This window comes from Crocinitomix algicola (assembly GCF_001661595.2).
Taxonomy (GTDB): domain Bacteria; phylum Bacteroidota; class Bacteroidia; order Flavobacteriales_D; family Crocinitomicaceae; genus Crocinitomix; species Crocinitomix algicola.
In genome coordinates this window covers 1-57,671 of the sequence record NZ_LYPF02000020.1, presented here as the reverse complement: position 1 = coordinate 57,671, position 57,671 = coordinate 1, and the positions used below count along the sequence as shown (strand labels likewise).

Annotated in this window: 44 protein-coding genes, 1 tRNA gene and 2 pseudogenes (1 of these 47 running past the window's edge); 26 read left to right on the top strand and 21 right to left on the bottom strand. The window is 35.0% G+C overall.

The features are described from left to right. On the bottom strand, positions 1–1,993 hold the 5' portion of the coding sequence (locus A8143_RS13180) for a S8 family peptidase (protein WP_066759282.1). It extends 566 nt beyond the left edge of the window; only the first 1,993 of its 2,559 coding nucleotides appear in the window; the start codon lies at positions 1,991–1,993; its stop codon lies off the left edge, out of view. 162 nt (positions 1,994–2,155) lie between these two features. On the opposite strand from A8143_RS13180, the gene A8143_RS13175 reads away from it, so the two are divergent. From A8143_RS13175 to A8143_RS13155, 5 genes are all read left to right on the top strand, one after another. Beyond that, positions 2,156–3,769, top strand: coding sequence for a S8 family peptidase (locus A8143_RS13175; protein WP_066759378.1), 1,614 nt, complete (start codon positions 2,156–2,158; stop codon positions 3,767–3,769). 82 nt (positions 3,770–3,851) lie between these two features. Further along, the gene (locus A8143_RS13170; RefSeq protein ID WP_066759271.1) at positions 3,852–4,931 is read left to right on the top strand and encodes a hypothetical protein; all 1,080 of its coding nucleotides are present in this window, start codon (positions 3,852–3,854) and stop codon (positions 4,929–4,931) included. 155 nt (positions 4,932–5,086) lie between these two features. Next, positions 5,087–5,629 (top strand): DUF4494 domain-containing protein, encoded by a 543-nt coding sequence (locus tag A8143_RS13165; protein ID WP_066759270.1) that lies wholly within the window; start codon positions 5,087–5,089, stop codon positions 5,627–5,629. 10 nt (positions 5,630–5,639) lie between these two features. Then, positions 5,640–6,278, top strand: a complete 639-nt coding sequence (gene pdxH, locus A8143_RS13160; protein WP_066759269.1) for a pyridoxamine 5'-phosphate oxidase — start codon at positions 5,640–5,642, stop codon at positions 6,276–6,278. After that, the gene (locus tag A8143_RS13155) at positions 6,278–7,528 is read left to right on the top strand and encodes a glycosyltransferase (RefSeq protein WP_066759268.1); all 1,251 of its coding nucleotides are present in this window, start codon (positions 6,278–6,280) and stop codon (positions 7,526–7,528) included. Before pdxH ends, A8143_RS13155 begins: the two co-directional genes overlap by 1 nt. A gap of 50 nt (positions 7,529–7,578) precedes the next feature. On the opposite strand, the gene A8143_RS13150 is transcribed toward A8143_RS13155, so the two are convergent. Beyond that, entirely contained in the window at positions 7,579–8,451 is an 873-nt protein-coding gene (locus A8143_RS13150; protein WP_066759267.1) for a mechanosensitive ion channel family protein, read from the bottom strand. Positions 8,452–8,528: 77 nt separating this feature from the next. Between A8143_RS13150 and A8143_RS13145 the strand changes: the two genes are divergently transcribed. Next, on the top strand, positions 8,529–9,296 hold the full coding sequence (locus tag A8143_RS13145; protein WP_066759265.1) for a YdcF family protein: 768 nt from the start codon (positions 8,529–8,531) through the stop codon (positions 9,294–9,296). Between the two features lie 52 nt (positions 9,297–9,348). On the opposite strand, the gene A8143_RS13140 is transcribed toward A8143_RS13145, so the two are convergent. Then, entirely contained in the window at positions 9,349–9,609 is a 261-nt protein-coding gene (locus A8143_RS13140; protein ID WP_066759263.1) for a hypothetical protein, read from the bottom strand. Between the two features lie 220 nt (positions 9,610–9,829). On the opposite strand from A8143_RS13140, the gene sucC reads away from it, so the two are divergent. The 5 genes from sucC to A8143_RS13115 all read left to right on the top strand — a co-directional run bounded on the left by sucC (position 9,830) and on the right by A8143_RS13115 (position 13,792). Further along, positions 9,830–11,041: an ADP-forming succinate--CoA ligase subunit beta gene (gene sucC, locus A8143_RS13135; RefSeq protein ID WP_066759261.1), complete on the top strand. Its 1,212-nt coding sequence runs from the start codon at positions 9,830–9,832 to the stop codon at positions 11,039–11,041. Positions 11,042–11,143: 102 nt separating this feature from the next. Then, positions 11,144–11,920: a type I methionyl aminopeptidase gene (gene map / locus A8143_RS13130; protein ID WP_066759260.1), complete on the top strand. Its 777-nt coding sequence runs from the start codon at positions 11,144–11,146 to the stop codon at positions 11,918–11,920. A 1-nt stretch (position 11,921) separates the two neighbouring features. Continuing rightward, the gene (locus tag A8143_RS13125) at positions 11,922–12,515 is read left to right on the top strand and encodes a hypothetical protein (RefSeq protein ID WP_066759259.1); all 594 of its coding nucleotides are present in this window, start codon (positions 11,922–11,924) and stop codon (positions 12,513–12,515) included. 113 nt (positions 12,516–12,628) lie between these two features. Beyond that, a complete protein-coding gene (locus A8143_RS13120; RefSeq protein WP_066759255.1) occupies positions 12,629–13,615 on the top strand; it encodes a LacI family DNA-binding transcriptional regulator in 987 nt (328 codons plus the stop codon). A gap of 89 nt (positions 13,616–13,704) precedes the next feature. Further along, positions 13,705–13,792 (top strand) — tRNA-Ser (locus A8143_RS13115). Between the two features lie 331 nt (positions 13,793–14,123). Here A8143_RS13115 and A8143_RS13110 read toward each other — a convergent pair. After that, a pseudogene (locus tag A8143_RS13110) lies at positions 14,124–14,744 on the bottom strand (ribonuclease H1 domain-containing protein); the annotation flags it as partial. Positions 14,745–14,810: 66 nt separating this feature from the next. After that, positions 14,811–14,942, bottom strand: a pseudogene (locus tag A8143_RS17330) (ribonuclease H1 domain-containing protein); the annotation flags it as partial. A 152-nt stretch (positions 14,943–15,094) separates the two neighbouring features. On the opposite strand from A8143_RS17330, the gene A8143_RS13105 reads away from it, so the two are divergent. From A8143_RS13105 to A8143_RS13080, 6 genes are all read left to right on the top strand, one after another. Beyond that, entirely contained in the window at positions 15,095–15,712 is a 618-nt protein-coding gene (locus A8143_RS13105) for a TetR/AcrR family transcriptional regulator (protein ID WP_066759253.1), read from the top strand. Then, positions 15,699–17,042 (top strand): TolC family protein, encoded by a 1,344-nt coding sequence (locus A8143_RS13100; protein WP_066759251.1) that lies wholly within the window; start codon positions 15,699–15,701, stop codon positions 17,040–17,042. Before A8143_RS13105 ends, A8143_RS13100 begins: the two co-directional genes overlap by 14 nt. Before the next feature lie 45 nt (positions 17,043–17,087). Next, positions 17,088–18,212 (top strand): efflux RND transporter periplasmic adaptor subunit, encoded by a 1,125-nt coding sequence (locus A8143_RS13095; RefSeq protein WP_083261382.1) that lies wholly within the window; start codon positions 17,088–17,090, stop codon positions 18,210–18,212. Positions 18,213–18,220: 8 nt separating this feature from the next. After that, a complete protein-coding gene (locus A8143_RS13090) occupies positions 18,221–21,700 on the top strand; it encodes an efflux RND transporter permease subunit (RefSeq protein ID WP_066759247.1) in 3,480 nt (1,159 codons plus the stop codon). Positions 21,701–21,788: 88 nt separating this feature from the next. After that, a complete protein-coding gene (locus A8143_RS13085) occupies positions 21,789–22,250 on the top strand; it encodes a hypothetical protein (RefSeq protein ID WP_066759245.1) in 462 nt (153 codons plus the stop codon). Between the two features lie 90 nt (positions 22,251–22,340). Continuing rightward, positions 22,341–23,729, top strand: a complete 1,389-nt coding sequence (locus A8143_RS13080; RefSeq protein WP_066759371.1) for an aminotransferase class V-fold PLP-dependent enzyme — start codon at positions 22,341–22,343, stop codon at positions 23,727–23,729. Between the two features lie 5 nt (positions 23,730–23,734). On the opposite strand, the gene A8143_RS13075 is transcribed toward A8143_RS13080, so the two are convergent. The 5 genes from A8143_RS13075 to A8143_RS13055 form a co-directional block, all read right to left on the bottom strand. Beyond that, complete coding sequence (locus A8143_RS13075; protein WP_066759243.1) at positions 23,735–24,130, bottom strand: response regulator; 396 nt, start codon at positions 24,128–24,130, stop codon at positions 23,735–23,737. Further along, entirely contained in the window at positions 24,117–26,873 is a 2,757-nt protein-coding gene (locus A8143_RS13070) for a PAS domain S-box protein (RefSeq protein WP_066759242.1), read from the bottom strand. Before A8143_RS13070 ends, A8143_RS13075 begins: the two co-directional genes overlap by 14 nt. 89 nt (positions 26,874–26,962) lie before the next feature. After that, positions 26,963–28,363 carry a sugar transferase gene (locus tag A8143_RS13065; RefSeq protein WP_066759240.1) on the bottom strand — a complete coding sequence of 467 codons (1,401 nt, stop codon included), beginning with the start codon at positions 28,361–28,363 and terminating at the stop codon, positions 26,963–26,965. After that, positions 28,360–29,235: a hypothetical protein gene (locus A8143_RS13060; RefSeq protein WP_066759238.1), complete on the bottom strand. Its 876-nt coding sequence runs from the start codon at positions 29,233–29,235 to the stop codon at positions 28,360–28,362. The genes A8143_RS13065 and A8143_RS13060 overlap by 4 nt, the downstream gene beginning before the upstream one ends. A gap of 41 nt (positions 29,236–29,276) precedes the next feature. After that, positions 29,277–30,275, bottom strand: a complete 999-nt coding sequence (locus A8143_RS13055; protein ID WP_066759236.1) for a Gfo/Idh/MocA family protein — start codon at positions 30,273–30,275, stop codon at positions 29,277–29,279. Positions 30,276–30,466: 191 nt separating this feature from the next. Between A8143_RS13055 and A8143_RS13050 the strand changes: the two genes are divergently transcribed. After that, positions 30,467–32,155, top strand: coding sequence for a PhoX family protein (locus A8143_RS13050; RefSeq protein WP_066759235.1), 1,689 nt, complete (start codon positions 30,467–30,469; stop codon positions 32,153–32,155). A 21-nt stretch (positions 32,156–32,176) separates the two neighbouring features. Next, positions 32,177–33,403, top strand: a complete 1,227-nt coding sequence (locus A8143_RS13045; protein WP_139134355.1) for an exonuclease/endonuclease/phosphatase family protein — start codon at positions 32,177–32,179, stop codon at positions 33,401–33,403. Here A8143_RS13045 and A8143_RS13040 read toward each other — a convergent pair whose 3' ends face one another. The 4 genes from A8143_RS13040 to A8143_RS13025 all read right to left on the bottom strand — a co-directional run bounded on the left by A8143_RS13040 (position 33,404) and on the right by A8143_RS13025 (position 39,548). Beyond that, on the bottom strand, positions 33,404–34,213 hold the full coding sequence (locus tag A8143_RS13040) for an alpha/beta hydrolase (RefSeq protein WP_066759233.1): 810 nt from the start codon (positions 34,211–34,213) through the stop codon (positions 33,404–33,406). It lies immediately after the preceding gene. A gap of 66 nt (positions 34,214–34,279) precedes the next feature. Further along, on the bottom strand, positions 34,280–37,177 hold the full coding sequence (locus tag A8143_RS13035) for a GH92 family glycosyl hydrolase (protein WP_066759232.1): 2,898 nt from the start codon (positions 37,175–37,177) through the stop codon (positions 34,280–34,282). A 2-nt stretch (positions 37,178–37,179) separates the two neighbouring features. Beyond that, positions 37,180–38,124 (bottom strand): ROK family protein, encoded by a 945-nt coding sequence (locus A8143_RS13030; protein WP_066759229.1) that lies wholly within the window; start codon positions 38,122–38,124, stop codon positions 37,180–37,182. After that, a complete protein-coding gene (locus tag A8143_RS13025; protein ID WP_066759227.1) occupies positions 38,121–39,548 on the bottom strand; it encodes an MFS transporter in 1,428 nt (475 codons plus the stop codon). The genes A8143_RS13030 and A8143_RS13025 overlap by 4 nt, the downstream gene beginning before the upstream one ends. A 137-nt stretch (positions 39,549–39,685) precedes the next feature. On the opposite strand from A8143_RS13025, the gene asnB reads away from it, so the two are divergent. The 5 genes from asnB (at position 39,686) to A8143_RS13000 (ending at position 45,065) form a co-directional block, all read left to right on the top strand. Beyond that, on the top strand, positions 39,686–41,563 hold the full coding sequence (gene asnB / locus A8143_RS13020) for an asparagine synthase (glutamine-hydrolyzing) (RefSeq protein WP_066759225.1): 1,878 nt from the start codon (positions 39,686–39,688) through the stop codon (positions 41,561–41,563). Between the two features lie 3 nt (positions 41,564–41,566). After that, a complete protein-coding gene (locus A8143_RS13015) occupies positions 41,567–42,718 on the top strand; it encodes a glycosyltransferase (protein ID WP_083261380.1) in 1,152 nt (383 codons plus the stop codon). Then, positions 42,708–43,256, top strand: coding sequence for a WcaF family extracellular polysaccharide biosynthesis acetyltransferase (locus A8143_RS13010; RefSeq protein WP_066759369.1), 549 nt, complete (start codon positions 42,708–42,710; stop codon positions 43,254–43,256). The genes A8143_RS13015 and A8143_RS13010 overlap by 11 nt, the downstream gene beginning before the upstream one ends. Positions 43,257–43,260: 4 nt before the next feature. Continuing rightward, positions 43,261–44,010: a glycosyltransferase family 2 protein gene (locus A8143_RS13005; RefSeq protein WP_066759221.1), complete on the top strand. Its 750-nt coding sequence runs from the start codon at positions 43,261–43,263 to the stop codon at positions 44,008–44,010. 101 nt (positions 44,011–44,111) lie between these two features. Continuing rightward, the gene (locus A8143_RS13000; RefSeq protein WP_066759219.1) at positions 44,112–45,065 is read left to right on the top strand and encodes a transglycosylase SLT domain-containing protein; all 954 of its coding nucleotides are present in this window, start codon (positions 44,112–44,114) and stop codon (positions 45,063–45,065) included. Positions 45,066–45,330: 265 nt separating this feature from the next. Here the strand turns inward: A8143_RS13000 and A8143_RS12995 are convergent, their stop codons facing one another. The 3 genes from A8143_RS12995 to A8143_RS12985 all read right to left on the bottom strand — a co-directional run bounded on the left by A8143_RS12995 (position 45,331) and on the right by A8143_RS12985 (position 49,192). Continuing rightward, positions 45,331–45,900, bottom strand: coding sequence for an anthranilate synthase component II (locus tag A8143_RS12995; protein ID WP_066759217.1), 570 nt, complete (start codon positions 45,898–45,900; stop codon positions 45,331–45,333). Positions 45,901–45,972: 72 nt separating this feature from the next. After that, complete coding sequence (locus tag A8143_RS12990) at positions 45,973–47,025, bottom strand: PorP/SprF family type IX secretion system membrane protein (RefSeq protein WP_066759215.1); 1,053 nt, start codon at positions 47,023–47,025, stop codon at positions 45,973–45,975. 10 nt (positions 47,026–47,035) lie between these two features. Beyond that, entirely contained in the window at positions 47,036–49,192 is a 2,157-nt protein-coding gene (locus tag A8143_RS12985; protein WP_066759213.1) for a gliding motility-associated C-terminal domain-containing protein, read from the bottom strand. A gap of 333 nt (positions 49,193–49,525) precedes the next feature. On the opposite strand from A8143_RS12985, the gene A8143_RS12980 reads away from it, so the two are divergent. Beyond that, positions 49,526–49,903 (top strand): RidA family protein, encoded by a 378-nt coding sequence (locus A8143_RS12980; RefSeq protein ID WP_066759367.1) that lies wholly within the window; start codon positions 49,526–49,528, stop codon positions 49,901–49,903. Here the strand turns inward: A8143_RS12980 and A8143_RS12975 are convergent. The 3 genes from A8143_RS12975 to A8143_RS17325 are packed head-to-tail and all read right to left on the bottom strand — an operon-like array spanning position 49,896 to position 53,198. Next, a complete protein-coding gene (locus A8143_RS12975) occupies positions 49,896–50,420 on the bottom strand; it encodes a hypothetical protein (protein ID WP_139134354.1) in 525 nt (174 codons plus the stop codon). The two genes, A8143_RS12980 and A8143_RS12975, sit on opposite strands and share 8 nt — an antisense overlap. A gap of 10 nt (positions 50,421–50,430) precedes the next feature. Then, the gene (locus A8143_RS12970; protein ID WP_066759211.1) at positions 50,431–52,182 is read right to left on the bottom strand and encodes a M61 family metallopeptidase; all 1,752 of its coding nucleotides are present in this window, start codon (positions 52,180–52,182) and stop codon (positions 50,431–50,433) included. A 2-nt stretch (positions 52,183–52,184) separates the two neighbouring features. After that, entirely contained in the window at positions 52,185–53,198 is a 1,014-nt protein-coding gene (locus tag A8143_RS17325) for a collagen-like triple helix repeat-containing protein (RefSeq protein ID WP_139134353.1), read from the bottom strand. Between the two features lie 155 nt (positions 53,199–53,353). On the opposite strand from A8143_RS17325, the gene lpdA reads away from it, so the two are divergent. After that, positions 53,354–54,748: a dihydrolipoyl dehydrogenase gene (gene lpdA / locus A8143_RS12960; RefSeq protein WP_217494811.1), complete on the top strand. Its 1,395-nt coding sequence runs from the start codon at positions 53,354–53,356 to the stop codon at positions 54,746–54,748. Between the two features lie 334 nt (positions 54,749–55,082). Here lpdA and A8143_RS12955 read toward each other — a convergent pair whose 3' ends face one another. Next, positions 55,083–57,113, bottom strand: coding sequence for a M3 family metallopeptidase (locus A8143_RS12955; protein ID WP_066759199.1), 2,031 nt, complete (start codon positions 57,111–57,113; stop codon positions 55,083–55,085). Positions 57,114–57,671: the final 558 nt, after the last annotated feature.

Below are 57,671 nucleotides of genomic sequence, written 5' to 3'. Positions count from 1 at the left end.
AAGAACCCGTTTCATCATTAAACCATTCGTACGAAGTAAATGGGCCTTCTTCGAGCTCATATACCTCTGGCGTTGCACAAATTAATGTGTCACCTAATAAAGTGGTAGAGTAGTTAGAATGATTAAGAAGTTCGAATGCATCAACTTTGCCATATCCATATCCTGTGTTTGGTGTGATGCCCGTGAAAGCATCTGAATAGGCTAATTCATGAAGATCATTTAAAAAATCTTGATAAGTCGCTTCGGAACATTTTTCTAAATAAAGTGCGGCAATTCCAGCAATTACAGGTGATGCCATTGAGGTTCCACCATTTCGAACATGTTCTCCACCTTCAGCTAACATGCTTGGATTGGAAATTTTTAGTGAGGCTGACAACCACAATGGACAAGCGCTCATAATTCCATCACCTGTTGCAGAGACATCAGGCTTAACAACTCCACGTCTGTTCGGACCTTTACTCGAGTTGGGACTTAATTCACCAGGGGGACCACCACCCAATACATAAGGTTCACCCAAATAATCGATATAATCATATTGATTTTTGAAATTGCCAACGGTCACAACTTTAGGAGAGCAAGTCCATGAACTCACAATGGTAGATAGGGAGTCAGGAATATGATAATTGACAATGGGAGGGAAATCGATTGGACTTGGTAATCCTAAATGAACGATATTAGAAGCTCCTGCCCAGGCCCCAGACCATAAATCATACACTCCATCACCAGTTGTCTCAAAACGGTAATAAAAATCAAGTGAATCAGGATTCAGCATGACCATTTCCAGGTGGTAAACTCCATTGATTTCTTCCGCATAGAATTCTACGGGCGTTACACGGTTACCTTCCCAAAATATCGTGTCGTAGGTTGTTGTGCCTAAAAGTGGTTCAATGGTATAGAAGTTAGTTCTACCACGGAATTCAAAACTCGGGGAGACTTGATCAGCTCCAAAAGCAAAATGCACGTTTTTAAAATCAGCCGTATCCGACCACAAGTCAAAATAGGTTGCTGCACCTCCAAAAGCAGAAGCTGGATTTACATCAAACCAAGTAAAAGAAGTGTCAGCATCAACATAACCTTTTACATGATATTTTCCTTGTGCCCCAGAATTTCCAGCCGCTCCGACTACAATTCTCCCCGGCTTGTCCATCAACAAGCTATCAATAATTTGCGAAGCTGGATCTGTACCATCATGGCTACCAAAATAAGATCCAACAGAAGTGTTAACGACAGCTGGCTTACCTAAAGTGTCTGCCATGGAAAATATGAAGTCAATACCATCAGCAACCGTAAGGGTCCAATTTGGTAAACTAAAATTTGTTTCAACGATGATGATATCCGATTCTGGAGCAACACCTTGGTTTGTTCCTGTAGCTCGTCCGTTCCCAGAACCAGCTCCGGTCACAGTCGTACCGTGCGCATTCTCGTCTGTAGAAGTACAAGAACCGTCATTTATCTCTTCTGAAGTCCATACCTGACCGTAGCCATATTTACCCGGAGTTCTATCTGGATGAATACCTAAACTGTGATCCCAATAATAAAGAACTCGTGTTGTTCCATCTTCATTTTTAAAATCTTCATGGTTATGATCAAGTCCAGAATCAATGTACCCCAGTACAACGTCTTTTCCTGTAAATGATCGCTGCAACGGCGAATGACCAGCATGAACACTATCAACATTTTGAACAATACGCATCGTATCGTTTAATAAATGCCCCACCGAAGGATCAAAATACAATTGCTCGATTATCCCTTCTTTCATTAATTCTGCCACACGATGTGATGAACAATAAATAAAATGCCAATTGCCATTTTTGTACTTATAATGAATGTCTTCTGATTGTCTTAAAACTGATTCATTTCCTTTCACTGCAAAATTAATCCTAGTATTGCCTTTATTGCTTCGGTAATGATTAAAAGAAATAGATGCATTTTGAATTTGCCCATTTATAAGAAAAGATGAACCTATAAGAAGTGTGAGTAGCAAGTATTTCATATGAAGATTTTTACAATTGACGTAATTAATATAGTGAAGGTTTAACGAATTTAACATTATTTTTTTGCGATTATTGAGCAATTCAACCTTTTGTGTAGTTCATGGTGACTTTTTGAAAGAATTCTTGTAATTTTAGCGGACTAAATATATAATATGAACAACATGAATAAAATACTTGTCGCTTCAGCCTTGTTATTTGCTTATAACGCAGGGGCTCAAGATGTGGATAAGAAAATCTTGAATTGGTATAATGGTGCAAAATACGGTATGAGCACTGATAAAGCTTATGCTAAACTACTAGCAGATAAAAAACCTGCTGAAAAAGTTGTTGTAGCCGTTATTGATTCAGGTGTGGATATTGAGCACGAAGATCTTCAAGGTTCTATTTGGGTAAACAAGGATGAAATTCCAGGGAATGGAATAGATGACGATAACAATGGTTATATTGATGATGTAAACGGATGGAGTTTTTTAGGGAATCCTGACGGCGAAAATATAAACCATGAGCAGTTAGAGGTAACTCGTTTATATAAAAAATATCATGAAAAGTACGCGGGTAAAAGTGATTCTGACATACCTGCTTCTGATAAAGCCGAGTTTGAAAAATATAAGGTTTATCGTGATGAAGTAGAAGGTACAGTAAAACAACGTACTGCACAAATCAAACAGTACGAAGGAATTTTGGAAAAGTACCAATCAGCTGATGCAGAGTTAGTAAAGCATTTTGGTGGAGCTTATTCTAAAAAAGACCTTAAAAAGGCATTAAAGGATCCTAAAGTTGGCGAGTCTGCAAACTTAATTTATCCTTTAGCAAAAAGCGGTGCCTCTGTCGAAGATGTTAAGGAGCAATTACAAGGTGCTTTCGATTATTTTAACGGTCAATTGAACTATCACTACAATGTGGATTTGGATGCACGTTCAGTAGTGGGAGATGATCCATCAGATTTTAGTGATGTAAATTATGGAAATAATATCGTAGAAGGTCCTGACGCGTTTCACGGAACGCATGTAGCGGGAATTATTGCTGCTACACGAAATAACGGGATAGGTAACGATGGTGTTGCTGATAATGTACTTATTATGTCGGTACGTGCTATTCCTGATGGTGATGAGCGTGATAAAGATGTTGCTTTAGCAATTCGTTATGCGGTTGATAATGGAGCACAAATTATTAACGGAAGTTTCGGTAAAGCATTTTCACCTTATCAAGAAGAGGTTATAAAGGCAATTCGTTACGCAGAAGAAAAAGGTGTTTTGATTTGTCATGCTGCTGGAAATTCTTCTAAGGACATTGGAAAGGAATCTAATTTCCCTTCTCCTAAATACCCTTCAATGAATGAGGAGTTTAAGAACTGGATTGAAGTAGGTGCTTCAACACGTTATAAAAAAGCAAAATTAAGTAAAGAAGGTGGATTAAAACAACAAGGTCTTGCAGCTACTTTTTCAAATTATGATGAAGAAATGGTGGATGTATTTGCTCCTGGATTAGAGATTTATGCTACAACTCCGAACAATGAGTATGCTGCAATTCAAGGAACATCAATGGCATCTCCAATGGTTGCTGGATTAGCGGCATTGTTAAAATCTTATTTTCCGGAATTGACAATGTTTGAGATTAGAGATATCATTTTTGAATCTGTGCAAAAAATTGATTTAACTACTCCGCTGCCAGGAACATCAGATAATGAAGTTCCGTTTAAAACACTAAGTTCAACTGGAGGAATTGTGAATACATACAATGCTGTTGAATTAGCAATTGAAAAAACGGCAAAATAATTTATTATAGAATTCGTTTAAATGCCAACATCAACACGATGTTGGCATTTTTTTTGTTAAAATTATTCCCATATTCGTACTTATGAAATATATAATTATTCTATTCTTTACTTTAATTACAAGTTCGCTGTTTGGTCAAAACATGAATGTTTTCACGGATGCAAACTTTAGACTTTTTCAGTTCAATTCTGGAATTTTTGAGAAAATTTATTATCAGCAGGCAGCAGAGGTTTTTGTAGGAAACGAATATGTTTGTTTTGTCGATTCGAAAGGAGATGTATTTGTTATTTATGAAGGAGAACAAACCTTAATGGGGCAAACCTACAACGACATTCACGTAACTGACAATCTATTAGTTATGCGGACAGCAAATGTGATTCGAGTTTTTGACAGAGGGATTCGTCACATACTAACTTCTAATGCTTTAGGCTATGGTTATGGTGACAGCCTTGTTGTATTTCAAGATGCTATAGGTGGCTATGTAAAATATTATTATCAAGATGAAGTAAGAGATGTCGCTATGGTAGTTGGGGATTATCCCTTCTCGGCTTCTAACGTTGGTTCTAATGTATTTGTTTATCGGGATAATACAGGTAGCGCTCAGTTATTTTGGCGTGGAAAATTCTTTAACCTTTTAAGTACGAATCAACATTTAGATTTTTCTTGTGGACAGGATGTAGCAGCTTTTAATGATCCAATAAATGGTACGTTTACAGTGTTCGATAATGGTTATGTTATAGATGCAGAACAACAGCATGCTCAGCGCTATCAGTGTGGAGATAATTTTATTTATTATCAAGATGCCGGTGGGGTTCATCGGGTGTATCGGGAAGAACGAATTTCCGAACTTGGTTATGATCTTCAGAATATTATTGTTCGTGACAGTTTAGTAGTTTTCAATGATATTGGAGCCACAAAAGTTTGGTATAATGAGAATATTTATCGAATCTATAATAGCACTGTAGTTGAACCTCAAATTGATGGGGGGATTATGGCGTTTACTAATCAATGGGGAGGTGTAAATGCTTTTGTAAGAGGGAAAGAAATTGAAATTACGCGTCAACGGGTTGAAAGTTTTAGATTACAAGGGAATACAATCTTGTTAAAGTTCAGCAGAACCGCATTTGCAGTATGGTGGAACGGTAAAATATATGAGTTTTAAGTCAGGCTTGTGTAAATCAATTCCAACTGTTTTCATTTTATAAGTGGGAGTCTGTATGGTTGATTAAAACTATTGTTTATTCAAGTTAAATTCCAAGCAACTTTTTCTTATTCCTAGTTGAATATCCTTATTTTTGTGCAAATTAATTTTAGCACATGAATAGTTGGTATACCGTAAAAGTAAAGTTTACAAAAGAATTTCAAGATGGAACGCTAAAACGGGTGACTGAACCATATTTGGTGAGTTCATTGTCATTTACAGAGGCAGAAGCAAGAATTTATCAAGAAGTTGGTGAATTTGTGAGAGGTGAATTTTTAGTGACATCAATAGCGAAAACAGATTACGCTGATATTTTTCATTATGACGATGCAGAGGATTGGTACAAATGTAAAGTGTCATATATTACTGAAGATGCAGATTCTGGAAAAGAAAAAAAGGTCAATAATAATTTTTTAGTTTCAGCTCATTCAGTAAAATCAGCCTACGAAAGAATTGAAGAAAGTTTAAAAGGTTTGATGGTTACCTTTGAAATACCAATGATTTCTGTGACTCCAATTGTTGAAATATTCCCATTTGAACCAGGAGAAGTTGAAGGAGATGAATACAATGGAGGAGGTTCAATTGCTCCGCAAGAAGAGGAAGAAGAAATAATTTCACCGAATGTCAATGTAGCCTTCAACGCAAGCGAAGAAGAATAAATTGTTAACTATGTCAACTGGAAAAAAGTATGAGTTAAGAGAGGATTTCTTAAAAGGGAAACTAGAGGGCTTAACAACTCAAAATCCAATGAAAATGTTTGCTGATTGGATGCAGGATGCGATTGAAAATGATTGTTTTGAACCGCACACAGTTACTTTTTCCACAGTTGCTAAAAACGGTGGGGCAGCATCCCGAATATTGTACATGCGCGAGATGGATGATGAGGGTTTTATTATGTATACCAATTATACGAGTAGGAAAGGAGAGGAAATTATCGCTAACCCTAATGTAGCACTTCTTTTTCATTGGCCTTGTTCTCAACGTCAAGTGCGAATTGAAGGTAATGTAGAAAAGGTGAGTAGCGAAAAATCGGATGAATATTTTAACAGTCGTCCTAGAAAGTCAAAAATAGGAGCCTGGGCTTCAAATCAAAGCACGTCTATTGAAAGTAGAGCGGTATTAAATACGCGGTTTTCTGAATTTGAAGAAAAATTTCCAAATGAAGTTCCACGTCCTCCTCATTGGGGAGGTTTGAAAGTTATTCCTACTTATTTTGAATTCTGGCAAGGTCGTGAAGGAAGACTTCATGACCGTTACGCTTTTGATAAAATTAATGACGCTTGGAAAATTGATCGATTAGCGCCTTGATGAATTTTTATCTTGATAAATACGGTTTTCAACCGCCTTCGATCAATACCCCTCCAAGGACGGATCTAGGTCTAATTGTGGTCATTCCATGTTTTAATGAAAAAAATGTTCTCAAAACACTAGAATCGTTGTTTGCTGCCGATCGTCCAAAAGAAGCTGTCGAAATAATTTTGGTCGTCAATTCTGGTGTTCATCATGATGAAGGCATTAAGACTAATAATCAGAGTACCGTTAAACTGGCAAATACTTTTTTTAAAAAGGTTAATGAAGATTCGATTAAAGGTTTTACGATTCATGAAGAAAATTTACCAAAGAAACATGCTGGAGTTGGTTTAGCAAGAAAGATAGGTATGGATGAGGCTGTTGCTCGGTTTGATCAAATAAACAAAGATGGAATTATAGCCTGTTTTGATGCGGATGCAATCTGCGAAAAAAATTATCTTACTGAACTAATTGAGCATTTTAAAATTCATCCAAAATCTCCTGGTTGTGCCATTCATTTTGAACATCCTCTGAGTGGGCAAGAATTTTCAGCAGGAATTTATTCGGGCATTACAAATTATGAACTACACTTGAGGTATTATAAGCTCGCCTTGGAATTCGCAAATTTACCTTATGCATTCCATACCGTTGGTTCAAGTATGGCCGTTCGATCACTTGCTTATCAAAAACAAGGAGGTATGAATAAAAGAAAAGCCGGAGAGGATTTTTATTTTATTCATAAAATTATTGCCTTAGGTGGATTTACTGAATTAAAAACAACTAAAATAATTCCATCACCAAGGGTTTCTGACCGTGTGCCTTTCGGAACAGGTAGAGCGGTAGGAGAATGGATAAGTGGAGAACAAGATTTGTTTTTAACTTATAATTTCGATACTTTTTCTATACTAAAATTTTTTATAGAACAAGTTCCACGATTATACTCAGAAGATTTTGATCAAATTAAATGGAAAATGGATCCATTTGATTTAACAATTTTAAGCAAGTTTTTGGAAGAACAGAATTTTCAAAATTCACTATCTGAAATAAGAAAGAATTCAAGTTCCGAATTGGCTTTTGTAAAGCGTTTCTTCACATGGATGGATGCTTTTAAAGTTCTTAAAATGGTTCATTTCTTTAGAGATAATGGCAAACCAGACAAAGGACTATATTCGCAAGTTAATGAATTATTAAAGGCGAATGGTGATCAAAGTGACTTAAAAAAGGTGGAGGATCAACTTCATCACTTGCGCCAATTGGAGCTAAAATAAAAAAGGCCTTCATTTTTGTAGTGAAGACCTTTTTTGACTTGTAAAAAATTTTATTGCACGTTATGTACGTGTAAATCCATTTGAGGGAACGGAATATTTAAGCCTTCTTTACCGAATTCTTTGTAAATACGTTCATTCATTCTAAAATATACATCCCAATAATCTTCGGTTTTACTCCAAACTCGAAGAGTGATGTTAACACTGCTATCCGCAAGGGTCACTAAACCAATAAAATTAGGTTCATCTTTTAAAATCTTATCATCTTCAGCAATAAATCGTTCTAAGACGCTCTTTGCTTTTTCATAATCATCTCCGTATGCAATCCCAACTGTGAAATCTACTCTTCGCTTCTTTTGCTCTGTGTAGTTGGTGATGTTACCATTTGCCATTGTTCCGTTTGGAACAATTACCGTTTTATTATCGACGGTAAGTAAAATAGTATTGAAAATTTGTATTTGTTGTACGACACCGGTTTCACCTTGAGCCTCGATATAATCTCCAATTTTATATGGTCTGAATATGAGGAGCATAACGCCACCTGCAAAATTCCCAAGAGTTCCTGAGAATGCCATACCAATTGCTAAACCAGCGGCACCTAACAAGGCTATAAAACTTGTCATTTCAACACCTAATTGACTGAGTGCCGTTAGTACAACCAATACCTTCAGTGATACTGATACCAAACTAACCAAAAAACCTTGAAGAGCTTTGTCAAAATCTCTCTTATAAAGCACTTTGGATACTGTTTTGGTAATTCGCTTAACGATAATCATTCCAATCACCAAAACAGCAATTGCAATGACTAGGTTTGTTCCATATTCAATCCCTTTATCCAGTAATTCTGACCAATTAAAAGACCAATTTTCTGCCGATTGTGCGGCCTCAGCGGCTACTTCATTTGTAGCGATTGTTTCTTCTTGCATGTTAATTATTTTTAGTTTGAAACAAAGATAATATATTATATTTGGGCGTCTAAATCAACTGTTGTTAATCATCGATTATGTTCTTTATTCTGTCGAAAGTTTTCGCATTTTTAGTGCATCCATTCTCCTGGATACTCATTTTTGTTTTTTTAGGTTGGATAATTAAGCGGGAAAAGCTAAAAAAATGGTCTTATCGTTTGGCTATTATTTTCACCTTATTTTTTACAAATACTGTAGTTTTTTCTGAATTTGCAAGATTATGGGAGGAAGATGGGGTGCAGATAAAAGATGTAAAGCATTATGATGTGGCTATTGTTCTGACCGGAATGGCAGAATATGATAATAACCATAAAAGATTGAGCATAAGAAGAGGTGCTGATCGGTTATGGCAGGCAATGCATTTGTATCATTTGAAGAAAGTAGATAAAATTCTAATCTCTGGTTCAAATGGTTACTTGATAGAGGATGAGTTGAATGAAGCCGAGCAATTCAAGCAAAATTTAATTGATTTCGGAATTCCAGCTGCTGATATATTGGTTGAAGACGAATCAAAAAATACGCATCAAAATGCTACTGCTTCAAAGAAATTATTAGAAAAATATCCCGAATTAAATTCTGTTTTATTGGTGACAAGTGCAATGCATATGAAAAGAGCAAAAGCTTGTTTTGAAAAAGCAGGTTTTAAGAATTTTGATACTTTCACTACTGATCATTATACAGGAGAAATAAGAGGTTATTCTTTTGATCAGTATCTAATTCCAAATGCAAGTAACTTTATTGATTGGTACCGCTTAATTCACGAATGGATAGGTTATATTTCTTATCGTATTTCTGGATACATATAAAAATCCCCCGTTTATATCAAACGAGGGACTCTTCAAGATGTTTAGTGTGTTTTTATTTAGTTGCAGCCCATTTTCTGATCTCAGTTCTGAACCACTCGTCAGCAGCATCCGTCCATTTATAATTCTCACGGATATATTTAACAGTTGCTTTTTCGATATCTGTATAGCTATTCCCGTCCATAACAGCTTCTAAAATTTGTGAAGCATCGTCCTTTGATAATCTACCATCTCCAGCTCCAGATGTTAATTTTTCTGCTAATTCTAATAATTCCCCATCATATTTTTCGCCATCAATAGTTTTATAATAACTCATCGTTTCTTTTTTTTATTAATTAATGCTTCTAATATAGAAATATCTCTTTAGACTTGTTTTATGCAAATGTGTTTTTCTGTGAAATGATAAAAATTTTAGACTAATGGCAAGTTGTTGTTAAAAGTTTCGCCAATTCATTTTGTTTTACCCAAAAAAAACTTCATTTGATTGGTATTTAAAAAGATTAAAATTACTTTTACAATCCATAAAATAACAGCAAATGAATTTACACGAATATCAAGGAAAATCAATATTAGAAAGCTTCGGCGTAGCAATTCAGCGAGGAGTAGTAGTGGATAATGCAGAGGAAGCTGTCGCAAAAGCAAAAGAATTATCAGCAAACACTGGAACAGAGTGGTTTGTGGTAAAAGCCCAAATTCACGCAGGTGGAAGAGGAAAAGGAATTGTTACTGAAACACAGTCTAACGGAGTTGTATTAGCAAAAGGAATTGATCACGTTGAGGAAAAAGTAAAAGGAATTCTAGGAGGACACCTTGTTACTGCTCAAACCAATGAGCAAGGAAAAAAGGTGAATAAAGTTCTTATTGCTGAGGATGTTTACTATCCAGGAGAATCAGAGCCATCTGAATTTTACATGTCTGTGCTTTTAGATCGTGAAAGTGAGCAGAATATAATTATGTATTCTACAGAAGGAGGAATGGATATAGAAACAGTTGCTGAAGAAACCCCACATTTAATTTTCAAAGAAGCAGTTGACCCAAGAGTTGGGCTTCAAGGTTTTCAAGCAAGAAGAATTGCATTTAACTTAGGGTTAAGCGGACAAGCTTTTAAACAAATGACAAAATTTGTATACGCATTGTATTCCGCTTATGAAGGTTGTGATGCTTCAATGTTTGAAATTAATCCAGTATTAAAAACTTCAGATGACAAGATTATCGCTGTTGATTCGAAAGTAACATTGGATGACAATGCTTTATTTAGACATAAAGATTACGCTGCGATGAGAGATGTGACTGAAGAGGATCCAACAGAAGTTGAAGCAGGTGAAGCTGGACTGAACTATGTTAACCTTGACGGAAATGTTGGGTGTATGGTAAATGGAGCTGGTTTAGCAATGGCGACAATGGATATCATTAAATTGTCAGGTGGTAATCCTGCCAACTTTCTTGATGTAGGTGGAACAGCGGATGCGGAGCGAGTAGAAAAAGCTTTCCGTATAATTCTAAAAGACCCAAATGTAAAAGCCATTTTGGTGAACATTTTTGGTGGAATTGTTCGATGTGATCGTGTGGCACAAGGAATTGTAGATGCATACAAAAATATGGGAGAAATTCCTGTTCCGATCATTGTTCGATTACAAGGAACAAATGCTGAAGAAGCTAAAAAATTAATTGACGAGTCAGGATTAAATGTTCACTCTGCAGTTCTATTACAAGAGGCAGCAGACCTAGTATCAAAAGTTCTGAAATAGACTAAAATCAATATATAATATAAACCTCATTCTTGTTAGAGTGAGGTTTTTTATTTGTTTAAAAGTTGATTTCAAAAGAAATCAAATGATTAATTTTGTACTATGATTATATACAAAAATGCCGAAGAGATTGAATTAATGCGAAAAGCAGCTTTAGTTGTTTCTAAAACTTTAGGTGAAATCGCTAAAGTTCTAAAACCTGGTGTGACCGGTTTAGAATTAGATAAAATTGCTGAAGAATGCATTCGTGATCATGGAGCCATACCGGGCTTTTTGGGGTTATATGATTTTCCAAACACCCTTTGTATTTCACCGAACACGGAAGTTGTTCATGGCATTCCTAACGATAAACCTTTTGAAGATGGAGATATCGTTTCTGTTGATTGTGGAGCTATTTTAAATGGTTTTTATGGAGACCACGCTTATACTTTTGAAGTTGGTGAAGTAGCTGAAGAAACAAAAGAACTTTTAAAGGTTACCAAAGAGTGTTTGTATAAGGGCATTGAAGCAACTAGAGTTGGTAATCGAATATCAGATATTGGTTTTGCTATTCAACAACACGCTGAAAGTCATGGTTATGGGGTAGTGAAAGAACTCGTTGGACATGGAATTGGTAGAACGATGCATGAAGACCCTCAAGTGCCCAACTATGGTAAAAGAGGTAGAGGGAAAAAAATTCAAAACGGATTAACGATCGCCATAGAGCCGATGATTAATATGGGAACGGAAAAAATTAATCAACTTGCTGATGGTTGGACAATTCTAACTGGTGATGGTAAACCTTCTGCACACTTTGAACATGATGTTGCGGTAGTAGATGGTAAACCTGTAATCTTATCTACCTTTGATTATATCTATGAAGCATTAGGACAAGTATAAGGTGATTAGAGAGGTAAAGATAAGTGTTGGAATTTTTTTGATTTTCCTGTTCTATGCGATAACATCGTTTTTTAAACTGGGAGCATTTTTAGCTCCTTTCTTTTTTAATGAACTCATTTTATTTCTTGTTGCTGTGGCATTTGCGATTATAAATCGAAAAGAAAAGGGGAGTGGAATCGTGTTTTTAGCAGTTTTGACATTTGCATTAAAAGCATTGGCAGATGAGTTTACCGTAGGTTTTTTGGTGGATCGCTTGGATTTGCAATTGCTTAACAATTTTGCAAATGAACCGTGGTTTCTTTTTTCTGGAGCATTTGTATTTTATGGATTCATTATAACAATGCTAATCTTCTTAATTAAATCATTAAAATATAAATGGGTGGGAATGATACTTCTTGTTCTATTGGTTCTGAATGTAAGTTTAGGATTTACCACTGAGCCCCTTTTAGCCGATATTTTTTTAAATCTGTTTTTTATACTTTTTTTCATTTCAGTATCACGTTTAACCTCTAAAAATCAACATACTTTAGTAGTTGTTAGCGCTCTTTTTTTACTTCATTTTTTACTCGATATTTTTAAATATTTTTTCATCTAATTCTTTAATCTAAAAGTTTTAGTTATCTTTAAAGGAACACCAACTATATTTTTTACTAATCATAATTTGAACAGATTTTGGTTTAATAATCAACCAACCAACTATTTATAATTATGAAGAAAGTTTCTTTAAAGGATATCGCTGAAAGTTTAGGCGTATCGAAAGCATTGGTTTCACTTGTGCTGAATGGAAAAGGGGATGAGAGGGGAATTAATAAGCAAACACAAGAAAGAGTTCGTGTAAAAGCAAAAGAACTTAATTATGTTCCAAACCAGTATGCTAGAGGATTAAGGGTGGGTAGAACAAATACTATTGGGGTAATCGTTCCTGATGTTTCAAACGTTTTTTACGGTAAATTATGTAAAGCAATAGAACAAGATGCGTATGCTAAAGGTTATAATCTAATTATTTCTAATACTTATGAGGATGTGCAAAAAGAGAAGAAGTTAATTACCGACTTGATTAATAGAAATATAGATGGGTTAATTTTAGCATCATCTTTTGATGATAAAAATGAGTTAAAGGGACTAAAAGATAATAATGTACCCTTAGTTCTTGTTGACCGTGTTTTTGATGATTTAGATGTTGATGCGGTTTCGGTTTCTAATATTGAAGGAGCAGAGAAAGCGATTGAATTTTTATATAAAAAAGGAGTTAAAAATCCAGTTTGTTTTTCAATTTCTCCTGTTTATATTAGTTCAATAGCTGAACGTGTTAAGGGGTATCTTAATGCTGTAACAGATAAAAGTAAGGCGAAACTTTTTCAGATACCTCATGATAATATAGACAGAGCGGTTCATAATGCTTTAATTGAAGTTCGTAAAGGAGATTATGACGGTATATTCTGTGCCAATAATAATATTGCAAAAAGTATTTTAAAGAATGCAAGTAATACTCAGGATAGTATAAACGACATTAAGATCATTAGCTTTGATGATATTGAGATTTTTGACCTTGTAAATCCTAAAATTTCTTCAATTGCTCAGCCAATTAATGAAATTGGGCTTAAAGCGATCGAATTATTGTTAGGGCAAATAAAAAACAAAGAGGGGCATCTTGTTCAAAAACAAGTGCTTGAAACAAGTTTAATTGAACGATAAAAAAAACATGAATTTATTGTAAAACTTTATTGTCGCATTCTATGAAATTTATATATTTGCACCCGCTAGAACGATAGCGATGAAGTATTGGAGAGGTGCCTGAGTGGCCGAAAGGACTTGTTTGCTAAACAAGCGTACCCTAATCGGGTACCCGGGGTTCGAATCCCCGTCTCTCCACAAAAAAAGCTGAGTATGATGTACTCAGCTTTTTTTGTGGAATAAAACGAAATTTACTTAGGTTCGAATACAGAAATGTAATAAAGTTCAAAAAATTGAGTAACGCGCAAAAAGTGCTTTCAGAATTTTATAGGATTTAGGTTTGTACTGATTAGATGGGTTAGAGTTTACCACCCGCGGTAGCAGTGGTAGCTTGGCGCATTGTTTGGCCGAGCAAACTAAACACTTTACAGTGACCAGCGGAAACTGAACAGTGGTGTAGTTTTGGCTAGCCATAACAGCAGCCAACTAAAACGAATGACGCGAAAAGGTGGCCAAATCTGCACTTTTCTTATTTACGTCCGAAATCTGCAGGAATTTCACCCCAAACTTTGGTTTCCCATTTTAAAATTGGATTCGAGAAAGAATTATTGCGTAGCCATTTTTCTGCACGTAAAATAAGGTTGTGCACTTCGGGGATAGGTTTTTTATTTGTTTTACAGATCTTACCACGCACCCAACCCATTGCAATTTTGGAGTCGGAATAGATGGGCATTTTTTTCATCTTAGGGTCTTTATGTCCATTCAAAAAAGCTAATGCATGAACTAAAGCTAAAAATTCACCAATATTATTTGATCCTTTTTTATAGGGTCCTACTTTAAAAATAGTTTCCTTACTATAGGTCCAAACGCCTTGATATTCAAAATCACCTTTACCATTACATGCCGCATCAACGGCCAAACTTAATTCTATAGGACGACCTATTTTTTCAAGCTCTTCGCTACTAAGGTCTTTGGTTTTTTTGTAATCACCATCTTTATATTTATCCGGATGTTCTTGAAAGGCTTGTTCGGCCAGTTTTTTACTTCCAAATGTTTTATAAATGGCTTTTGGAAATCCCTTTATTTGCTTTAGGACGTCATTCCAATTAGTATAAATACCAGGTTGATGGCCATGCCAAACAACATAGTAATACGTTTTTTTGGATTTTTTTGATTCACGAACACTAGAGGGATCTTTATAGGCTTTACGCGCTTGTTCGAGAGATGAGAAAGATTGAAATTTTGCATTTGGATATCCTTTTATTTCACGCTGACAATGCTCCCAACTATCGTAAATACCGGGAGTGTTTCCTTCCCAAACAACATAGTACTTTTGTTTTTTAGCCATGGTTCAAAATTAGAATTATAAATGGAATTTTGATATATAAAAAAGGGTGTTTGAATGAAAGAAATGATCATTTGATTGAAAACTATTGAATAGTTGGAAACAAAAAATAGGTAAAACGTTTCCGCTAGTAATATTTGAAGTACATTTGCACCATGGATGAAAAAAAGAAGGCGATAATTGAGTCTGCAGTAGCGGTTTACATGAAATTCGGCATAAAAAGTGTGACGATGGACGAAATGGCCCGTCAACTTGGTGTTTCAAAAAAGACGCTCTATCTCCATGTAAAAGATAAGAACGAATTAGTAGAAGAGTGTCTTAATTTTGTTCAGTGTTCGGACAAGGAAGGAATGAACATGATTTTTAAGAAAAAAATGGGAGCGATAGAAGAGCTATTAGAGGTGGGGCGTTATTTGGCCAAAACCCTAGGATCTATTCACCCTTCCATATTTTTTGACTTAAAAAAATACCACCCCAATGTTTTGAAGTTGATTGATCAATATAAGTTCAAAATTGTAAAACAACGGTTAATCGATAATTTGAATAATGGGATTAAACAAGGGGTTTATCGGGACAATGTAAATCCTGAGATTATCGCAGAATTTCATTTAAGAACGATGGATGGGGTGATGAAAGGTGAAATTTTGGCGGATGCAGATTATAAGATGGAAGCAATTTATTCTGAATATTTCAGATACCACATTCGTGGAATAGCAAGTTTAAAAGGTTTAGAAAAGTTACAAGAATTAATAAAAAAAGATGAAAATTTATAAACTACTCATAGCAGTTGCACTATGTTTACCAGGAGGTTATAGTCTCGCACAAGAGGAGAGCAATAGTTTTTCATTAACAGATGCTGAAAATTACGGGGTATCTAATAATGAAAAGGTTAAAAATGCACTTTTAGATGTAGAGATTGCTAGAAAACAAGTTTGGGAAACAACTGCAATTGGATTACCTCAAATAAATATTGAAGGTCAATTTCAACAATTATTGGATATACCAACTTCGGTGGTTGACGCTAGCTTATTTAATCCGATGGCACCTGAAGGTTCTGTTATGGAGTTTAGAATGGGACAGGAATTTAGCACGTCAGCAACTTTAAATGCTTCGCAGCTAATTTTTGATGGGTCGTATATTGTAGGATTACAGTTTTCAAAATTCTTTCAGAAAATGTCAACCACTGCAGCACACAATTCAAAACAAGAAGTTAAAGCCCTTGTTCGTGAAGCTTATTACAATGTACTTGTTGCGAATGAAAATGTGTCGTTAATGGATTCAATTTTGTATGCCACGAAATCGTTATGGGATAAAACAAGCGCTTTTGTTGAGAGTGGCATGATTCCACAGGAAGAGGCTGACCAAGTTGAGATTGCATATAATCGAATTCAATCTTCTAAAAATAATGCAATTCGCCAAGCTGAAGTAGCGATGAATTTATTGAAGCTTCAAATGGGTTATGATTTTAGTAAAGAGTTGTTGTTAACTGAAACTTTAGAAGTTGTTTTAGATCGTATGAATTCGGATAGCCCCCTTTTACAGGATGCAACAATTAAAGAGAATAGCAACTACGTGATGATGGAGCAACAAAAAATACTAGACGAGTATAGTTTAAAGAATGAAAAGGCGAAATATCTGCCTTCGTTGGGAGCATTTTTTACCCATTCGCAAAATGCCTTCAGAAATGAATTTGATTTTTTTGAAGACAAACCTTGGTATCCAACAACTATTTGGGGAGTAAATCTTCAAATTCCGATTACCAGCAGTGGTCAGAAAATTGTTCGTGTGCAGCAAGCTGAAATTAAAGTGGAACAAGATCAAAATAATCTTGAAAATCTTGAGAAATCACTGAAATTTCAAGAGCTGCAGTTAAAAACGTCATTTCAATCCGCTCTAGAACTGGTTGAATTAGAAAAGTCAAGTGTTGATTTGGCACAGCGTATTTACACAAGAGCAATCTTAAGGAATGAAACAGGAGTAGTTTCTGCTTTAGAGGTTACACAATTACAGAATCAGTTGTTAAATGCTGAAGGCAGTTATATTATGGCTGTGATGGATATGTTAAATATTAAAGTTCAATTGGACAAATTATATAATAAATAAAAACAGAAAACCTGAATAACCAAAATCAGGGTAAAACTAGATAAAATGAAAAAGAAACTATTTTATTTCTTTACAATGAGTGCCTTATTGGTGGCATGTGGACCGGCTGAAACTTCGGCTGATTTAGCAGCTTTAGAGAGTAAACGAGATTCACTTAAAGCTGAGCTTGCTGTAGTCAATAGTCGTATTCAAGAATTGGATACAACTAAAAACATTGTCATTCCAATCGTTTCCGCTTCTAAGGCAAAAGTTCAAGATTTTGTGCATAAAGTAGAGGTCCCAGGAACTGTTGAAACGGATCAAAATGCGCTTATTAACGCTGAGGCGAGTGGAGTTATTGAAAAGATTCATGTAAAAGAAGGTCAAAAAGTATCTAAGGGACAGACTCTTTTAACAATCGATTCAGAGATTTTGGCTTCAAATATTGATGAATTAGAGACATCACTGGAGTTGGCTGAATATATGTTTAAAAAGCAACAAGAGCTCATGGATAAAGGTGTGGGAGTTGAAGTGGAATATGAGCAAGCTAAAAACCAAAAATTGTCTTTAGAGAAAAGTCTTAAAACGTTACGTTCTCAAAAAGGTAAAACAATTGTTCGAGCTCCATTTTCAGGGGTTATTGATGATATTATGGTAAAACAAGGAGAAATGGCGGCCCCACAAATTCCAATTTTACGAATCGTTAATAATGATGAAATTACCATTAACGCATCTTTGTCTGAAAATCTACTTGCTAAAGTGCATGTTGGTACTCCAGTTGAATTAAATTTTCCTTCATTAAATGATACGAGCATCATTTCAAAAGTAACAAACAAAGGAAATTATATTGATCCAACTAACCGTACGTTTAGAATTCAGGTAAATATCAAGAATAATAAAATTTTACTTCCGAATCAGTTTGCTGAAGTAAACGTTACTGATTTTGAAAGAGATAGTGCGATGGTAGTGCATAGCGAGTCAATCTTGCAAGATACAGAGAATAAAAGTTTTGTTTATCGTCTTACAAAAGTTCCAAATGAAGAATTGTATGAAGTTGAAAAGGTATACATCACAGTAATTAAAAAATTCGATGGATACTCTTGTATTGAAGGGCCGATTAAACATGATGATTTATTAGCCGAAAAAGGAGCAAAAGGAATTACTGAAACAGACCGAGTTGTCATTCAATAAAAAAGAAAATGAGTAAATCAATAGAAAACCAAAAGGAATTTGGGATCTCTACTTGGGCAGTAAAGAACCGTAAAACGGTTTATCTTTTTATTGCCATGATATTGATCGGGGGATTTTCTGCATATCGAAGTATGCCGAAAGAAAATTTTCCTGAATTACAGATTCCTGAAATATATATTGGGATTGCATATCCGGGTAATTCACCTGAATTAATTGCGGATAAGATTACTGATCCTGTAGAAAAAGAATTGAAAACGGTAAAAAATGTAGAAGAGATCAAATCGACTTCTATCGATGGATACGCGACTATCCAAGTAGAGTTCAACTTCAATGTTTCAACAAAAGAAGCTTTGCAGGATGTAAAAGATGCTGTTGACAAAGCGCGAGCAAGTAAAGATTTCCCTACAGATTTACCTGTTGAACCGAATATTTTTGAACTTGATGTTTCGGAAATGCCGATCATGAATATTAACTTATCTGGTGATTATTCTATCGTTCAGCTTAACGAATTTGCTGAAATTCTTGAGGATAAAATTGAGGATTTAACGGAGATATCGGAAGTAGACATCCGTGGAACTCAAGAGCAAGAAATGCAAATAATGGTTGACCCGGGAAAGGCAGAAGTTGTTGATGTTTCATTCACAGATATACAAAATGCCATTGGTAATGAGAATGTTACCATTTCAGGTGGAGAATACCTTGATGGATCTACTAAAAGAACAATACAGATTGATGGTAAATTTAAATCTGCGGAAGAAATAGGTAATGTTATTGTTAAGCAAGAGGATTATAAACCGGTCTATTTAAGAGATATAGCTGAAATTCGTTTTGCCGATGCAGATACGACTTCTTACGCAAGAGAGCGAGGGCAAACTGTTGTTATGCTCGATGTGAAGAAAAGAAGTGGTGAAAACCTGATTGAGGCTTCACAAAAAATCATGGCTATTTTAGATGATGTAAAAGAGTCACGTGTAATTCCTGCCGGTGTCAATATTTCTGTGACAAACGATCAGTCTGGAAAAACGGAAGAAATGGTTTCTAACCTGGAAAATTCAATTATTTTCGGAATATTGCTAGTTGTAGGTGTACTGTTATTCTTTTTAGGTTTAAGAAACTCATTATTTGTTGGTGTAGCCATTCCGCTTTCGATGTTGATGTCATTTCTTATTCTATCCGCAATGGGAGTTACCTTGAATACAATGGTTTTATTCTCCTTAGTACTTGCTTTAGGTATGTTGGTTGATAATGGAATTGTGGTGGTTGAAAATGTTCAACGTTTGATGGAAGAGGGGGTTGATTCTTTCACGGCTGCGCGTAAGGGGGTTGGTGAAGTGGCTTGGCCTATTATTGCTTCAACAGCTACTACTTTAGGAGCCTTTGTTCCTTTAGCTTTATGGCCAGGAATTATTGGTGAATTTATGAAATATTTACCAATCACATTAATAATTGTTTTGGGATCATCTCTTTTCGTTGCGCTTGTAATTAACCCTGTATTAACGGCAATTTACATGAAGGTTGGAGGTGAAAAAGGAACGAAACGCAAACCTTTAATATTTGCTGGAATTTTTATCGTATTAGGATTGCTTTTGATGGCTGTAAGTACCGGTTTTAGTAATTTTTTGATTCTTATAGGGTTATTTATTATCCTCAATATTTTTGTTTTGAGTCCTGCTTCGACATGGTTCCAAGAGAAATTCCTTCCAATTCTTGAAAGCTTTTACGAAAAGTTCCTGAAGTTTGCTCTGTTTAAAAGAAGACCTGTTGTCTTTTTCTTAGGTGTAATTTTCTTACTTTTTGTTTCAATAGGATTAATAGGAGTTTTCACGCCTAAAGTGTTATTCTTTCCAGATAATCAACCAAATTACGTTAATGTGTTTATTGAGCATCCAATAGGAACTGATATTAAAGTAACCAACCAAACTACTTTGGAGGTTGAACGAATTATTAATGAAGAGATTTTACCCAATGAAATTGGAGATACTGTAGGTAAACCATACGATGAATGGATCATCCAATCAATTATTTCTCAAGTTGGGGAAGGGGCCTCAGACAATAGTGGAGGAAATTTATCAATGGGTAATACACCTTATAAAGGGCGTGTGCAGGTTAACTTTTCAGAGTTTAAATACAGAGGAGATTATAATACGGGTAAAATTATGGAGCGTATTTCTGCAGGTTTAAAAAATAAGTTTCCTGCAGATATTAATATAACCGTGGATAAAGATGCTCAAGGACCGCCAACTGCTGCACCAATTAACATTGAAGTGGGGGGAGATGTTGATTATAATCTAGTAATTGAAGAGGCTGAAAAGTTAAGGTTTTTCCTTGATCGTAAAAACGTACCTGGTGTTGAAAAATTGAAGTTGGACGTGGAAACAGGTAAACCGGAGTTAAAAATTGAGGTAGATCGTGATAAGGCGCGTTTGTTTAATACATCAACTGGTCAAATTGCACAAGCAATTCGAACTGCGCTTTTTGGAAATGACATTTCTACCTTTAAAGAAGGTGACGAAACTTATGATATGGTTGTTAGATTCAATGAAGATTCGAGAAATGACCTCGATGCATTAATGAATCAAAAGTTGATTTTTAGAAACAACAAAGGTCAGATGCTGCGTATTCCAATTCGCTCCTTGATCAAAGAACCTAAACCAACCAATACATATAGTTCTGTAAAACATAAAGACTTGATTCCTATTGTTACTGTATTTTCCAATGTATCAGAAGGATACAACGCGAATGAAGTGGTAGCTCAATTAAAAGAATTAGCTGCTGAATATACGATGGATAATGACGTTCTTCCGGGTGTAACTTATGAATTTACAGGTGAACAAGAGGAGCAACAAGAAGAATCTGCATTCTTGGTTCAAGCCTTATTGATTGCTGTATTTATAATATTGTTGGTAATTGTTCTACAATTCAACTCTTTTACAACTCCTGTAATTATTTTACTTGCCGTGTTATTCTCACTCATTGGAGTATTTATTGGAGAAGTAATTTTCCAGTTAGATTTCGTAATAATTATGACAATGATCGGAATTATTTCCTTGGCTGGTGTTGTTGTGAACAATGCGATTGTATTGATTGATTATACGAATTTACTTCGTATGAGGCGTCGAGAAGAACTTGGTTTAAATGAGTTTGAACAACTTCCTTTATCAGAAGTAATTGAGTTTATAATTATTGCAGGTAAAACAAGGTTGCGTCCCGTATTATTGACAGCGATTACAACAGTTCTAGGATTGGTACCACTGGCGATGGGATGGAATATTGATTTTACCACATTGTTGACAGATTTTGACGCGAATTATTATCAAGGAGGAGACAATACGCTGTTCTTTGGACCTATGTCTACGACCATTATTTTTGGATTGACATATGCTACTTTCTTGACACTTGTTATCGTTCCAGTGATGTATTTATTACTTTACAGATTTAAATTATGGTTGTTTAAAATAACGAATACAAAAATGCGCTCAACCATTTAATTAATGTGTATTTTATTACAGATAGGGGAGGATTTCAAATCGAAATTCTCCCTTTTTCGTTTTATACATCCAACGATTCAAGTAAAATATGCGTTTATTATTTAAAGGTTACTTCAATTTAATACGCAACATTAAAGTGACATGGAGTAATGGAAGCATCGGCAAGTATTCCAATTACTTATTCGCTTTTGACAAACATTTTACTATGACAATTAACGAACGAATAAAAGCTGTACATGTTTTGCAGAGGTTTGTGATGATGTCTCGTACATTGTTACCCAGTTTTTCAGAATTAATGGCTAAAGAAAATTTAACGAAAGCAGAACAACGAAAAGTCCTTCGAATTAGAGAAGTCTACGAATCTTTTCATGCGAGCCCACAAGTATCAATAGAGCTTGTAAATTCCAATATTTTTCAATTGATTTATGAAGTTTACAAGATTGGATTGTTAAATAAGGGACAAACACCCCAAACTTTTTATATCTATAATGCTTTTTTACAAGAAGCTGATCGTTTAATTACAATTTGGAATAAGCAAAGGTTGAATTAAATCTTTTTGGTTTACAAGAATGAAAGTCCTTTTTATCAGGCAATTTCGTTGGTTTTTATATATTTGGTCCAAATACAAATACCAATTGATATGAATGTTTTAAACCTATTTAAATCAAAAGAAAAAAGGCAGAATTGTATCGAGGATGAAAATTTTTTCTTGGGTTTGTATCAAACCGAATACAGTCGATTAACAGAGCAGAATCAAGTTTATTTAGATTATACGGGAGGTGGGCTATATGCTGCATCGCAAATATTAAAACATCAAACTTACTTATTGAATCATGTTTTAGGCAATCCGCATTCGTCAAATCCGACATCAAAATTATCTACAGAACGGGTAGAGGAGGCTCGTCAAGCTGTAATAGAATATTTTAATGCTGATGATTATTTTTGTGTTTTTACCCCCAATGCGAGTGGTGCTTTAAAAATTATTGGCGAATCTTATCCATTTTCAAAAGAAGCACACTTTACGCTGTTGATGGATAATCACAATTCGGTTAATGGAATTCGTGAATTTGCGGATAAAAAGGGGGCATCATTTGAGTTTGTAGATGTTAATGATTCTGATTTAACAATAAATGAGGAGCTCTTAGAAAAAAGGTTAAAAGCATATCCTGATAAAAAAATAAAATTATTTGGCTTTCCAGCACAATCTAATGTTTCAGGAGTAAAGCACGATTTAACTTGGGTAAAGATAGCAAAAGATCAGGGTTGGGATGTTTTATTGGATGCAGCCGCCTTTGTACCTACTTCTAAGCTTGATCTTAAAGAAGTTCAACCTTGTTTTGTCACAATGTCATTCTATAAAATCTTCGGTTATCCAACAGGGCTTGGTTGCTTACTGATTCGAAAAGATAAATTTGAAAAACTGTTAAAGCCTTGGTTTGCAGGAGGAACGGTATCGATGGTTTCGAACGTTGTCAATCGCTTTTATTTGATGAAAAATCATGAACGATTTGAAGATGGTACGATTAATTATCTAGATATACCTGCTGTAAAAATAGGTTTAGACTATATTCAAACAATCGGTATTGAAAGGATTTCCAAAAGAATTTACAATTTAAGAACGTATCTCTGTCAGTCTTTAAGGGAATTAAAACACCATAATGGGGAGGATATGATTACGGTTTATGGACCGACAACTCATGATTCAATTGGTGGAACAGTCATATTTAATGTAAAAGATAATTTAGGGAAAATGATTCCATTTTATCATGTTGAGCAAGCAGCAAACCAATTAAACATTTCTATCCGTTCGGGGTGTTTTTGTAATCCCGGTCTTGATGAAATTAATCATCATGTATCTGCCTGTGAAATTGATAGTTTTTACGAGCATACAGAAAATCCCAATATAGAATCAGCGTTGACTTTCTTTAGCAATAAACGCGGTGCTGTTCGTGTATCTGTTGGGATACCAACAAGACAGGTAGACTTAGACAAATTCATTGAGTTTATCCGTGCTACCTATCAAAAGTAGACTTATTATTGATAATTTTTTAACTCATCCATTATTAAATCCGCTGTTACGGGCTTAACGACAAAATTTTGAACTTCATCGTAGTTTTTAGCCTTTAGGATATCTTCGGGATTGTTTGAACTTGTTATAATTAAAATGACGATTTTCTCTTCAATATCAAGTTGTGTAAATTCATCCAAAAAGTCCCAACCGTCCCAGATAGGCATATTTAAATCCAATAAAATTAAATCTGGTAGTTGCTCTTTACTTTCATGTATTGCTTTTAATGCTTCAAAGGCTTCTTTACCGTTCTTATAGGAAGTAATGGTATCGAACATTTTTGTTTTTTCTAACTCATCTGTTGTCACAAAAATGTGAACTGGATCGTCGTCTATGATACAAGCTAGATCAATTTTCTTCATATTTCAAATAAATGTGGAATGTTGTCCCTTTGTTTAATTCACTCGATACTTCTACGTGACCTCCAATTGCTTCAATTTGATTTTTGGTAATGAATAATCCGATTCCTCTTGCATCCTCATGTTCATGAAATGTTTTGTACATTCCAAATAGTTTAGAACCATGCCTTTTCATGTCAATACCAACGCCATTATCTTCAATGTGTAGCACCAAAAAGTTACGTTTGTACGAAGTGTAAATTTTTATATAACTGTCTCTTTCTTTCGAGCTGTATTTAATCGCATTCGTTAAGAAATTCAACAATATGCTATCTAAATATGCTGCGACCCCGAATATAGTAAGGTTTTTTGGAACTTCGTTAATGATTTTAATATTCTCTTCATTGGCCTTGAATTGAACAGTGCTAATGGCATTATCTAGAGCATGACCTAAATGAATAGGGTCGAGTTGTTTTAGTTCATTAGCATTTAGCATAGCAACCTCAGATAAATGAGCAATTGTTTCCTCCAAGTTGATGGATGATTTACTTATGAGATCTGTTACTTTGTGATGCTCAATTGAAGGGAATTCTTTAATGAGAATCTTTAATAAAGTAGATAAATTACCAGAATGACTTCGTAGATTGTGTGATACAATATAGGCAAAGTTTTTCAATCGTTCATTTTGCCGCTTTGTCAGGTTCAATACCAATTTTAGTTCCTCTTCAGTTTTCTTGATTTGGCTCAGATTTGCGGCCACTAGAAGTAATCCTTTAAATTCATCATCATTAATAATCGGCGTAATATTTGCGTAGACTTGAAAATCTTCACCATTCTTATGCTGGAAAGTTAATTCTTGGGCTTCATTGGTTCCCTCTTCAGCAATTGTTTTTAGAATTTCAAACATTGAAAGGTCTGACTGTAAGCTCTCTTCGAAAAAAGAGTTATTTGATAATATTTCTTCTTTATTTTTAATGAAGTTTGGACTGGTTTCTCCACTAACATCATCAGCAGTATAACCTAGTAGATTTTGTGCTCCTTTATTAAAAGTGTGAATTCTACCAAAAGCATCTGTTCCAATAATCGCTACTTCAGTACTGGCATCTAGAATTGCTTGATTTTTTGATGCAAGTTCATGCAATGCCATTTCGGCACGTTTAGCTGCTGAAATATCAACAATTTGCGAAACAAAATGTGATAAGTTTCCGTCCATATCTCTCACCATAGAAACGGATAGAATAACGTAAACTAATCTACCGGTTTTATGAAAATACCGCTTTTCAATTTGATAATGGTCGATTTTTCCCTCAACTAAGCCTTCCAAGTGCTTTAAATCAATTTCTAAATCATCAGGATGCGTGATATCCTGGAAGGTTATTTTTAGCAATTCCTCCCGCTCGTAACCTACAATATCTAGTACTTTTTCATTGACCCGAAGCCATTCACCTTTTAAGCCTACAAGAGCCATACCAATACCCGCGAATTCAAAACTTCCTCTAAAGGTTTCTTCACTTAAACTAAGTTGCCTTACAGCTTGTTTTCGTTCGGTTATTAAATAGCGAATAGCGATATACTGATATATTTTGCCCGATCTATTTTTTATTGGATGAATAACAGTATCTACCCAATAAAGAGATCCATCTTTCTTACGGTTGCATACTTCTTCTCTCCAAACTTCACCAGCTGCAATAGTCTTCCACATTTTTACCCAAAAATCTTTGGGATGATATCCAGAGTTGATTAATTTGTGTGATTGACCAATAAGCTCTTCTTCTTTATAGCCAGATGTTTCACAAAAAATACTATTGGCATATATAATTGTGCCTTCGACATCCGTAAAACTAACCAGCGTGTTTTTGTTTAACGACGACATAATCGCATTATTCCGCTCGGTTAGGGTTTGAATTAATTGCTTTTCTTTTATTGATTCTGTTATATCTTTAGCTGAGATATAAATTAAGTTGTTATCTGGGTTTGCTTGCCACTCTAATGTTCGATATTCACCTTCTTTATTTCTAAAACGAACATTCAAATTGCGAATCTTTTGTAACTTATTTAACTTTGATACCGCTAATCGCGTTTTTTCACGATCATCGGGGTGCAGAAAATCAAACACTTTTTTACCGACTAAATCTTCATCATTGTAATCAAGAAGAATATTCCATTGTTTATTGATATTGATACATGTACCTCGATTGTCGGCTATTAATAATAAATCGAGGTTATTTTCAAAATAATTTTCAAATTGACGGCTTTTTTCAACAGTTTTATAGCGTTCCCTTCTTAGCTCAAGAAGGTTCATTACTTGCCGACCTAAACTCTTTAAGTTGTCTTTTTGTTCATGATTTAGCTTTTTCGGCTGGTCATCAATCGCACACAAAGTACCTATAGCTTGACCATCCTCTGAAACTAAAGGTACTCCAGCATAAAAGATAACATGAGGATCACCTGTAACTAAAGGGTTATCATGAAATCGTTCGTCTTTTCGGGCATCTTCAACAGAAAGAATCTTTTCGGGCTCGTTAATGGCATGCGCACAAAAAGCTAATTCCCTTGGAGTTTGGCGCGCATCTAATCCATGATGTGATAAAAACCACTGTCTATCTTTATCCACTAAACTGATTAATGCTACTTTAGTTCCACATATTGATGCCAGCATCTTTGTGATAAAATCGAAATCATCCTGCTCTAATGTGTCTAAAATTTTATACGATTCTAAGGTATTTAGTCTTTCATCTTCGTCTTTAGGAATGGTTGGGCCTATCATTATCAAATTTGCTTATTAATCATTTTAAGGCTTATCAGCCTATTGCAATATAATAAATTCAAATTTTAATTTGAACAAGAAATGAAAACTTATTTTCCTTTTCCCTTAAAGATTATTGCTACTGTGTAGAACATTATTTTGATATCAAGGGCAATAGACATATTTCGAATGTATAGTAGGTCGTATTTCATTCGTTGAAGCATTTGTTCAACATTTTCTGCATATCCAAATTTTACCTGCCCCCAAGAAGTAATGCCAGGCCTCACTTTATGTAAGTATAAATATTGGGGATCGTGGTTGGAAATCTTGTCTATAAAATATTGTCTTTCAGGGCGCGGACCAACTAAAGACATTTCACCAATGAGTACATTCCAGAATTGAGGGAATTCATCCAATCTCGTTTTTCTTAAAAATTTACCAACGTTGGTTATCCGGTTGTCATGAGTGCTAGATAGTTTCGGTCCATCTTTTTCAGCGTTGACAAACATTGTTCGATACTTAATAATATTAAATGGTTTACGGTCTTTCCCAATTCGCTCTTGTAAGAAAAAAATTGGACCTTTGGAACTGAATTTAACGGCTATGGCAAGAATTATATAGACAGGAATTAGTAAAATTAATGCAAAGCCAGAAATTATTATGTCTAAAATTCTTTTGGTGGCCACCTGCCAATCAGGCATATTATTATTGTTGGTAGTTAACAAAAGAGCTCCAAAAATACTTGACATTGAGACCTGTCCAGATAGAATATCATAAGCGTCAGGGATAAGGTTTATTCTAATGTTATATCCTGAGAGCTTGGTGATGATTTTTTTAAGTCGCTCATGATCAGAGCTTTCAATTGCGATTATAACCTCCGCTACTGAGGTTGATTTAAGGATTTTATCAATGTCTTCGATATGTCCTAAAAGTGGAAGACTTTTTTCTAAATCAAAGTCATTACCATTAATGTTTACAAATCCAATAAAGTGGTGGCCTGAGGCTGGTTTTAATTGTTTAAGTTCATCATAAAGTTCAACTGCGCGGACACTTCCACCAATCATTATCGTATTAAACCCAATTTTTCCTTTGTGAATTTTTTTTACATGAATTGAGGTAATAATAAAACGAGGAATAAGGGTAATGAAAAAATGAAGTAAAAATAGAACAATGAATAATTTATAATATTGTTGGTAAAGCAAGAGATGGCCAAAATCATCTAGAATTATGGAGAAAAAAACGATTATTACACCGACAATGGTTCCAAAAAGGGTCTGTTTAATTGTTTTAAGTCTATAATGTCGCAAAACATTATGATATGTACCTTGCAGAGCATAAATGAATATCCAAAAAAAGGGAAGGGTAAAAATTCCAAGAAAAAAACCTTTTTTAAAAACAATATCAGTGTGTTCTATAGTCGTTATCCTATAAATGTAAAAAAGATACCACACCAATGCGGCGGTTAAAAAATCGATTAAGACAAGGGTAAGTGACCTTTTTTTAAAATTCATTTAGCGTATACTACTTTGATATTGTCTATGTATATGTTTCCTTCAGAAATATTATCGTCAAGTGAAGCTAAAAGGTAAAATTCATGACTCACTGAATTACTATAGGCACTAACATCTTCGCTCAAATTGATGTAGATTTTTTTCCAAACTTCTTGTCCGTTGTCTTGAGGGTTAAGTATAACGAGAGGTGTGTGTTCTTGAACAGTACCATCTATAAATCCAGAAATTACACCAGTGGCTATCGAATTATTATTTCTATAGTCTATTTCTAAAAAGACTTCTTTTGATTTTGGTAGAATTAAGCTCTCCTGTGTACTGCCGGCATATAGGGTATCATTACCTTGAAGGGTAATTAAACCACATTTGTCACCATATTTCACTATTTCTGGTTGTTCTGCTTTCGTTACGAACCGAATGTTGGTGTCAGAAGTTGGTCCCTTCACAAATGCTATTCCGGCACTTTCAAAATCTTCAATAAATGCGAATCCGGTAGCACTTGAATAGGCCGTTTTGGGTTCAAAAATTAAAGTGTCATGGTACGTTAGAGTAGCCGTTTCTTCAAAACTTGTATAAAATGGGTACCGCATTCTTGAACTAGAAATCCCGTTGTTTTTTATGCCTGGATAAATGACAAATTCATGCTCACCATCTGCCAAAACAGGGAATTTACAAGGAAGTTCATAGACACCCAAAGCTTTGCCATCCATAAAAACCCAAGCATCAGTTATATTGTGGCTGTTAGCCCCTTCTTCAACTTCATTTGTAGTAAGTGTGAAAGCATCAATTCGCACCCAAGACGGAGTAGTGTCTACCTTCTTACAACCAAGAATTACAATAAGGATAATTGCTGTAGTGAGTAACTTTCTAATCATTTGAAAATATTACGGTTCTTTAATCAAAACGCAAAAAAACATTAAATATTTTCTTTAATCAAATTTCCATTTAACTTTAATTTCTCCATAATCTGTAATGCTACATTTAAAGCACTTTCACCATCTTCAATTGAGACGATTGGAGTAGTGTCATTTTCAATAGATTGAGCAAAAGTATCAAGCTCTTCTTTTATTGCATTACTAGTTAAAACTTCTGGTTTAAAAATTTCTATTTTCTTTTTTGATTTTCCTTCACCTAAATCAAAAACAATGTCAAAAGGGTCGGGTTCGGAAGTTAACGTTGTCATTTTAACGACCTCCGATTCTTTTGTTAAGAAGTCTATGGAGATATATGCGTCCTTTTGAAAGAATCTCGATTTACGCATATTTTTCAATGATATTCTAGAAGCAGTTAGGTTGGCCACACAACCATTATCAAACTCTATTCTGGCGTTTGTTATATCAGGAGTCTCACTAACAACAGCAACTCCAGATGCGCTAATCCTTTTTACCGTAGATTTTACCGTACTTAATATAATGTCAAGATCGTGAATCATTAAGTCTAAAACTACTGGAACGTCGGTTCCTCTTGGGTTATATTGCGCCAATCGATGCGTTTCAATAAACATGGGGTTTGATATGTACGGTACCGCATTTTTAAATGCCGGGTTAAACCGTTCTACATGACCAACTTGAACTTTAACATCGGCTTCTTGAGCTAATTCACGTAATTTTCGAGCTTCTTCTGCCGTCTGCGTTACAGGTTTTTCAATAAAAACATGTTTCGACTGCCGAATAGCACTTGCAGCAATATCGAAATGAGAGACTGTGGGTGTTACAATGTCAATGACATCAACCGCTTGAATTAAATCCTGAATGTCTTCAAATCGCTTTATTCCCAGCTCATTTATTCCAAATTTTGCGTTCGAATCATTTGGATCATAAAAGCCAACAAACTCAAATTTATTATTTAGTTCCAATATTAATTTTGCGTGAATTTTTCCTAAATGCCCCAGCCCAAATAATCCAATTTTTAACATATTGCTATTTTATTTATTGTTGTCCACAATGCAACTACTGTGGATGTTGCAAAGATATAGTCAATTTGAATATAGAAATACGAATTGGTATCATCTTATTAACAGTTGTAGTTTAATTTTAATAATTGACTTTGATGTTCCATATATCAACACTATTTTAGTTGAAGGATAAATAAAAACATATAGTGTTGATGGAAAAGAAGTCAAACGTTTACGATCGTCGAGAGTTTATATCATTTTTAGGCAAGGCTTCAGTGGGGCTTACAATAATACCTCCATTCTTAGCCGGCTGTGGAAATAACACAACACCCTTAAAAAAAGTCAAAAACGATGAAAATTATTTTAATCGTCTTAAAAAAATAGAGGTTAAAGGTATAAAACCTACCGACAAAGACGATTTATTATTGGCGCAAGGATTAAGTTATCATGTGGTGTTAAGTTGGGGAGAAAAGATAAATGAAAAAGATACTTTCGGATTTAATAATGACTTCAATTGTTTTATTCCAATATCCGATGACAACCCCAATGACGGACTGTTGTGGGTGAACCATGAATATGTAAATCCATTGTTTGTGTCAGGATTTAATCGTAACGAATTAAAAAATCCAAGTGAACATCGCACAGTCGATCAAGTGAATAAGGAAATGTACAATGTTGGCGGTTCGATCGTTCGTGTTCAAAAAGTGAATGGAAAATGGAAACCGATTCTTAATGATCCGCGCAATAGAAGAATAACGGGACACACAAAAATTAAATTCAATTGGGATGAGCCCATTTATGGAGCGAAAGAGGCTATAGGTACCAATAGTAATTGTTCTGGAGGTATTACACCATGGAATACTTTTTTAACTTGTGAGGAAAATTATGATAGTTTTTTTGGAGAACGTGAATTTGATGCACAAAATGTAGCCTCTAAAAGAATGAGCAGCATGGGTTGGGATTTATTTTATGATTTTCCACCCGAACATTATGGTTGGGTTGTGGAAGTTAATCCGCAAAACGGAAAAGCTCTTAAACACGTGGCTTTGGGAAGGTTTGCACATGAATGTTGTACTTTGTTTGAATTGCAAGATAAACGCATTGTGGCTTATTCGGGTGATGATAAGAATGATGAACACCTTTATAAATTCATTTCATCTAAACCCGGCTCATTGAAAGAAGGAACTCTTTATGTGGCTGATACAATCAATGGAATATGGATACCAATGGTGTGGGAAACTCAGTCAAAATTGCAGGAAAGATTCACTAATCAAACCGAAGTTTTAATAAGAGCACGAGAAGCTGCAAAAATTTTAGGAGCCACTCCATTAAATCGCCCAGAGGATATCGAAATAGATCCTATTACTGGCCATATTTTTGTTTCTCTTACAAATAATAAAGCTAAGGGAGATTTTCATGGTTCGATTTTAAAAATTGAAGAAGACAAAGGGGCATACGATGCACTTTCTTTCAAAGCATCAACATACAAGGCAGGAGGAGAAGCGAATGGATTTTCTTGTCCAGATAATTTGGCTTTTGATTTAGCAGGAAATCTTTGGATTACTTCTGATATTTCAGGAACATCAATGAATCATCCTGAAAAACCTTATAATTCATTTAAAAATAACGGCTTATTTGTGATTCCTCGCTACGGTGAACGGGAAGGAGAGGTTATTCAAGTCGCTTCAGCTCCAACAGATGCAGAATTGACTGGTCCATGGTTTGCTCCTGACGGGAAAACTCTTTTTTTAAGTGTTCAACATCCTGGGGAACTATCAGAAAGTATTGAAAAAACTACCAGTAAATGGCCATTTGATGCTGATGGAATTCCTAAACCATCTGTTGTAGCAATTACGGGTGAACTACTTGAAAAGCTCACACATTATAACTACTTAAAGTAACAAAGTCTTTTAAATCTTATTATGCAACATCTTTATTATCGGATTTCATTGTTTCTTTTATTCTTTTTCGTCCATCCAATCGCTCATTGCCAAGATTTAGACACATTAAAAGTAATGTCTTATAATTTGTTGAAATTTCCTGGGGTAAACCCTGAGCGTATTTCTAAACTTAAAACGATTGTTCAACACGAATTACCGGATGTTTTAATTGTGTGTGAATTGACAAATGGAGCAGGGGCAGATAATATTTTGTACAACGCCTTGAACGAAGATGAAATTGATTTTTATGATATGGCAGATTATGTTCCAGGACCAGATACGCAAAATGAACTATACTACAATACAGATAAACTTGGGTTAAAAGAACAAAATGTAATTGAAACAGATTTGAGAGATATCAATGAATATGTGCTTTTTTACAAAACAGAGGATTTAGCTTATCGTGATGATACAATATTTCTATATGCATACGCTTGCCATTTAAAGGCATCAAGTGGATTTGAAGCCGAACGAAATGCAGAATTGATAGCATTTAAATCATATTTAGATACTCGAGCAAATGCTGAAAATATAATTTTAGCTGGTGATTTTAATTTTTATGGTAGTGCAATAGAACCAGGGTGGAATACCGCTTTGAATGGAGGACATGTTCCGTTATTTGATCCGATAGCTGCTCCTGGAAATTGGCATAATAACAGTGATTTTTCATGGCTTCATACTCAAAGTACGAGGACGACAGATATTGATGGAGGAGCTTATGGCGGAATGGACGATCGCTTCGATATAATTCTAGTAGGGGAGGACATTATGTCTGGAGCAAATAATTTATATTATATTCCTGAATCTTATCACGCAATGGGTCAGGATGGAGTTAGATTTAATAAGTCGCTTATCGATAGTCCTATAAATACTGAAGAACCTGAGGACGTAATTGAAAGTCTTTATTGGATGTCTGATCATTTGCCTGTTCGATTGGATATATTAGTAAACACAGGTCATTTAAGTACGCCAAGTAATAAAGGGGAGGTTTCAAATACGATTTATTATGACGCTGAAAATCAAATGTTACGATTTGATTTTGACGAAAAAGATACAGAAATGGTTTTGTATCGGGTTGATGGTACTTTAATCGATACCATCCAGATTTCACCTTCAAATAATTCACACGATTTAAAAGGAATTAATCCAGGAACGTACATTGTAAAATGGAGCGATAGTAAAAGTTTTAAATTCGTTAAACCTAAGTAGTTACTTTTTGTTAAACAGGTTTTTAATTTTTATAAGGTACAAATCAAAATCATAACTTAACCCTTTGAGGTGCGGCCCTTTAATTGTCCATAATTCTTTGTTGTTGGTAGATGTAGCACTATTATACATTCGCTCGGCCATTTCAAAAGGACAAGCTTCATCTTCAGTACTGTGTATTATTAATAAAGGTTTCGTCCAATTTTTTAAGTATTCATGTGCTTTAATATGATTTTTAACTAAAAGGTTTCCGATGAATTTAAACGGACGGTTTAAACGTGCTCTCGCGGCTCCTTTTTGTGTGTCAAAGGCACCCTCTATTACCAAAGCGTCAAAACAATCCGGATGCTCAACAGCGACCATTGTTGCTAAATTACCTCCTAATGATAGCCCCATAATTATTCGTTTTGTACCTTTTACTTTTTGATGATTGTTAAAGGCTAGTGCCCCGAGTTTTCCTGCACGTATTATATTTTTGTATGTTGCCTCACCTGTTGAGTTTCCAAAGGATGGATAGTCGATAATAAAAACCTGATAACCTGCTTGATAATATAGGTCAGCAACTTCACTCCACCCATTTAAGGTTCCTGCATTTCCATGCAGTAAAAAAATTGATGCAATAGGGTTTTCGCGCTCGTAGAAAAGATAGTGTATTGAATCCTTTAGCCCTAATTGATAATATCCACTACTTGCATCGGGTGGTGTTGCTACAAATTCTGGATTAGGATGAAAAAAAGACTTGTTAAAACTGCAACTTGAGCCAAATAGTGACAAAATAAACGCAGTAAATAGAATTAGTTTGGATAATTTCATATTATAAAAGTAGTCCTTAAGAAAATTCAATTGAATAAATATTAGCTAATATTTGTTAAGACGAACTTATTCTCGAATGAAAATTTCGTCTGCAAATATCCAAGAAGGGTTGCCATTTCCTAAATGCCACGTTGGACACTCTCCTCTATTTCTAGCGATAATTCTTAAATGTTGGGTTTTGATTTCTTTCTTCAAAACTAAAGGATGTATAATTGCACCGTATTGGTCAATAGGTAGTTTGTGGGTGAGAGTTTCAATTGTGAACCAGTTTTGTCCGTCTTCAGAAATTTGTAATTCTAGCTCTTTCGGCAACCAAATCCAAGACTTTATGTCTTGCAGAAAACGCATTTCAAAAGTAGAAAATTTAATTATTTCATTAAAATTTAAGGTAACGACTAAATCTTGATCGTAATAGCCTTGCCATGGGCCCGTTCTAAAATCCGTACCACCAGTAATTTGATCAATTAGCGCTCGTTCTCCGCCAGCTGAATATTGATTGGAGTAGTTGGCATCAATGGCAATCATCCAATCTGAATCTACTCTTTTAAAATTGGCTGTAATTGGAAAACTTTTTGAAGAGTCAACGAATTCTATTGCGCTGATTTTTGTGTCTTCTTTGATTTTAATAGGCTTTTTATATTTTTTCGATTTATGATTCGGAATGGTTCCATCTGTAGTGTATCGAATAATGCCTTTCCCATTGTAACTGGAATGAATAGAGACAGTTCGTTTTTGGTCAAATGAAGGGTTAGGGTCTCCAATATACGGCGAAGGAATCAATAAACTTTTTGAAACAAGAGATTTCGGTGCAGCGGTTAAATTTAGGCTTGGTTGATTACTCATTTCAAATGTTAAATTTCCGCCATTTAGGATTTCATGGTGATGAATGTAGTTTCTGCTCAGCGGCTCTCCATTTAAAAATATAGCAGATACATATTGTTGTCCTTTTTTATAATTTTTGCGTTGTATTTTAAAAACTTTTTCATTTTCCAATTTAAGGATGGCCTCATCAATTATTGGAGCACCTAAAAGATAGGTGTCTGAACCTGGAGCAAAAGAGTATAAACCGAGAGAACTTAAGACGTACCATGAAGACATTTGTCCGCAATCTTCATTTCCACTCAAACCATCTGGTTGATCTGAATATAAATTGGTTAATATTTTATTTACATAATGTTGAGTTTTATGGGGTGTATTTGTGAAATTATATAAATAGGCCATATGATGACTTGGCTCGTTTCCATGGGCATATTGTCCAATAAGTCCGGTAATGTCTACCTGGTGTCTACCTAAAGTTTTAGAATCAGCAGTAAATAATCGATCTAGCCAAGCTTCTAGACTATCCTTTCCGCCAAGAATTTTAGTCAATCCCTCCACATCATGAGGTGCGAATAAAGAATATTGCCAAGAATTCGCTTCCGTATAATCGAATGTTACTTCTTCAGGTAGAAACCCGGGTTTCCATCCGCCATTGTAGCGGGGTTGCGCGAATTTAGATTTGGGATGAATAATATTCTTATAATGTTGTGATCGACGATAGAAGTGATTCGCAATTGAGTCTTTACCTAATGAATCAGCAAAAACAGCAATACACCAATCATCATAAGCATATTCTAAAGTCTTTGAAACGGATTCCGATTCATCTTCTGATGAAATATAACCTTTTGATTTATATGCATGCAAGCCAAGGTGATTTTGATTTGCACTGTGCATCATAGCCTCGAGTGCTAATTCAGTATCAAAATCTCTAATTCCTTTGATATAAGCATCTACAATTACCGGGATCGCGTGATACCCTATCATACATCCTGTATAATTTGCTGACAATTCCCAAATTGGAATAATCCCACCTTGATTGTATTGTGACAAAAAAGTATTAATGAAATGTATTGTTCTCTCTCGCTGAGTAATTGTGAAGAGTGGGTGAGTTGCTCTAAACGTATCCCACAGTGAAAAGACGGTATATTTTTTGCTCGTATTTGATTTGTGGATGTTTTTATCTAATCCTCTGTATCGTCCATCGACATCACTAAAAAGGTTTGGATTTAAAAAACTATGATAGAGAGCAGTGTAGAAGGTTGTTTCAATATTTGGGTCAACCGTTGAAAGATCAATTTTACCTAACTCCTGATTCCAACTTTTTTCGCAATCTTTTTGATAACTCGAAAAATCCCAATGCGGCATCTCTTTTTTTAGATTATTCTTTGCACCGGTAATATCAACTGCTGATATACCAACTTTCACCTGAAGTTCAGGTTGGGCATGACCAAATTCAAGTATCATTTTTAACGGATTTCCCTTTTCGTCTTTTTTTATACTTGTTTTTAACGCTTTTTCAGAAAACTGTATTGTGAAATAAAAATGTTGTTCAGTCGCCCATGCTTTGGATATTCTACTACCAATCAGTGTAGAGTCATTTAATAAAATTAAATCAGAACCAAGTAGCATGTCTCTATGCTCAAGGTCAATTATTACTTTTTTCTTTTCCCATTTGGGGTAAGTGTAACGATGGAAGCCACATCTTTCCGTGGTTGTTAAGTCCACCTTTATATTATGCTTTTCTAATAATACACTATAAAATCCAGCATGCGCATTTTCGTTTTTATGTTGAAATTTTGATCCATATCCTTGATCAGTCGGGTAACCATTTTTCCAAATATTATTACCGATGAATGGCATGATTAATAAGTCTCCATAATCTGAAACCCCCGTTCCACTTAAATGCGTATGACTAAATCCATAAATCACAGAATCTGAATAATGGTATCCGCCGCATCCGTCCCACCCTTCTAATCTAGAGTCTGGCGATAATTGAATCATACCAAATGGCGCAGATACCCCAGGGTATGTGTGTCCATGTCCTCCTGTCCCAATGAATGGGTCGACCTTTTTAGCGTAATTTTGTGAAAAAAGTACTATTGGAAAAAGAGTAGCCAAAAGGCCAATTAAATGTGGCTTTCTCATAACTAAGAGAGTAGAATTCCAACTTTCGAATGAATTGATGCAATCGCTCCCAAAACCCCACTATTCTTATCGTTAATAGAACTTATTTTGATAAAGGATTTGTCTCTTAAATTTGGTAAGATGAGCGTTTTTAAATGCTTTTCTGTCTTGCGTTTTAATAAATTTCCATTTTTTGCAATACCACCTGTTAAAAATACGCATTCCAGATCTAAAATGTTGACGAGGTTAGAAATTGCGAAAGCTAAATCCTTTGTGACTAAATCAACTACCTCCAAGGCTACTGGGTCTTCTTTTCTTGCAGCTTTAAAGATTTCCGTAGGTGATAGCTCACTGGGCGAAATATTATTTAACAATGAACCTCCACTCGAAAACTCTAGTTTTTCTTTGGCTGTGCGAACAATCCCTTCTTTTGCAATATAAGTTTCTAAACATCCGAGGTTCCCACATTTACATTCTCGTCCGTCCGGGCGAATAATGGAATGTCCAAGTTCACCTGCTAAACCATTGGCACCAATAACAACTTCATTATTGATATATAGTCCAAGTCCAATACCCGTACCTAAAGTAATCACGCCAAAATTCTTCATTTCAGGAGCGTCACCATAGGTTTTTTCACCAATAGCCGCTGCATTAGCGTCGTTAACAGCCACTGTTTCAATGTCAAATTTCTCTTGAAAAATCTTTTGAATTGGAACAATATCGCCCCAATTTAAATTTGGAGCGAACTCAATGCACTGCGTTCTTTCATTGACACTGGGAGCCCCAATTCCAATTCCAGCGAGTGGCTGTTTTCGCTTTAAATCTGAGTGAATTTTACTCACAAGTTCGTCGGCAGTTTTAAAAGAATCAGTTTTAAAAGAATTTTCATAAAGGATTTCACCATCAGCATTTGAAATTCCATAACACACATTGGTTCCACCAATATCTACTCCTAAGTAAGTACTCATATATTTTGCTTTGTTCTACTTCCGAATAGGCCGAAATAGAGGATGTAAAGATAAGAAATTATTGGAAAGAGGAAACCATATTTTACGCTTCCAAAATGATCAGACACCAATCCCATTCCCAGAGGGAGAATTGCTCCACCTATTATCATTATCACTAAAAGAGAGGAACCTTGACTGGTAAACTCGTTTAAACCTTTTATCGATAAAGTGAAAATATTTGACCACAAAATTGAATTAAATAATCCAATTGAAAGAATACACCAAAAAGCAATTTTGCCTTCAAAAAAATAAGCTACTAATAAGAGGACTAATATAATGGCTGAAAAAATACTCAATAGATTATTTGATGATTTACCAAAAATTAGCATTAATATATACTGTCCAAAAATGAATAGCGTTATTGTTTTTATTTCCATTAATACAAACGTATATTTTGAGGCCAATAATTCAAATTGAAAAGGAATACCTGCATCCAAAAATTGTGATTTGATTGTTATGAAAAACACAACAATTAAAAAGGTGATACTAATTGTAATACCGCCTCCTACTATTTTTTTTGGCAAAGTGTAGTTTGGGTTAGAAATTACAGCAATTCCTAACCTCCCAATCATCGCTCCGCCCCAATAAATTCCTAAATAGGATGCTGCGTCATTGGCAGAGAGTCCGCCAATTTCAGGCAGACTGAGGTAGGGCATGATTTTAGCACCAATCATCACTTCTGCACCAACATAAAAGAAAATCGCTAGCATGCCATATTTTAAATTGGAGAATTGGAACACCGAACCACTTAATAATACTTGTTCATCGTTTTTATAGTGGGGAAGTTTGACAAAAATCAACAGAACGGAAAAAAGAATGAATATCATTCCACACATCAAATATAGTTGCTGAATCGCAAGATCACTTGACATATAGTTTAAAATAAAATATCCAGCAAATAAAGGGCCAATTGTAGTGCCCAAAGAATTGAACCCTTGCGATAAATTGAGTCGTGTACTTGCGCTATGTTCGGGCCCTAATATTGCTATATACGGATTGCAGGATATTTGAAGTAAAGTTATCCCAAGTCCAATTGTGAAAAATGCAGCTAAATAGATATAAAAATTATTAAATTCCATTAAAGGGTAAAGCGAGGCACAGCCGATACCTGAAATTATTAAACCTAACTGAATTCCTTTTTTATACCCAAGTTTATTTATTGGATCTCCTTTTTTTTGTGAGTAAAAAAAATAAACCGTTGAACCGATACCATAAGCCCCAAAGAAAGAGAGAAATAGTAACATGGATTGAAACTCTGACAAATTATGCGAATTCTTATAAATCTGAACTAAAACATCATTTATAGAAGTGATACTGCCCCATAAAAAAAACAGTACAGTAATAATTATAAACGCTAATGATTTAGTTGGTCTATTTTTTATCACAAAATTCAGATTGGTGCGGGCTAAAGTAAGAAAATTATTTAATGACACTGGACATGTATTCAATAAAACTGTTTAATTTTAGCGTCTTAAACTTTGCTGACCAGCTTGATTTTTCTCAGTAAGTTACAATTTTGAGTATGTGTGGTATTAATGGTATATATAAATTCTCTGGCAATAGCTATGATCCAAAATTAATTCGTTCAATGAACGATACTTTGGCGCAAAGAGGACCTGATGCGGCTGGAGAATATAGTGATGAATATGTGCAGCTGGGCCACCGAAGATTGTCTATAATAGACCTCGACCAAAAATCAGATCAACCTTTCCATTCAAACGATGGGAGGTATATTTTGGTGTTCAATGGAGAAATTTATAACTATCGGACAATTAAAGCAGCAATTACTGATTACGAATTTAAAACGAATGGAGATACTGAAGTAGTTTTAGCAGCTTATCTTAAATATGGTGCAGCATGCTTAAAAATGTTCAATGGCATGTTTGCTTTTGCCATTTGGGATAAGGAAAAAAAGGAATTGTTTATAGGGCGCGATCGACTAGGGATAAAGCCATTATACTATGTTTTAACGAACGAATCAATTATTTTTTCTTCTTCATTAAAATCGATTTTATCTACCGGTTTAATTGAAAAGAAAATTGCACAAAATAGTTTAATCGATTATTTAAGATATCAAACTGTACACGCCCCATACACTATAATAGAAGGTGTGTTTAGTATTATGCCAGGCCAATCATTGCTTGTTAATGAAGAGAATCCACCTAAATTTAATACCTACTGGTCTGCAACAAGAGATTTTCGAAGGGGAAGTAATTCAATCAGTGAAGTGCAAAGTAATGTTCAAGAGTTACTTTCAGAATCTGTTGATCTCCGTTTAATGTCAGATGTACCTTTTGGAGCTTTTTTGTCTGGAGGAATTGATAGTTCGATAATTGTAGCATTGATGGCGAAAACGAGGTCTCAAAAAATTGACACTTTCTCAGTTTCATTTAAGGAGGAATCATATAGTGAGGCTAAATATGCCAAGCAAATCGCAAATTTATATAAAACTAATCATCACGAAATTGAACTAGGTGTTGACGAGTTTAAAGATTTAATTCCAGAAGCTTTTAAAAATGTTGATCACCCTAGCGGAGATGGTTTAAATACATATGTTGTTTCTAAAAAAACACGTGAGGCAGGAATAAAAATGGCCCTCTCCGGTTTAGGTGGAGATGAGCTTTTCGCCGGGTACAGTGTTTTTAATCAAATACCGAATTTGCAATCGAAAAAATGGTTATACAGTTTTCCTTCCTATTTTAGGAAACCTCTCGGGGTGATGAATCATGCAATAAAAGGAACTATTGGTTCGGCCAAGATCAAAGAGATTTTGAAACAACCTACTTTTGACTTGGAATATGTTTATCAATTTTACCGTCAAGTTGCAATGGATGATCAAGTTTTAAAACTTGTAAAAGTTAATTCATTACCTGAAAGTGCTGTTTTGAGAAACGTCCACGAATTAGTTGGTTACCGAAAAGAAGGGTGGGATTTGCCTCCACTAAGTAGGATTTCAGTTGCAGAAATGTCCACATATATGCAAAATATTTTACTACGTGATGCCGATCAAATGAGCATGGCTGTTGGATTAGAGCTTAGAGTTCCGTTTTTAGATCATAATTTGGTAGAGTATGTTTTAGGAGTTCGTGATGATATTAAAAGACCTATTACCGCTAAAAAGTTATTGGTAGATTCGTTCAAAGATTTAATTCCTGAATCAATTTATAACCGTAAAAAAATGGGATTTGTCTTACCTTATGAACATTGGATGCGTGCCGAATTAAAGCCCTTCTGCGAAGATAGATTAAACCAATTAAAAAAGATTAATTATTTTCGACCAGAAGGTTTAGACCAATATTGGCATCAGTTTTTGAAAGGGGATAAAAGGGTGACTTGGTCCCGCATTTGGCCTTTGGTGGCTCTTGGTGACTGGATAAAAGAGAATGAAATTATTGGGTAAAGCATGGCAAAAAAAAGAATATTAATATGTATGGATTGGTATGAGCCAGGTTTTAAAGCTGGTGGTCCAATTCGTTCAGTTGCTAATATTGTCAATGCATTGCAAAAAGAATTTGAATTTTACATTCTCACCAGTGCCTATGACCTAGGAGAAACAGAGCCATATCCAGATATTGAAACCAACCAATGGTTTGATAGAGGAGGGGTAATGATCAAGTACATGAGTCGTGCGAACATGAAAATTTCAGCGATACGTGGAAATATTATTGAGATTAACCCAGATGTTTTATACCTAAATAGTTTATTTTCGAAATTATATACGCTTGTGCCTTTAACTTTAGTGCGAAGAATCCCCGTAATAGTTGCTCCGCGAGGAATGTTGGGAGAAAATTCTTTAAAAATTAAAAGAGCGAAGAAGAATACATTTTTAAAGTTTACAAAGTTATTTGGTGTGTTTAATCGTGTGACGTGGCACGCGAGTACAGAGGTTGAAAAAGAAGATATTGTAAAAGTATATGGGCCGAAATGTAAAATTGTCGTTGCGCAAAATATTCCAACCTCTCAACAGTTAGAAATGAATGAAATTATTTCTAAACGTAAAACCGGAAATGTACGTTTTATTTATGTTAGTAGAATTGCTAAAATAAAAAATCTTCATCTTGCGGTGCATGCATTGAGGAAAGTTCGAGCAAAGCATCATGGCAAAGTCGAGTTTCATATTTATGGAAATATTGAAGATAAAAACTATTTTGAAAAATTAAAAGTATATATAAAAGAATACGATAATGTAAGTATTGAATATAAAGGCGTTTTAAATCCTGCTTTATTGTCAAGTACTTTTTTATACGCTGATTATTTTATTTTGCCTACAAAGCATGAAAATTATGGACATGCTATTGTCGAAGCATGGGCGAATGGTTGCCCTACAATAATTAGTCAGAATACACCTTGGCGTGATTTAAGAGTTAGAAATTTGGGATGGGATGTTGATATTTCAAATCCTGATAATCTAGCGTCAGCGGTTCAAGATGCCGTTGATACTATGGAAGATGAGTATTTGACTATGGTGCGAGAGTCATTCAATTTTTTTAAGAATGAAATTTCGGATGTGGCAATTATTGAAGCGAACAGAAAATTATTTGAAAATGCGTGTTGATTTAGCCAAGTTTTCTAATCCTGACTATCAGCCGGGCGGAACTTTAAAAAGGGGGATTTGGTTTTTCCTTAATAAACTATTTATTATCAATAAGTATAACCCCTCTTCTGGATTAAGAAAATTCATATTGAGATTATTTGGTGCGAAAATTGGTACAGGTGTTGTCATAAAACCAGGTGTTAATATAAAATACCCGTGGTTTTTATCGATTGGTAACTATAGTTGGATTGGAGAAGATGTTTGGATTGACAACCTCGGTAAAGTTCAAATCGGGAGTAATGTTTGTATTTCGCAAGGAGCGCTTTTATTATGTGGAAATCACAATTATAAAAAGGAAAAATTTGATTTGATGGTTGGAGATATTGTTTTAGAAGATGGTGTTTGGATTGGCGCTAAAGCGCTTGTAACTGGGGGAGTTGTATGTGAGACGCATGCGGTGCTTTCAGCTGGATCAGTCACGAGTAAAAACCTTAATTCATATAGTATTTACCAAGGTAACCCATCACGATTTGTTCGAGAAAGAACAATAAACAAATAAGTGAATGAAAGTTTCGATTATAACCGTGGCGTACAACGCTGAAAAAACAATAGAAGATTCAATTCAATCTGTTTTAGAACAGAAATATGATAATATCGAGTACATCATTATTGATGGAGCATCTACGGATAGAACATTGTCGATAGTAAAGAAATATGAGGATCGTATTTCGACTATAATTTCTGAAAAAGATAACGGTATTTATGATGCAATGAATAAGGGAGTAAAGGCTGCTACCGGAGATATTATCGGAATACTAAATTCAGATGACTTTTATATTGATTCAAATGTCATTACAGATATTGTAAACTCTTTCAATGATAGCAGTATTGATGGGGTTTATGCAGATTTGGTCTATGTAGAGGGAGAGGATACCAGTAAAATTAGGAGAAAATGGGAGTCAGGTTTTTATCATCACGGTGCTTTCAAAAAAGGGTGGATGCCACCTCACCCTACATTTTTTGTACGATCTAAGGTATATTCTGATTTTGGCCACTATGCTTTAAACCTGAGGTCTGCAGCGGATTACGAATTCATGTTACGCGTAATTCATAAACATAGAATTAAATTAAATTACTTACAACGTATTATAGTAAAGATGAGAGTAGGAGGAGAAAGTAATGCATCGTTTAAAAATAGACTTAATGCAAATAAAGAAGATAAGATTGCATGGAAAATGAACGGATTACAGCCCGGTCGATTTACATTCATCAGAAAACCAATGTCTAAACTAACACAGTTTATTAAACGGTAACTTTTTTAAAAGTAAAAGTTATTCGATAGAAAAATATTCTTTAAGATTTCTTAAGATTGATTTAATAAATTTTTATTTTTGGTTTAACACTATTCACTCGCATGATACGATCAATTATTGTCCTACTTTTTTTGGTTTCAACAAGTGCATTTTCGCAGCATCGTTTTAATAAACACCTTATAGAGGTAACACTTCACGAGCAAGATACATTATTGATGAATTTTGTAAAAACGCCAGATTTATTTATGGAGCGTTGGGATACCTTAGCCCAACCTAGCTTTTGGAAATTCGTAATGCGCATGTCTCCAGAAACCAGTATTTTGAATGTGGCTGAGACACGTCAGGTCCTAGAGTTAAGACCATTGGCTGATTGGAATAACTTGTCTGATGAAGAAAAAGAAGCTTATCGCGATACACTAAGAATTAGACATGGTTTGGCACCGGACACTCGGATTTTTATGACGACTGGAAAAAGCGATTTTTTCGAGTTTGAGAAAGTTTTTAATAGTATTTCTAGAGGAGTAGAGGTGTTTAAAGATAATAATACAGACCCATGGTATGCACAATCAATACTGATGATTGAAAGTCCAGGGAAAATTGCTTACTCTAGTGTTGGTGCACTGGGACCTTTTCAATTGATGAAATCGGTAGCAAGAAATCATGGTTTGCGCGTTGATAAGTATGTTGATGAAAGAAAAGATTTCGACAAATCGGCCAAAGCTTCTGCGCACTTAATTAGAACAGCTTGTATACCGGAAGCAAAAAGAATTTTGAAAAAATTTGATATCCATGTTACTCCGGACGATGAGTTTAGTCTATGGTTTAGACTTTTGGTAATGCATTGTTACCATGCTGGTGCTGGGAATGTGGATAGGTTATTGTCGAATGTTGTTAAACCTACTCGTGGAGGTATGGAATTAATCACAACAATTTGGCGATCAGAATATGGAGGGTTTAAAAATGCTTCGCAAAATTATAGTCAATTAGCGCTTGCAGCTTTAATTATTTTGGATGACCTGATTCTAAAAAAATGCCAAGAAATCTGTGAATACTAATTTCGGAGAATAAAAAAACCCATACAGCCTAAATTTTAGAATTCTTCTCACAACATGGTTAGTACTACCAATTTGGTTCTGAAATCCCCTGTTACCATTCATTCGAATGCAAAACATTGTTTTGTGGGGCCCGACATCATGAAATTGAGTTCATACTAAAATAAAAAACGTTAAGAACCAAAAACATACTATATGGGCGTAAGCCGAAGCCAACTCAAGTCTCATCGCACTTCGTGGTGGACTTGTATTGTAAAGTTAGGTGAATTTAATGGAATGAGAAAATAAAGTTTTCAACAATTTTTTTTCCGTGAGCGGATAAGATCGATTCAGGGTGGAATTGAACACCCGCGATAGGTAATGATTCGTGTTCAAATGCCATGATAACATTATTTATCGAGTTCCCTGTAATTTTTAATTCTTTCGGAAACTCCTCATTAATAGCCGCCCAAGAATGATAAAGACCTACTTGAAAACGGTCGCCCGTTTCATTAAATAATTTTGAACTGGTATCAAAACTAACTTCTTCTGATATTCCGTGTTTAACTTGGTTTTGATTGTAAAGTTTTCCACCAAAACTCTCAACAATAGCCTGAAACCCTAAACATACCCCAAGCATAGGAATTTTATCTTTGAAAGTGGAAATTATTTCCATCATTAATCCGGCTTCATTTGGTAGGCCAGGGCCAGGGGAGAATACAATTTTATCATACGTTTTTACAGTTTCTAAATTGATTTTATCATTAAAAATAACATCGACATCAACGTCAAAAGCAGTAAAGTAGTGATACAAATTGTAGGTAAACGAATCGTAATTATCCAATAATAGTATTCTCACTTTTTTTGATGTAAAAATAATAAAGGGATACCATTTTTGATATCCCTTTAATAATTGAATTTTTAAAAAAAATTATTTTGTTTTCTTAACCGATGGATTAGCTAGTGTTCTTCCTTCATAGTTAAATTTATAACGTAAAAAGAACTCCATAGCTCCAACACCTTTAGAGGCAACATTTAAGCGAGAAACATTTAAATCGTATGATGCTCCAATAGAGAGCGTATTCATCTCAAGAATTGCCATTGCAATTAGGGCATCATTTATTCGGAAATAGGATCCTAGTGTTAGGTGCATATTACCGAAATATGCCGTATGTTGAGATTCCGATTTTAGGGCAAACCTAAAAGCCGTACCAGCAGTAAGTTCTTTATTTGGCCCTTGTAAGAACCCAATCAATGCAGGTTTGAATTGAACATTGGTATTGGCTGTTTGAAAGGTTCCTTCTCCGTGAAGCGTTACTTTGCGATAAAGTTTGCTGTCATCATTTAAAATATTAACGCGTTGTTTTGTAAGATGGTGTCCAGCAAGACCGAGATTTATCTTTGAAAATTTTCCAATGTACTTTTCCCAATAAACACCCGCACTCATATCGAATCTTGAAACACTTAAGTTTTGATTCAATAAAAGCTCATTATTGTTGATGCCTTGGTCAAATTCTACACCCGTCCATTGGTTATCCCAAGTCAAACTGCTACCATTAACAGAACGTTGATAAAATGCAGGCTGTAGTCCTATAGAAAAGTGGTCTTTTTGACCAACTTGAAAAGCATAATTAATGGGAAAGGAAATTACATTTGTCGTATAATTACTTACACCGGATTTATCATTGTAAAAAGTAATACCAGCACCAAGGAAATTGGTTCCCTTATCTGCATTTTGATCAAGCATCCTCCAATCTGCACTTGCCGAAATAGTCCTATACGGTTGTTCAGAAACAGTCAACCATTGACTTCTGAAATTTGTAAATAATTGCATTTGCTCATCCGAGAACCCGGCAGCTGCGGGATTTAAGAAGACCGGTGACTCGCTAAACATACTGAAATGTTTGTCTTGCTGAGCTGAGGCTTCAGTTATAGCCCCCAAAGCCAAAATCAAGACAGCGGTTTTTGTTAAAAATCTTTTCATATTAAGTGTATTATCGAATGAGTGTTGTATTTCCTTGTTGTTTGCCTTTGTCTCCAGTAATTAGGTCATAATGAAGTACCCATGTGTAAACACCTGGATTTACGTCCCTGTTCATTTGCGTTCCATCCCAACCTATATTCTGATTAGTTGTTTCAAACACCATCTCACCATATCGATTGTAAATTATAAAACTTAAAGACTCAATTCCCAATCCTTTAACAAATAATACATCATTAACTCCGTCTCCGTTTGGAGAGAACGCGGTTGGTACTCCTACAGCGTGAATAAAATTCACTAAAACCATTACTTGGTCCTCTGCTTTACAACCATTTTCATCGATATATAAAACGTTATACATTGTACTATCTAGTGGACTTGCGTATGTGATTGGACAATCATCACATTCAACATATCTATTTGGAGTCCAAAAGTATTCTCCTTCTGGAGAAGTGGTTGTAGCAATAAGGTTAGCTTCTCCTCCCAAATCAATTATAGTGTCCATTTCAGCGGTAACAACTGGAAGTTCATTCACGGTTAGTGTGTGAGTAGCTGTTTTCACTTGACCATATAGGCTAGTAATTGTTAAACTAATTTCAAATTCTCCAACAGAAGTTGGACAAATTTTAGGATTTTGTTCGAATGAGGTAGAAGGGTCAGTCGCTCCTCCAAAATCCCATTCCCATGTTGTTAAAGTTGTACCAATACTCGTATCTGTCAATACAATACAGTCTCCAAGACATATATTGTCGTCAAATTCGAAACCAGCATATACAGGTTCGCAATCAATAACTTCAATTGTTACATCTGCTTCAGAGCTACATCCAAATTCACTTGTACCTACCACATTAAAAGTTAAAAAGCCAATCGGACCAGGTGTAAATGGAAGGCCATTTGTTACCCCCATATCCCACACATAAGTTTCAGCTCCGCCACCATTTAGTGTTACTTCATCTCCAAAACAAACTTCATAATCATCAGCGGTTGCTGTAACTGTTGGCAAGGGGTGAACTAATACATCTATTGTATCAGTATTTACACAGCCACTTTCCGTATCAGTACCAATTACTACATAAGTTGTTTCGCCAATTGTAGGTGGAATAAAAGGGTCTCCGTTTGTGATACCCGCTATATTAAATTCGTATTCATCAGCTCCTGTTGCAACAAAAGTTACAGCTTCGTCTTCACAAAGTTCTTCACGGTCCGCAGAAAGGCTAACATCTGGAGCAGCATACACAGTTACTTCTTTTGTAACGGTACATCCTCCTCCACATGCATTTTCATATAAATAAACCATGATATTTGAACGCCAATTTTCAGCATGGGGGTCTGGTGAGTGAAAATTTGCTGTAGTCATTCCACCAACCATTACTCGACCGCTTCCCCAACATTTTTCTGCAAGGACTATTTTCGTTGGGTCACCAGATTTTTCTAATAGATTAGTGTACCCTGTTCCATCTATAATACCATGTCCGTAATACGTTCCAGACATTGTAACAGAAGTGGGAGTGAGTGGTCCAAGCATTGCAGGGTGAGCGGCATCAATTACGGTAACATCATTGACATGTGTTGCCGTCATAGGGGAGGTTGTATAAAGCAAAGTTGTGCCATCAAACCCAAAGTCGATATCTCCCCCCTCATTTGGAGCTGAGTTTAAAAGTAGTCGACCCCCATTATTAACCCAATCTTCAATTGCTGGTAAATTAGCTATTAAGAATGTTTGAAGCTCCGAGGCCTGCATCGAACTACCATCCATAAAGACAAAGCCCGTAGTTGGAGCAAATACCACTGCGGGATCAGCAGTTTCAAAACTTTCCATTGTCCAACCGCCGGCACCAAAAGCATCATCCATGGCATCAGGATTAGGACTACCGCCCCATGGTTCACCTCCCATTGCTTTCATATAGAATTTATCACCTTCACCGCCTCCGGCCATCTCGTAAGTTATTGTATGTGTTCCCGGTCCAGCAACTTCTGGGTCGAATGTGTTTCCATCCACAATGCCAGGACCAGAAAAAGTGCCTCCTTCTGGATCGCCGACCAAAGTAACAGGATCATCTAATTCACAATAAGATTCATCTAGACCTGAAAAATCACACTGTGCTTGAAGGTTAGCTTGGACAAAAAGGGACAGTCCAAACAAACCAAGATAATGTAAGTTTAATTTCATTTTGTTCATAACGTGTTAGTTCAATTCAATAAAATGTTGAATATCATAATCCAACTAAAATACAAAATTTTTCAATGGAATTAGTTGTTTCTAGTGGAATAGCCTTAATAAAGAATGGTTTATAACAATACTTAGGGTTTTTGTTAAATTATTTCACATTTCATTTAGTTTCACGATTTAAACGAAAAAAAATGGGCAGAGGTTGCTAGTGATACGTGAAACTTTCTTCAAATCAAAGATATAATCCTTTCGTTGAGATAATAAGTGAAAAATTATGGTATTTAATTATCCGGTTCCATGATTGAATTCCTATTTTTATTCAAAAATTTTAAAATGAGACATTCAATTCAAACAACCGATGCTCCTTCTGCAATTGGTCCGTACAGTCAAGCCGTATTAGTTAATGGTTTCTTATATACAAGTGGTCAAATCGCCATAGATCCAAAAACTGGAGAATTAAATGATGAAAACCTAAAGACGGAAGTTACCCAAGTTATGGAGAATTTAAAGGCAGTACTTAATGCGGCTGAACTGGATTTTTCTCAGGTTGTAAAAACCACCATTTTTCTTAAAGATATGGATGACTTTGAAGAGGTAAACCGGATTTATGCGAGCTATTTTTCAAACAATTATCCAGCCAGAGAAACAGTTCAAGTCGCAAAACTTCCAAAAAACGTCCGTGTTGAAATTTCGATGGTCGTAGTTAAGTAGTCGCTACTTTGTTTGGATTTCGGTGGAAGAAGAAAAAACCGAATGAAAAATAAACTATACTGCTAGCGATTAGAATATAATCAAAATGAGGGATTTCGTTCGATAAAAAGCGGAGTCCCATCATTAAATAAGCAATAATGATTGAAAGAGCATAACCAATCGTTACCATAAACAGTCCCGTTTTCTTTCTTCGCCAGATGAGTACGAGTCCAAAAAGAATGACGCAATAGATTATAATTTCTACAATTGAAAATATTTTTAGCTGTGTGATCGCATCAACATAGCCATATTTTTTCCCCAGCGCTTGATACGCGGGACGGATGTCTTTTGATTGCTTTAAATTTCCAAGTAAGAGCAATGAAAGAAAGGTGATGATGTGCCAAGAAATAAGGTAGAGCCATACAATAAAACCAGAAATCACGGATACTCTAATGAGTAGGTTAGGTTTTTCTTTTCCTAGAACTAATTGCTTAAACCGTTGAAAAACGGTTCTTTTTATAGTTTTTTCCAAAGTCATGTTTTCGAATTTAGTGTTGATCATCTAATGGATAACCAATCCAAGATTTAAAAATTCGTTTATTGAGATTAGAAGGAACCTTTTTCTTTACAATCTTGTATATTGGATACATCGCTCTATTTGTATTTGGGCACATGATTTCTAATTCGGCACCATGTCGATTTATTTTTAGATGAAGCGGATTGTCTTTAAACTCTTCAAGTGTTTCATTCAGGCTGTTTCCTATTGATTTTTCATTTACGGTAAGAATTTCATCGCCAATGATTAATGCACTTAAATCCGCGCTACTCCCAGGGTATATATCTATAATGATGCATCTATTGTCCTGTTCTACGGTTTTTATTCCTAAAATTCGCTCAGCATTATTAGGATTTAGTTCCATTTCTAAATTGAATCCAATAGTCTCTAAAGCCTCCACTAAAACAGATTCATAGGGTTGTGTGCCATGAATTTGATTTTTGAATAAATCGGAAAAACTACAACCTCCGTATTTTTCACATAAGCCTATATAGTCGGATTCTGTATATCCCTTATTTTTCAATGCAAAATCATGATATAAATCATACATTACATTGTGGATAGAAGCTTTGTTATTACTTGCCGATCTTATTTTCATATCCACAATAAAAGCAAGCAAAGCGCCTTCATTATAAATGGAAACTTTTCTTTCTGGTGCCCCTTTTACGTAGCCGTCCAGCCATGTATCCCAACTGGACTGAGCGACAGAATAATTAAATCGTCCGAAATTGTCAAAGTGTTTTTGTAAGAGTTTTTCGAATTCTTTTTTATACCAACCAAATTCCTTTACGCCCGATGATGCAAGAAAAACATCCCCTAAATAAGTTGTAACACCTTCAGCTACATAGCCCAAATAGGAATAATTTTCTTTCGAATAGTCATATGGATACATTTCAATTGGTCGAATACTTTTAATGTTCCATACATGATATAATTCGTGCGAACTCACACCAAGTAAGTCATCGTATTTTTTGTTAAAAATTTCACTTTCAGGACCAAGCGCAATTACTGTACTTGTCGTATGTTCAACCCCATGATATGCTTTGTACGGTAGAATTTGGAATAGGAAATGATAATCTTTGTTAGGAAAACCAAGTATTTTCTCTCTTCGGTTACTGAAAACTTCAATTTGTTTGAGTGTAAATTTTTCAAAGTCTTGAATAAGTCGATCCCAGTTGATTTCAGATATCCCATTAAACCACAAATGAAAATTGATACCAAGTACTTCATAGGATTTATGTTGTAAGTCGGGACTAGCAATAAATGGAGAGTCGACTAGTTCATGATATGAATTGCAAGTTATAATGTTGTTATTAATTGCAGCACCACAAGCAATTTTGTAATGACTTGGAACCTCTATTTTTAATGAACAAGTCTCATCTTGTTTACTCGGAATGTAAGCTAAACAGTTGATGGGATTAACATAGAGTTGATTTTCATCAATATAAGAAGAACCCGCATTTATTTCGTTGGCGTAGTATTGATAACTTAAAACAATTTTAGTTGAATCTTTTGAATCAATTTTCCATTGATCTTTACTGACTTTTTTTACAGTAAGTAATTGATTGAGTTCGTTTTTAGCTTTAAAATTTTTAATGTTTTTAGCAAAATTCCCAAGTTCGTAACGACCAGGTCTCCATGCAGGAAACTGGACAAGAAGTTCATTGCTCTCATTACATTCAAATTCAGCTTGAATTGTTAAATATTGTCTGGTAGGGTTAATGTATTTAATTTTGTAGTGCATCTTTATTCTTCAATATCAAAATGTTCAATAATTAGTTGGTAGTCAGGTCCATTTTTACCACGAACTCCAGTTGAGCCATCAATCCCGTCTAAACCTTCCTCTGCTGGTGCTTGGCCTGAAGCTGGCGAACCAGCTTTTCCAGCTTCTCCTTTATTTCCAGCCAAACCACTTTTTCCTCCAATATTAGAAACAATTATTCTATCTTTCAAGCTACTCGCATTTGAATGTAAGAAAATATACACAGTTCCACCATTTCCTCCATTTCCAGCGTTCCCGCCGTTTCCTCCGTTTCCTGCATCACCAGGAAGTTTAGTTTTATCATCTTTTATTTCTCCATCTTTTCCATTTCCACCGTCACCACCGTTACCACCGCGTCCGCCATCGCCGCCGTCTGCATTTATATGAATCTCACTGCCGGAGTCGATAAAACGATAATAATAAGTTTGATTTGAATCAACATTTGTAACCGCCAATCGATATTCTGAACTAGTAGCTAAACGCCATATTTTTACAGTTAAATTTGGTCCGTCTTTCCCGTCTTCACCTTCTAAGCCATCTTCACCATTTTTACCGTCTCGAAAAAGCAAGGGGGTCGACTTATTGTCTCCACTTTTCCCAGGTAATCCATTTTCACCTTTAAAATTAACCCACAAATTTCCTTTATAGTTAAATGGAATTGTTTCAGATAAACTTAAAGTGTCGTATTCCGTTTGATATTGAGCATTAATTTTTAATTCTGTTAAATCAAAGGATTGAGGTTTTGGCTCAATGAGAAAATTTCCTTGGTTGAATTCTCCACCTATCGTTGAAACTGATAGGTTTCCTTTATTTGTGATTTTTTTCTCTTTTCCATCAGGATAAACAGCGTAAAAATCTATTGCTATTGTTCGCCCGTAGTTAATATTAGAACCTTTTTCATAGGCCATACGGATTGATTGAACGTTTTGATTACTTCTGAAAACAGCGCAATTGCTCAATAATAGACAAAAAGTTCCTATAAAAGTAATTCGAATCATGAGAAATTATTTTGGATTAGGTTAATGATTAATCAGAATTTATGTTTTGTCAACGGTTTATTATTTTCGTCTCGTTATTCAAAATTAAAATATTCTATTCCTCTAGCAAACATTTCAATGAATATTACTTAAATTCGCCGAAGATAAAAACAGAAATTATGACTTACGATATTATAGTAATCGGTAGTGGACCGGGAGGTTATGTAGCAGCAATAAGAGCATCACAACTTGGTTTAAAAACTGCTGTAGTTGAAAAAGCTGAAATTGGAGGTATTTGTTTGAATTGGGGATGTATTCCAACCAAAGCACTTTTGAAAAGCGCCAATGTTTTCGAATACATTAGTCATGCAGAGGACTATGGTATTGAGGTTAAGGGATCGACACCGAATTTCGACAATATTGTGAAGAGAAGTCGAGGAGTTGCAGATAAAATGAGCAAAGGTGTTCAATTTTTGATGAAGAAGAATAAGATTGATGTCTTAAAAGGTACTGGAAAGGCAAAACCTGGTAAGAAGGTAGTGGTTACTGATGATAATGGGGAGTCGAAGGAGTATAGCGCTTCTAAAGGTGTAGTTTTTGCTACAGGAGCACGTTCTAGACAGTTACCAAACTTACCGCAAGATGGAAAGAAGATAATTGGTTACCGAGAAGCTTTAGTTTTAGATAAGTTACCAAAGAAAATGGTGGTTGTAGGAAGTGGTGCAATTGGTGTTGAATTTGCTTATTTCTATAATACAATGGGAGTGGAGGTGACTGTCGTTGAATATTTGCCAACAATAGTTCCTGTAGAAGACGAAGAAGTTTCGAAACAATTAGAACGATCATTCAAGAAACAAGGAATGAAAATTATGACGAACTCTTCAGTAGAGTCGGTTGATACGAGTGGCAAAGGATGTAAGGTAAAAGTGAATACTAAGAAAGGGGAGGAAATTATAGAGTGTGATATTGTTTTATCTGCAGTTGGAATTGAAACAAATCTAGAAGGTATAGGATTAGAAGAAGTTGGAGTTGCGACAGATAAAGGTAAAGTATTAGTAAATGAATATTATCAAACTAATATTCCTGGATATTACGCAATCGGAGACATCGTTTCAGGACCTGCTCTTGCACACGTTGCTTCTGCAGAAGGTATTATTTGTGTTGAGAAAATTGCCGGCATGAACGTTGAGGGATTAGATTACGGCAATATACCGGGTTGTACTTATTGCTCACCTGAAGTTGCTTCAGTTGGTATGACTGAGCAACAGGCGAAAGATGCTGGTTATGAAGTGAAAGTAGGTAAATTTCCATTTTCAGCTTCTGGCAAAGCAAGTGCGGCAGGGGCGAATGACGGATTTGTTAAGCTTATTTTTGACGCAAAATATGGAGAATTGCTAGGCGGGCATATGATTGGTATGAATGTAACTGAAATGATTGCGGAAATTGTAGCAGTAAGAAAACTCGAAACAACTGGTCATGAGTTGATTAAAACAGTTCATCCACACCCAACCTTGAGTGAGGCGGTAATGGAAGCTGCTGCAGCGGCCTACGATGAAGTAATTCACTTGTAAAAGTGTTTTAGATATCTTTTGAAGCCTATTTCTCCGGAAATGGGCTTTTTTCATTTAAAAGACCTACAAAAAAAATCAAATAATACGTTTTTTTACTGATTTTTAAACAGCTTGAGCATGCTAAATTTGTATTGATCAATTGAATCCAAAACTTATGTTCAAGTAAAGCTGAGTATTCAGCGATGAATAGACTGGTTTGATTTAATTTATTTATTGAGTTATTAAAGTTAGAGTAGGGTTTTTAATGGTAATTATCTTTAAATAGAATTAAATTAAATTTAGTAAGTAGAATTGAAACCCGAATAAGAAACGTCTTATTCGGGTTTTTCATTTTTTATACTAAACCACTTTTTCTGAGTAAAGCTCCAGAGTTGGGCGTACTGCCTCTGAATTTAATATATAATTCCATCGGATCTGCGGAACCACCTTTTGAAAGGATATTTTCTTTAAAAGATTTTGCAACTTCAGGATTAAAGATTCCTTGCGATTTGAAATATTCAAAGGCATCAGCTTCCAGCACTTCTGCCCATTTATAACTATAATAGCCTGCAGAATAACCACCGCTAAAAATATGCGAAAACGCAGTAGAAGTTGCAATTCCCTCAACATATGGGAATAATGTTGTTTTTTTGTTTACTTCTTTTTCAAATTCTTCAATAGTTATCGTGCTGTTTGGTGTAGTATGCCAAGCCATATCTAATTGACCTAAAGAAACTTGTCTAACAGTTTGATATGCGCTTAAAAAATTCATGCTCTCTTTAATCTTCGCAATCAAAGTACTTGGAATTAGTTCACCTGTCTCATAATGATAGGCGAATAATTCTAAACACTCTTCTTCGTAGCACCAATTTTCCATAAGTTGAGAAGGTAATTCAACAAAGTCCCAAAAAACAGAAGTTCCACTAAGACTTTCATATTTTCCATCTGCCAAGATTCCATGCAAGGCATGACCAAATTCATGAAACAAAGTTGTCACCTCTCCAAAGGTTAAAAGTGAAGGAGTTTTTTCAGTCGGTTTTGTAAAGTTACAGACGATAGAAATAATCGGTCGTTGATCATTTCCATCATATTTATTTTGACCTCTATAAGAAGTCATCCAAGCACCATTCCTTTTGCTTGAACGTGGAAAAAAGTCGGCATAGAAGAAGGCTAAAAACTCATTGTTTTCAGACCAAACTTCATACGATTTGACATCGTTATGATATGTGTCTATATCAGTTCGTTCTTTAAATGAAATACCGAATAATTTCTTTGCAGTTTTAAATGCTCCTTCGATTACATTTTCTAATTTGAAATACGGTTTTAAAAGTTCATCATTCAATGCAAATTTTTTATTCTTTAATTTTTCGGCATAATAGCTAAAATCCCATTTTTCAATTGGTGAAGGCCCTTTCATTTCACTTGCCAATTTCTGTACTTCCGCAATTTCTTCTTTGGCTTTTGGCAGCGCTGCATCTAACAGTTCATTCCATAAATTATAGACATTTTTTGTGCTTTTCGCCATTCGTTGGTCTAAAACAAAATCGGCATGTGATTCAAACCCCAAAAGTCTAGCTTTTTCTTGTCGCAATAAGACGATTTCTTTTATAATTTCTGTATTGTTAAACTCATTGTTTTGATTTCCTCGCATGCCAAAAGCGAGGAATAATTTCTTTCTAAGCTCTCGGTTTTCAGCATATTTCATGAATGGTAGATAAGAAGGATAATCTAAGTTAATCAACCATTGATTATGTTTACCTTTAGATTTCGCCATCATTTTAGCCGCGTCTTTTTCGCTTTCAGGTAGACCGTTTAAATCTTTTTCATCTGTTATCCATAATTCAAAAGAATTACTGTCTTTGAGAACGTTTTCACTAAATTTTAAGCTAAGTTGAGAGAGTTTAGTATTGATAGATTTTAATCGTGCTTTTTTTTCATCACTTAAATTGGCGCCGTTTCTTACAAATCCAGAGAATATTCGTTCCGCAAGGTAAAGATCCTCTGATTTCAAATCTTCTTTATCTAGCGAGTTGTATGCTTGTTTTATTCTTGCAAACAGCTCTTCATCCAGTTGAATTTCGTTTGAATAATTGGTCAGTAATGGCGAAATTTCCTGAGCAAGTGCTTGCATTTCATCACTTGTATTGGCACTATTTAAATTGAAAAAAATACTAGAAATATTACCTAGTAAAAGACCACTTTTTTCGTAGGCTTCAATTGTGTTTTTAAAGTTTGCAGGTTCATTTTCAGTCTTAATTTGTTGAATTTCAGATTTTGCTAATTCGATTGCATTTAGAATAGCGGGTTTAAATTCTTCAATTTTAAACGATCCGAAAGGAATAGAATCATCAGTACCACTATATGGATTTAGTATTTTATTTTTCATGTAATTTATATTTTCTCATTTACAAATTTATATCATTTACCAAGTTTTCGGTGGTGAAAGCTAACGATATCACGAGACATTTTGTAATAAATTATGTTGTTATTGTTTTATTTTTAACAAAAGTTGAGTCGACTTAAAATTTTCTTAAATTTGACGTTCAGTAAAATCCTAACTTATGAAAACCCTCTCCTTTGCATTCATTGCAAGAGCTATTACATTTATAAATTTGTGGTCGTTCCCCTTTAGTTTCATTGTTGAAATGTTCCATGATGGATTCGAAATTAGTAAGATCGATTTTCAAATAAGGTAGTCAAATACTTTAAAGTTCAGGTACTTTTTCTTTTCGCTAATTTTCTTGAAAATACTTCATATTACGATAAGACAGGTTAATGGGACTTTTTTCAATTTCGCAATTACATATTTTGATAAATTATTAAGACTTATGAAAAAACGAGGTTTCAAAGAACGATTGAGATGGTTATTCATACTTTTCATCCAATTAGAAAAAACGATAATAATATAAATTATAATGACCAAGAGTCTATAATAATAGATATG

Coding starts and splice junctions, on each gene's coding strand:
- A8143_RS13175 (WP_066759378.1), top strand. CDS start 2,156: ATGAATAAAATACTTGTCGCTTCAGCCTTGTTATTTGCTTATAACGCA.
- A8143_RS13170 (WP_066759271.1), top strand. CDS start 3,852: ATGAAATATATAATTATTCTATTCTTTACTTTAATTACAAGTTCGCTG.
- A8143_RS13165 (WP_066759270.1), top strand. CDS start 5,087: ATGAATAGTTGGTATACCGTAAAAGTAAAGTTTACAAAAGAATTTCAA.
- pdxH (WP_066759269.1), top strand. CDS start 5,640: ATGTCAACTGGAAAAAAGTATGAGTTAAGAGAGGATTTCTTAAAAGGG.
- A8143_RS13155 (WP_066759268.1), top strand. CDS start 6,278: ATGAATTTTTATCTTGATAAATACGGTTTTCAACCGCCTTCGATCAAT.
- A8143_RS13150 (WP_066759267.1), bottom strand. CDS start 8,451: ATGCAAGAAGAAACAATCGCTACAAATGAAGTAGCCGCTGAGGCCGCA.
- A8143_RS13145 (WP_066759265.1), top strand. CDS start 8,529: ATGTTCTTTATTCTGTCGAAAGTTTTCGCATTTTTAGTGCATCCATTC.
- A8143_RS13140 (WP_066759263.1), bottom strand. CDS start 9,609: ATGAGTTATTATAAAACTATTGATGGCGAAAAATATGATGGGGAATTA.
- sucC (WP_066759261.1), top strand. CDS start 9,830: ATGAATTTACACGAATATCAAGGAAAATCAATATTAGAAAGCTTCGGC.
- map (WP_066759260.1), top strand. CDS start 11,144: ATGATTATATACAAAAATGCCGAAGAGATTGAATTAATGCGAAAAGCA.
- A8143_RS13120 (WP_066759255.1), top strand. CDS start 12,629: ATGAAGAAAGTTTCTTTAAAGGATATCGCTGAAAGTTTAGGCGTATCG.
- A8143_RS13105 (WP_066759253.1), top strand. CDS start 15,095: ATGGATGAAAAAAAGAAGGCGATAATTGAGTCTGCAGTAGCGGTTTAC.
- A8143_RS13100 (WP_066759251.1), top strand. CDS start 15,699: ATGAAAATTTATAAACTACTCATAGCAGTTGCACTATGTTTACCAGGA.
- A8143_RS13095 (WP_083261382.1), top strand. CDS start 17,088: ATGAAAAAGAAACTATTTTATTTCTTTACAATGAGTGCCTTATTGGTG.
- A8143_RS13090 (WP_066759247.1), top strand. CDS start 18,221: ATGAGTAAATCAATAGAAAACCAAAAGGAATTTGGGATCTCTACTTGG.
- A8143_RS13085 (WP_066759245.1), top strand. CDS start 21,789: ATGCGTTTATTATTTAAAGGTTACTTCAATTTAATACGCAACATTAAA.
- A8143_RS13080 (WP_066759371.1), top strand. CDS start 22,341: ATGAATGTTTTAAACCTATTTAAATCAAAAGAAAAAAGGCAGAATTGT.
- A8143_RS13075 (WP_066759243.1), bottom strand. CDS start 24,130: ATGAAGAAAATTGATCTAGCTTGTATCATAGACGACGATCCAGTTCAC.
- A8143_RS13070 (WP_066759242.1), bottom strand. CDS start 26,873: ATGATAGGCCCAACCATTCCTAAAGACGAAGATGAAAGACTAAATACC.
- A8143_RS13065 (WP_066759240.1), bottom strand. CDS start 28,363: ATGAATTTTAAAAAAAGGTCACTTACCCTTGTCTTAATCGATTTTTTA.
- A8143_RS13060 (WP_066759238.1), bottom strand. CDS start 29,235: ATGATTAGAAAGTTACTCACTACAGCAATTATCCTTATTGTAATTCTT.
- A8143_RS13055 (WP_066759236.1), bottom strand. CDS start 30,275: ATGTTAAAAATTGGATTATTTGGGCTGGGGCATTTAGGAAAAATTCAC.
- A8143_RS13050 (WP_066759235.1), top strand. CDS start 30,467: ATGGAAAAGAAGTCAAACGTTTACGATCGTCGAGAGTTTATATCATTT.
- A8143_RS13045 (WP_139134355.1), top strand. CDS start 32,177: ATGCAACATCTTTATTATCGGATTTCATTGTTTCTTTTATTCTTTTTC.
- A8143_RS13040 (WP_066759233.1), bottom strand. CDS start 34,213: ATGAAATTATCCAAACTAATTCTATTTACTGCGTTTATTTTGTCACTA.
- A8143_RS13035 (WP_066759232.1), bottom strand. CDS start 37,177: ATGAGAAAGCCACATTTAATTGGCCTTTTGGCTACTCTTTTTCCAATA.
- A8143_RS13030 (WP_066759229.1), bottom strand. CDS start 38,124: ATGAGTACTTACTTAGGAGTAGATATTGGTGGAACCAATGTGTGTTAT.
- asnB (WP_066759225.1), top strand. CDS start 39,686: ATGTGTGGTATTAATGGTATATATAAATTCTCTGGCAATAGCTATGAT.
- A8143_RS13015 (WP_083261380.1), top strand. CDS start 41,567: ATGGCAAAAAAAAGAATATTAATATGTATGGATTGGTATGAGCCAGGT.
- A8143_RS13010 (WP_066759369.1), top strand. CDS start 42,708: ATGCGTGTTGATTTAGCCAAGTTTTCTAATCCTGACTATCAGCCGGGC.
- A8143_RS13005 (WP_066759221.1), top strand. CDS start 43,261: ATGAAAGTTTCGATTATAACCGTGGCGTACAACGCTGAAAAAACAATA.
- A8143_RS13000 (WP_066759219.1), top strand. CDS start 44,112: ATGATACGATCAATTATTGTCCTACTTTTTTTGGTTTCAACAAGTGCA.
- A8143_RS12990 (WP_066759215.1), bottom strand. CDS start 47,025: ATGAAAAGATTTTTAACAAAAACCGCTGTCTTGATTTTGGCTTTGGGG.
- A8143_RS12985 (WP_066759213.1), bottom strand. CDS start 49,192: ATGAAATTAAACTTACATTATCTTGGTTTGTTTGGACTGTCCCTTTTT.
- A8143_RS12980 (WP_066759367.1), top strand. CDS start 49,526: ATGAGACATTCAATTCAAACAACCGATGCTCCTTCTGCAATTGGTCCG.
- A8143_RS12975 (WP_139134354.1), bottom strand. CDS start 50,420: ATGACTTTGGAAAAAACTATAAAAAGAACCGTTTTTCAACGGTTTAAG.
- A8143_RS12970 (WP_066759211.1), bottom strand. CDS start 52,182: ATGCACTACAAAATTAAATACATTAACCCTACCAGACAATATTTAACA.
- A8143_RS17325 (WP_139134353.1), bottom strand. CDS start 53,198: ATGATTCGAATTACTTTTATAGGAACTTTTTGTCTATTATTGAGCAAT.
- A8143_RS12955 (WP_066759199.1), bottom strand. CDS start 57,113: ATGAAAAATAAAATACTAAATCCATATAGTGGTACTGATGATTCTATT.